The organism is Alloscardovia omnicolens DSM 21503, from assembly GCF_000420505.1.
Lineage (GTDB): Bacteria > Actinomycetota > Actinomycetes > Actinomycetales > Bifidobacteriaceae > Alloscardovia > Alloscardovia omnicolens.
In genome coordinates this window covers 1-45,919 of sequence record NZ_ATVB01000013.1, presented here as the reverse complement: position 1 = coordinate 45,919, position 45,919 = coordinate 1, and the positions used below count along the sequence as shown (strand labels likewise).

At 45.6% G+C, this 45,919-nt stretch carries 35 protein-coding genes, 1 tRNA gene and 1 pseudogene; 26 read left to right on the top strand and 11 right to left on the bottom strand.

The annotated features are described in order from the left end of the window. Positions 1–318, top strand: a 318-nt coding sequence (locus tag G464_RS10125; RefSeq protein ID WP_026472662.1) for a prealbumin-like fold domain-containing protein, incomplete at its 5' end; no start/stop codon positions are given. Between the two features lie 65 nt (positions 319–383). Here G464_RS10125 and G464_RS0106180 read toward each other — a convergent pair. Together G464_RS0106180 and G464_RS0106175 are read right to left on the bottom strand one after the other, a co-directional pair. After that, positions 384–1,040: a DUF421 domain-containing protein gene (locus G464_RS0106180; RefSeq protein WP_022857157.1), complete on the bottom strand. Its 657-nt coding sequence runs from the start codon at positions 1,038–1,040 to the stop codon at positions 384–386. A gap of 15 nt (positions 1,041–1,055) precedes the next feature. After that, positions 1,056–1,496, bottom strand: coding sequence for a DUF3290 domain-containing protein (locus tag G464_RS0106175; RefSeq protein WP_021618048.1), 441 nt, complete (start codon positions 1,494–1,496; stop codon positions 1,056–1,058). Positions 1,497–1,667: 171 nt separating this feature from the next. Between G464_RS0106175 and G464_RS0106170 the strand changes: the two genes are divergently transcribed. From G464_RS0106170 to tsaD, 9 genes and pseudogenes are all read left to right on the top strand, one after another. Then, on the top strand, positions 1,668–2,606 hold the full coding sequence (locus G464_RS0106170) for a magnesium transporter CorA family protein (RefSeq protein WP_026472660.1): 939 nt from the start codon (positions 1,668–1,670) through the stop codon (positions 2,604–2,606). A 338-nt stretch (positions 2,607–2,944) separates the two neighbouring features. After that, positions 2,945–5,896: a leucine--tRNA ligase gene (gene leuS, locus G464_RS0106165; RefSeq protein WP_022857156.1), complete on the top strand. Its 2,952-nt coding sequence runs from the start codon at positions 2,945–2,947 to the stop codon at positions 5,894–5,896. 756 nt (positions 5,897–6,652) lie between these two features. Continuing rightward, on the top strand, positions 6,653–7,285 hold the full coding sequence (locus tag G464_RS09185; RefSeq protein WP_080651171.1) for a ComEA family DNA-binding protein: 633 nt from the start codon (positions 6,653–6,655) through the stop codon (positions 7,283–7,285). Further along, positions 7,269–8,981, top strand: coding sequence for a ComEC/Rec2 family competence protein (locus tag G464_RS0106155; RefSeq protein ID WP_022857154.1), 1,713 nt, complete (start codon positions 7,269–7,271; stop codon positions 8,979–8,981). Before G464_RS09185 ends, G464_RS0106155 begins: the two co-directional genes overlap by 17 nt. Before the next feature lie 4 nt (positions 8,982–8,985). Then, positions 8,986–9,972, top strand: coding sequence for a DNA polymerase III subunit delta (holA, locus tag G464_RS09180; RefSeq protein ID WP_022857153.1), 987 nt, complete (start codon positions 8,986–8,988; stop codon positions 9,970–9,972). Next, a pseudogene (gene tsaE, locus G464_RS09175) lies at positions 9,924–10,544 on the top strand (tRNA (adenosine(37)-N6)-threonylcarbamoyltransferase complex ATPase subunit type 1 TsaE); the annotation flags it as partial. The gene holA and the pseudogene tsaE, both read left to right, overlap by 49 nt. 155 nt (positions 10,545–10,699) lie before the next feature. After that, positions 10,700–11,794 carry a tRNA (adenosine(37)-N6)-threonylcarbamoyltransferase complex dimerization subunit type 1 TsaB gene (gene tsaB / locus G464_RS09170; RefSeq protein WP_022857151.1) on the top strand — a complete coding sequence of 365 codons (1,095 nt, stop codon included), beginning with the start codon at positions 10,700–10,702 and terminating at the stop codon, positions 11,792–11,794. Next, positions 11,778–12,530, top strand: coding sequence for a ribosomal protein S18-alanine N-acetyltransferase (rimI, locus tag G464_RS09165; RefSeq protein ID WP_022857150.1), 753 nt, complete (start codon positions 11,778–11,780; stop codon positions 12,528–12,530). Before tsaB ends, rimI begins: the two co-directional genes overlap by 17 nt. A 10-nt stretch (positions 12,531–12,540) precedes the next feature. After that, positions 12,541–13,587 (top strand): tRNA (adenosine(37)-N6)-threonylcarbamoyltransferase complex transferase subunit TsaD, encoded by a 1,047-nt coding sequence (tsaD, locus tag G464_RS0106130; protein ID WP_022857149.1) that lies wholly within the window; start codon positions 12,541–12,543, stop codon positions 13,585–13,587. 1,295 nt (positions 13,588–14,882) lie between these two features. Here the strand turns inward: tsaD and G464_RS0106125 are convergent. After that, positions 14,883–14,956 (bottom strand) — tRNA-Arg (locus G464_RS0106125). Positions 14,957–15,188: 232 nt separating this feature from the next. Here G464_RS0106125 and nhaA point away from each other — a divergent pair. Further along, complete coding sequence (gene nhaA, locus G464_RS0106120) at positions 15,189–16,505, top strand: Na+/H+ antiporter NhaA (protein WP_022857148.1); 1,317 nt, start codon at positions 15,189–15,191, stop codon at positions 16,503–16,505. Positions 16,506–16,544: 39 nt separating this feature from the next. Continuing rightward, complete coding sequence (locus tag G464_RS09160) at positions 16,545–17,189, top strand: LOG family protein (protein ID WP_239659943.1); 645 nt, start codon at positions 16,545–16,547, stop codon at positions 17,187–17,189. A gap of 34 nt (positions 17,190–17,223) precedes the next feature. Here the strand turns inward: G464_RS09160 and G464_RS0106110 are convergent, their stop codons facing one another. Continuing rightward, positions 17,224–17,892: an O-methyltransferase gene (locus G464_RS0106110; protein WP_021618063.1), complete on the bottom strand. Its 669-nt coding sequence runs from the start codon at positions 17,890–17,892 to the stop codon at positions 17,224–17,226. Positions 17,893–17,914: 22 nt separating this feature from the next. On the opposite strand from G464_RS0106110, the gene G464_RS0106105 reads away from it, so the two are divergent. Beyond that, entirely contained in the window at positions 17,915–18,268 is a 354-nt protein-coding gene (locus tag G464_RS0106105; protein ID WP_022857145.1) for an MGMT family protein, read from the top strand. On the opposite strand, the gene G464_RS09155 is transcribed toward G464_RS0106105, so the two are convergent. The 4 genes from G464_RS09155 to G464_RS0106085 form a co-directional block, all read right to left on the bottom strand. Further along, on the bottom strand, positions 18,231–19,307 hold the full coding sequence (locus G464_RS09155) for a DNA-processing protein DprA (protein WP_022857144.1): 1,077 nt from the start codon (positions 19,305–19,307) through the stop codon (positions 18,231–18,233). The two genes, G464_RS0106105 and G464_RS09155, sit on opposite strands and share 38 nt — an antisense overlap. Position 19,308: 1 nt before the next feature. After that, complete coding sequence (locus G464_RS0106095; RefSeq protein WP_022857143.1) at positions 19,309–20,904, bottom strand: YifB family Mg chelatase-like AAA ATPase; 1,596 nt, start codon at positions 20,902–20,904, stop codon at positions 19,309–19,311. Continuing rightward, positions 20,904–21,323 carry a YraN family protein gene (locus G464_RS0106090; protein ID WP_021618066.1) on the bottom strand — a complete coding sequence of 140 codons (420 nt, stop codon included), beginning with the start codon at positions 21,321–21,323 and terminating at the stop codon, positions 20,904–20,906. The genes G464_RS0106095 and G464_RS0106090 overlap by 1 nt, the downstream gene beginning before the upstream one ends. Positions 21,324–21,973: 650 nt before the next feature. Next, positions 21,974–22,849, bottom strand: coding sequence for a pyridoxamine kinase (locus tag G464_RS0106085; RefSeq protein ID WP_022857142.1), 876 nt, complete (start codon positions 22,847–22,849; stop codon positions 21,974–21,976). A 291-nt stretch (positions 22,850–23,140) separates the two neighbouring features. Between G464_RS0106085 and G464_RS0106080 the strand changes: the two genes are divergently transcribed. Next, complete coding sequence (locus G464_RS0106080) at positions 23,141–24,451, top strand: O-acetylhomoserine aminocarboxypropyltransferase/cysteine synthase family protein (protein ID WP_022857141.1); 1,311 nt, start codon at positions 23,141–23,143, stop codon at positions 24,449–24,451. A 1,150-nt stretch (positions 24,452–25,601) separates the two neighbouring features. Here G464_RS0106080 and G464_RS0106075 read toward each other — a convergent pair. Both G464_RS0106075 and G464_RS0106070 read right to left on the bottom strand, forming a co-directional pair. Continuing rightward, positions 25,602–26,846: an ROK family transcriptional regulator gene (locus G464_RS0106075; RefSeq protein WP_022857140.1), complete on the bottom strand. Its 1,245-nt coding sequence runs from the start codon at positions 26,844–26,846 to the stop codon at positions 25,602–25,604. Between the two features lie 74 nt (positions 26,847–26,920). Continuing rightward, positions 26,921–27,784 carry a response regulator transcription factor gene (locus G464_RS0106070; RefSeq protein ID WP_022857139.1) on the bottom strand — a complete coding sequence of 288 codons (864 nt, stop codon included), beginning with the start codon at positions 27,782–27,784 and terminating at the stop codon, positions 26,921–26,923. A 428-nt stretch (positions 27,785–28,212) separates the two neighbouring features. On the opposite strand from G464_RS0106070, the gene G464_RS0106065 reads away from it, so the two are divergent. After that, positions 28,213–29,118, top strand: a complete 906-nt coding sequence (locus tag G464_RS0106065) for an alpha/beta hydrolase (protein WP_021618073.1) — start codon at positions 28,213–28,215, stop codon at positions 29,116–29,118. A 23-nt stretch (positions 29,119–29,141) separates the two neighbouring features. Here G464_RS0106065 and G464_RS0106060 read toward each other — a convergent pair whose 3' ends face one another. After that, positions 29,142–30,176, bottom strand: coding sequence for a LacI family DNA-binding transcriptional regulator (locus G464_RS0106060; protein ID WP_026472657.1), 1,035 nt, complete (start codon positions 30,174–30,176; stop codon positions 29,142–29,144). Between the two features lie 306 nt (positions 30,177–30,482). Here G464_RS0106060 and G464_RS0106055 point away from each other — a divergent pair, with 306 nt between their 5' ends. From G464_RS0106055 to cas2, 11 genes are all read left to right on the top strand, one after another. Further along, entirely contained in the window at positions 30,483–31,766 is a 1,284-nt protein-coding gene (locus G464_RS0106055) for an ABC transporter substrate-binding protein (RefSeq protein WP_022857138.1), read from the top strand. 153 nt (positions 31,767–31,919) lie between these two features. Then, entirely contained in the window at positions 31,920–32,945 is a 1,026-nt protein-coding gene (locus G464_RS0106050; protein ID WP_021618076.1) for a carbohydrate ABC transporter permease, read from the top strand. Continuing rightward, complete coding sequence (locus G464_RS0106045; protein WP_021618077.1) at positions 32,946–33,815, top strand: carbohydrate ABC transporter permease; 870 nt, start codon at positions 32,946–32,948, stop codon at positions 33,813–33,815. Positions 33,816–33,940: 125 nt separating this feature from the next. Continuing rightward, positions 33,941–35,578 (top strand): glycoside hydrolase family 43 protein, encoded by a 1,638-nt coding sequence (locus G464_RS0106040; protein ID WP_026472655.1) that lies wholly within the window; start codon positions 33,941–33,943, stop codon positions 35,576–35,578. 82 nt (positions 35,579–35,660) lie between these two features. Further along, complete coding sequence (locus G464_RS0106035; RefSeq protein ID WP_022857136.1) at positions 35,661–37,004, top strand: alpha/beta fold hydrolase; 1,344 nt, start codon at positions 35,661–35,663, stop codon at positions 37,002–37,004. 18 nt (positions 37,005–37,022) lie between these two features. Beyond that, positions 37,023–37,814 (top strand): pyrroline-5-carboxylate reductase, encoded by a 792-nt coding sequence (gene proC / locus G464_RS0106030; RefSeq protein WP_022857135.1) that lies wholly within the window; start codon positions 37,023–37,025, stop codon positions 37,812–37,814. A gap of 11 nt (positions 37,815–37,825) precedes the next feature. After that, complete coding sequence (ychF, locus tag G464_RS0106025; protein WP_021618081.1) at positions 37,826–38,929, top strand: redox-regulated ATPase YchF; 1,104 nt, start codon at positions 37,826–37,828, stop codon at positions 38,927–38,929. 773 nt (positions 38,930–39,702) lie between these two features. After that, positions 39,703–40,299: an ApeA N-terminal domain 1-containing protein gene (locus tag G464_RS10120; protein WP_021618083.1), complete on the top strand. Its 597-nt coding sequence runs from the start codon at positions 39,703–39,705 to the stop codon at positions 40,297–40,299. Positions 40,300–41,181: 882 nt separating this feature from the next. Beyond that, positions 41,182–44,583: a type II CRISPR RNA-guided endonuclease Cas9 gene (gene cas9 / locus G464_RS0106010; RefSeq protein ID WP_022857133.1), complete on the top strand. Its 3,402-nt coding sequence runs from the start codon at positions 41,182–41,184 to the stop codon at positions 44,581–44,583. A 12-nt stretch (positions 44,584–44,595) separates the two neighbouring features. Further along, positions 44,596–45,498 carry a type II CRISPR-associated endonuclease Cas1 gene (cas1, locus tag G464_RS0106005; protein ID WP_022857132.1) on the top strand — a complete coding sequence of 301 codons (903 nt, stop codon included), beginning with the start codon at positions 44,596–44,598 and terminating at the stop codon, positions 45,496–45,498. A gap of 2 nt (positions 45,499–45,500) precedes the next feature. Then, a complete protein-coding gene (gene cas2, locus G464_RS0106000) occupies positions 45,501–45,833 on the top strand; it encodes a CRISPR-associated endonuclease Cas2 (protein WP_021618086.1) in 333 nt (110 codons plus the stop codon). Positions 45,834–45,919 lie beyond the last annotated feature (86 nt).

Below are 45,919 nucleotides of genomic sequence, written 5' to 3'. Positions count from 1 at the left end.
TCGGGCAAGCGCGTGGCTGAGGCTACTTCGGATAGCCAGGGTCAGGTGCGTGTGGATCATCTGGGCTTTGGTGAGTACACGGTGCGTGAAGTGTCTGCTCCTCAAGGCTATGAGAAGACCGACTGGAATAAGCAGTTCACGATTGATCAGCAGGCTCAGGTTGTGGATGCGGGCGAGGTTGTGAATAAGAAGATTCCAACCACACCACAGTCGAAGAAGTTGTCTGCTACGGGTGCGGATATCACCATGGTAGTAGCGCTCGTGGTGGTTCTTACTGGTCTAGCTCTTGTAGCGTTCACCATCAAGAAAACACACTAACAACCACTAAAACGCAGCGGGGTGAAGAATCAAACTTCACCCCGCTGTTCCTTTGAAAGGAAACGTTACAAAGTCATTGTGCGTTCTTTTGCAGGATAAGGCACGACGGTAATGCGGTCATTTATATACTCGGCGAGGAATACTTCGCGGAAGTCAGGAACCCCTTGCTCGTGGAGCTGGTCGAGCAGCCAGTCTTCGCTTTTACCGGTCAGTTCGAGAACATCATAATTAATGTTGCCGCTCGAAATAAGTGGGAACTTCGGGTTTTTCGCGGTACAATCCAAAATGGTTAACGTGCCGTTCGTTTCCATCAGTGCTATCTTTACGTCGCGCGTAGAAATAATTCCTTCGCTGCGCAAACGAAGCATTAACTGGTCACCGCTCAAACCGGCGCGCACGCAGTTCTCAACGTTCACTTCTCCGTTCTTAATCAGCAGAAGCGGACGGCCAATAACGAGGGTCTTAAAATACTTGTTATTGGTCAGCAGCTTAACGAGCAGAACAACGAGCGACCAAATAAGCAGAACAATAATAAAGGTAATAATCGGAATCGAATCGTTGTAAATAATACCGCCAATAATGCCGCCGAGCACATAGTTTTGGATCTGGTTAAGCGGGGTATTAACGGAAAACTCGTATTTGCCCAAAATATTAATCTGCAGAATCATCACCACAATACCGATGGCAAATTTCAAGGCAATCAAAGTGTAAGAATCAATCATCGAAGCTCCTTAAAACTAATCGATATACACGTGGTGATCGATAACGTGCGTGCGTTCCAACGTGTAGGTATTGTTGTCGTCGCCTAAATGAACTGTGTAATCTTCCTCATTAAAGCGCACAATCATGCCATCTTTTAGGGTTGTAGAGTTGACGACAATATCTTTAACCGGTACATTGTGGTCGATGGAAATACTGGTAAAGAACTTGCTGAGCATTTGCGCCTGCGATACATCGCGATAACTTTGCATATAATCTTGCACATTAATACCGAGCAAAATGGTAAACAGCACAACTAAACCAATACTCAAGTCGCGCAAACGCGTTTTCATCTTATTGTGCAGGTAGCGCAACGAGGTGAAAAGCAAAGCAACGAAGAGCGCGATAAGAATAACGAGTCGAAGCGTTACATTTGCAGACTGATGTTGCGTAATATAGGCAAGCGTGTAAAAATGCACGGCAATCTCCCTCTGAGCCTAGGCCTGAGCCCTCATATGTGCGACCTCTTATAGTGTAATGGCGGTCTTATACGTGCGAAAAACCAAGGCATAGCGTATAGTAAGAAAGTTGGGTAGATTGGCGTGCATAAGAAGTGAGCGCGCACAGTAAGGGGAATAGGGGTGATGGCTATGATGCGAGTTTTTAGCACAATTAATGGAAAAACCGAGCAAATAGCTAACCCCGAACGTGGTTCATGGGTGAATCTGAGCAAACCAACAGATTCTGAATTGGCTGAGATTTCCGAGAAGTGCAAAATTGATTTAGCTGATTTACGAGCACCTTTGGATGATGAGGAGCGCTCGCGTGTGGATGTAGAAGATGGCTACACCATGGTCATCGTAGATATTCCAACGGTGGAGGAGCGAGGCGGTAAGGATTGGTACGAAACCATTCCTTTGGCAATTATTGTTACCGACGAACTGATTGTTACCGTCTGTATGGAAGATTCGCTTTTGTTGCAGCCTTTTATGGATGGCGCTATCCGCGGTTTTAATACTTTTATGCGTTCGCGCTTTATTCTGCAGATTCTATACCGTAACGCGTCCATGTACTTGCGTTATCTGCGTATTATCGACCGCGAAAGCGATAAGCTCGAAATGCGCTTGCAGCATTCGACGGCGAACCGCGAAATTCTTATGCTTATGGAGCTGTCGAAATCCTTGGTATACTTCACGACTTCGTTGAAATCTAATGAAGTGGTGCTCGAAAAGCTCACCAGTTTGCAGCGTTTCCGCTATTACGAGGACGATGCCGATCTGCTTGAGGACGTCATTACGGAAAACAAGCAGGCTATTGAGATGGCTAGCATTTATCAGTCCGTTTTGCAGGGCATGACCGATGCTTTCGGCACAATCGTGTCGAATAACGTGAATAACGTAATGAAGATTTACACGATTATTTCTTTGGTTATGTCTATTCCAACCATGATTTTCTCGATGTACGGCATGAACTTTACGAATATTCCGCTGAGCGGTCATCCATTCGGCTTCTGGATTATGACAGTGCTCTCTATGGCATTGGCAGGTATTGCTGGTTGGGTGTTTACTCGGTCTAATCGTTTCAAGTAAAGCGTGCCGCGCCGAACTAGAACGCACAAAAGTAAAGCGGGCAAACGCAGCTATCCGTACTGTCTGTTAATCAGTAGGGTAGTATCTCAGCTGTTTCTAAAGTAATCGCGAAAACTGCATAGGAAACTATCGAGGAACTATCGCGAAAACAGTAAAAAGAAACTGCAGAGATCTTTATCACGAAGTGAAACAATCTGTCTGCACGTTCGCGCTAAAGTCCACGTTTGCCTCGATAATTTGATTAGTTTTGCTTAAAAAACGGCTTAGAACTTATAGAACGTATACAGCGGATATAAGCATGATATAAGCATTAAAGCACTCTGAAAGCGAGTTAATGAATGGAAGAGTTCACTACGTCTGAATCTGCATGGCGCTATAACGCTGCTCTTGCTCAAAAAATTGAAGAGCATTGGCAGGAAAAGTGGGAGAAAGAAGGCACCTTCTGGGCTGCTAATGTCTCCGGTGATTTAACTGATGGCGAAGGTCAGCTTGCCGGTGACCGCAAGCCATTCTTTGTTATGGATATGTTCCCATACCCATCAGGGCGCGGATTGCACGTGGGTCATCCTTTGGGATACATTGCCACAGATGTGGTGTCTCGCTACCATCGCATGAAGGGCGAAAATGTTCTGCACGCTTTGGGCTATGACGCTTTCGGTCTGCCTGCTGAGCAGTTTGCTGTGCAGACAGGTCAGCATCCTCGCATTACTACTGAGGAAAATATTGCTAATATGCGTCGTCAGCTGCATCGTATGGGTTTGGGCTTAGATAATCGTCGTTCTTTCGCTACGATTGAGCCTGAGTATGTGCACTGGACGCAGTGGATTTTCACTCGCATTTTCAACTCTTGGTATAACGAGGATTACCAGCGCGCTGATGGTGGAGTGGGTAGTGCTCGACCTATTTCTGAGCTCATTGATGCTTTCCGCTCGGGCGACAAGCAGATTCCTGGTTTCGAAGGTCACGCTTGGGACGATTTGGAGCCAAAGCAGCAAGACGATGTGCTCAACGAGTTCCGTTTGGCTTATATTTCTAAGTCTCCTGTGAACTGGTGCCCAGGTTTGGGAACTGTTCTTGCTAATGAAGAGGTTACTGCTGAAGGTAAGTCTGAGCGCGGTAATTTCCCCGTTTTTCAGCGTGAGCTTTCTCAGTGGTCCATGCGCATTACTGCCTACGGTCATCGCTTGATTGAAGACCTCGATGGCATTGATTGGCCAGATAAAGTTAAGGCTATGCAGCGCAATTGGATTGGTGAATCTCATGGTGCTGCTGTGCATTTTGAAGTACCAACTGCTGACGGTGCTCAGGATATGGAAGTATATACCACGCGTGCCGATACTTTGTTCGGTACAACTTTTGCTGTTGTAGCAGTTGATCATCCGCTCCTCGAGTATGTTCCTGCTGATTGGGAGAGTGATGTTCCTCAGGCTTGGCGCGGCGGTTATGAATCTTTGAGTCAGGCTGTGCGCGAATACCGTCGTGCAGCGATGGCCAAGACCGCGATGGATCGCGTAGCAGATAACGGTGCGAAAACCGGTTACTTCTCTGGTTTGTACGCAACGAACCCTATTACTGGTGCGAAGATTCCTGTTTTCGTGTCTGATTATGTGTTGATGAGCTATGGTACCGGCGCGATTATGGCTGTTCCTGGCGGAGATCAGCGCGATTTTGATTTCGCTACGGCTTTTGGTCTGCCAGTTATTTACACCGTTAAACCAGAAGAGGGTAGCGGCGAGAGCTTGGCTGCTGATTATGAGGGTAAGCAGGCTTATACCTCGCATGATGGTCGCGTGATTAATTCGCACGTAGAGAGCACTCATATTGGTGGCGTAGAACTTAACTTAAACGGTATGCGCGTTGACGATGCAACTGCTGCCGCTACCGCTTGGCTCGAAGAGCAGGGCGTGGGTAAGGGCACTGTGTCCTATCGTTTGCGCGACTGGCTCTTTAGCCGTCAGCGTTACTGGGGAGAGCCATTCCCAATTGTGTACGATAAGAACGGTGTTGCTCATACTGTTCCAGACAGTATGTTGCCAATCAACTTGCCTGATGTCCCTGATTATTCTCCTCGCACGTACGATCCTATGGATAGCGATACAGATCCAGAAGCACCGCTGAGCCGTAACGAGAACTGGGTGAACGTTACTCTCGATTTGGGTGACGGTCCTCAGGAATATCGCCGCGATACTAATACCATGCCTCAGTGGGCAGGTTCTTGCTGGTACTACATGCGCTACACCGATCCAAACAACGGTGATGCCATGGTATCTCCAGAAGAGTTCAACTACTGGTTGGGTGCTGGGCACAATGCAACAACGGGTGCATCCGGCGGCGTGGACTTGTATGTGGGCGGTGTGGAGCATGCTGTTTTGCACTTGCTGTACTCGCGTTTCTGGCACAAGGTGCTCTATGATTTGGGTGTGGTTAGCGCTCCAGAACCATTCCACAAGCTGTTTAACCAGGGATATATTCAGGCATATGCGTATACAGATGAGCGCGGCCAGTATGTTCCAGCAGCAGAAGTTGAAGAAGTTGTGGGCGACGGCGGCGAGACTGAATACCTGTATAAGGGTCAGACTGTTAACCGTGAATTCGGCAAGATGGGTAAGAGCCTCAAGAATATTATTACTCCAGACGATATGTACGACGAGTATGGTGCAGACACCTTCCGCCTGTACGAAATGAGCATGGGTCCTTTGGACGAGTCGCGTCCATGGAATGTGCGCAATGTCGTTGGCTCTCAGCGTTTCTTGCAGCGTTTGTGGCGTAACGTTATTGACGAAAACACTGGCGAAGTGATTGTGAGCGATGAGCAGCTTGATGAGAAGACTGCTAAATTGCTGAATAACACCATTGTGGACGTTACTGAGGAAATGGAAAATATGCGTCCAAACACCACCATTTCCAAGCTCATTGTGTTGAATAATCATTTGACAAGTTTCTATCGCGTGCCACGTGCAGCTATTGAGCCTTTGATTTTGATGCTTTCGCCTATTGCTCCTCATATTTGTGAAGAGCTGTGGAGCAAGCTCGGTCATGAGAAGTCTTTGTCTCGCGCGGACTGGCCAGTGGCAGATGAGCGCTTTGTTGGACAAGATACAGTGACTGCTGTTGTGCAGATTAAGGGTAAGGTTCGCGGCAAGCTTGAAGTGAGCCCAGATATTTCTGCTGAAGATTTGGAAGCTCAAGCATTAGCTTTGCCAGCAATCGTGGAACGCTTAGGAGGGGTTGCTCCTCGCAAGGTGATTGTGAAGGCACCACGTATTGTGTCTATTGTTCCTGGTGAATAAGAGCTTTTAACGCGCGTACAAGTACTCGCTGTGTTGAACTGTAATCGGTTTGACGCAGCGAGTTTTTTGTGTGGTTTTAGGCGACTTCGCGTGTGGTGACACGGTGTGTGTGGTGTGCCATGCGTAAAACTTGACCTTAAACATGCGGATTATCTTGATCCGTGTGTTGTAGTTTATGATGTGTTGAACGTGTCTTGTCTTACACTGGTAGGAACTCTCAAAAGTGGCGTAATACGTGGTGTAGTTTAAGGCGCGTCGAACGTGCCCTCGCTTACAACGTGTTTTAGTGGCATTATTCGCCGTTCTCATGGAATGAGGTAAGACGCGTCCAACACGTCCTCGTTCACACCCCACTAGAGCCTTCAAGTCAGACCGGGCAAAAGACATACAGGCTTACGCGATTTTAGTGGGGCTTTGGCTTGGCTCAGGTCTTGAGTGATTCGTGAAACATGACTTGCCCTAGCAGTCCACGATTCACGCACGAGCGGAAGCTGAAATCACTCTTAACGGTGGACGTGAGCATTGTTAGCGCTCCATGCTCACAACCTCCACGCACCTACAACCCATAAACCTACACACTCCCGCTAAATTCCGATGAACCGACAAAGATTTTACGCTCTCGCCGGCGTGTCAGGGTGTGTTATTCACATTGGTTCACAATTACGCAGAGATTTTTAAAACTGCTCTAGCCTGACGCAAGCTAGAAGGGTGAAGACTCAACGAGATCCCCAGATTTTTACTACGCAACTTAATGATATGCGGACGGTTAGTGCTCGAGACCGTTCCTTTAGCCCGTTATGGTTATCTCGCACAGAACGTCATCGTCCAGCACATAAGGGTGATGCTAACCAGAAGGAGTCCAACAATCATGCAGATATAATGCGCCATCTTCCCAGCGCTCTACCCACATTTCTTGGATCTCCCACTTGGTCCATTCTGACCATTCTTATTCTTATTTTTGCCCTGAGTATTAGCTTGACTTTGCTGTGTATTCAAAGTTCTGCAATGATGCGCTTACAAACCGCTCAATCGGAAACTTACAATTATAGTCAAGATTATAAGCAAACAGCTAAGTCAGAGGGTAAGGAACAAGAGCAGAGCGTTCAGCAACCAGCCGAGCAATCAGCCGAACAGCAATCACAGCAACAGTCATCCGAACAACCAGCTGAGCAGCAAACACAAGCCGCGCCTGATCCGCGCATAAATATCAATACGGCTAGTGTCGATCAACTTCAAAATATACCGGGCGTAGGCCCAGTAACCGCACAAAAAATCCTCGATTATCGTTCCTCGCATGGTTCTTTCGCCAGTGTTGATGATCTTATGGAGGTATCGGGAATTGGCGCAAAAACTCTCGAGAAAATGAGAAGCCATGTGCGCGTCCAATAAACATGATTTTCGTCTTCTCCTTCCCGCTGTGTGCATGTGGGCAGTAACCGCCATTATGGTGAAGAGTCCGTATTCTGCTGACTTGGAGAGGTTTCTTATTCTTGTTGTTGCAGCAATTGTTGGTCTTGCTCTTGTGTGCGCAGTTTTGCTGTTAAGAGTAGCGGGGCGAGCGCGGCTAAGGGTATGGCTGATGCCGTATCTATGCGTGTGTATTGCCGCGAGTATGTGTGCGCTTATTAATTCGACGGTGTATGTGCGCATGGTCGCGAATGATGCTGTGAACCCAACATCTGTGCGTGCTGCTCAAACAGTCAGTGCTCATGTGCATATTACATCGCCTCCAATTCATAGTTCCTTACGCGGTTTTTCCTGTTCAGTTCAAGCCCGCTTGCAGGCCGTGCGCCTACGCGGTGTGTGGCAGAGGAGTTCTGTGCGCGTTAGTCTTCTGGCGCGCAATAGCCGAGATTGCTCGGTGCAAACATCAGCACAATACTTTGTTCATGGAACGGTGGGGGCGTCCAATATTGGTCGCACCCCGTGGAATCTTCGTGTTCAGGAAAATTGTTCATCATGCGTGCGTTTGCTCAGACCAGCGTCAGCCTTACATGCAGCCGTTTCTCACGTGCAGCAGCGTTTTCTTTCTCAAACCTCTCATCTAGGTGGCACAGCTTCACTTCTTGTTCCCGGCGTAACGTTAGGAGTGATGGGTCATGATGCTTTTCTTTCATCTGTGGCCTCTAATGATTATGAGTCCAATAACCATTCTCAGAAAAAGCAAGCAGATAAACTGAAAGATTCTTTTCGTACTGCCGGTATTATGCATGTTTTAGCTGTGTCCGGAGGTCATTTCGCTCTTGCTGCCAGCACGGTTACATGGCTGTGCACGCGATTGTGCATTAACCGACGCATACGTGCTCTGCTTCTGATTGCAGCAAACGCAGGCTTATATCTGGTTATGTATCCTTCAGATTCTGTGCTCAGGGCTAGTATTATGATGCTCTTTTCCTCGCTTTACGTTTTTCTGGGACGCAAGGCATATGCGAGTTGCGCGTTATGTTGGACGATTATACTGTGTGTATTATTCAATCCTGAAGTGGCTGCAAGTATCGGTTTTGCGCTTTCATGCGCTGCTGTGACAGGAATTCTCACATGGTCACGATGGGGCGAAAAACTGATGACTCATCTCTTACCTAGTTGGCTAGCAGCACCAATGGCTTTAACCGTGAGCGCACAACTGGCTACATTACCGTTATCGTATATTCTCAGCGATGAAGTGCCTATGTATGCGATGGTGAGCAATCTTCTTGTGAGCGTTCCTATGGATATTGCTACGGTATTCGGATTAATCAGTCTGGCTCTCAGCTGGCTGTGGCCTCAAGCAGGGTACGTGTGCGCTTGGTTATCTGGATGTGCTACAGCTGTGATGGTGCGTGTAAGCGATATTATTATTCGTCTGCCGTATGCTTCAGTTTCTGTGCCGGTTAGCGTTATGGTTACGATTTATATAGCGGGAAGCGTAGCTATTGGTTCTAGCATATGGGGATGGCGTTGGTGGCAGAATCGTTATCGCTTTGAGAGAGAATATAGAGTGCCGTTTAAACAGCGTATGCGTGAGAGATGGCAGGAATTTATTCGCATTTCTGTTCTTACTCAGCACAATAATACGCACAGTTGTCCACGCTGGAAAGGACATTAGACGTATGGCAAAAAGTGCGGTATATGTGGTCAATGGGGGAGACGAGTATCTGAATTCGTTAACCTTGCGCAGGCTTTTGCATGATATAAGCGCTGAACTTCCTCATATGGAACGCATCGAGATGGATGCCGCTCATACAGACGCTTACGGTTTTATGGAAGCAGTCAGTCCTTCTTTGCTCTCTGACGGAGCTATTGTACGTGTCGATAATCTCGAAAACAGTACCGATGATTTCCTTAAAATACTCGAAAAATATACAGGAGATCATAAACAGCGTTCTATCGGTGATTCGGTCGTTATCTGCCGTAAAAATGCTGGACAAAAAGGCAGCGGAATAGTTAACCGTCTCAAAAAAGCGGGAGCAGAAATTATTGACATCCCGCAGCTCAAAAAAGAAAAAGATTACCGCTCTTTTATTACTGGTGAATGCGAACGTTACGGTCGTTACATGACTGCCGACGCTATGACGTTATTATCTGGCGTTCTTGCTGGTAAAACGGGCGAAATTGCAGCCATGTGTAAACAGTTATGCATGGATTTTGATGAAAACCCGATAACTGTAACAAGCGTTTCGCAGTATATGGTGAATAATCCGCAAGTCAGCGGTTTTGAAGTGTCGGATAAAGCGATGGCAGGCAATCTTGCTGGAGCTATTGTCGATATGAGAAATAGCGTTGCCCAAGGTATGGCTCCGATAGCAATTATTGGCGTACTCGCTTCTCATCTACGTTCTATTGCCAAAGTTGCAGCAGTGGAATCAGGTCAAATAAGCCAAGCTGAAGCGGGGCTGACGAATACATGGCTATATAACAAAGCTAAACGCAATTTGCGCGGTTGGAACTCAGCAGGTTTAGCGTGTGCTATTCAAATGTGCGCATGGGCGGATGAACAATGCAAAAGCTCAGGAGGCGATCCTGTCTATGCGCTTGAAAAAACTTTAGAATGTATAACAACACATGGCACAGCGATTGTAGAGGGAATGAATTCGTGAGCGAGCAGATAATTGTGCATGCAGCGACCGCAGACGATATGCGTGGGCTTGGCGAAAATATTGCACGTCATTTACAAGGCGGCGAAGTTATTGTTCTATCTGGGCCCTTAGGAGCGGGCAAAACCACGCTCAGTCAAGGTATTGGGCGAGGTTTATCGATTACTGAGCCAGTTGTATCGCCTACTTTTACTATTGCGCGAGAATTACGCGGAACTTTTAGCAATGGTCAGAGCGCACACCTTGTGCATGTAGACGCTTACCGTTTGCCGGGGTCAGATAATGATGATGCGCTCAGTGATCCGCAACATGCTGCTTCTGCTGCGGTTAACCGTCTTCTTGACGAGTTAGAGTCTCTTGGCCTCGACGAGATTTTAGAAGAGCCAGACGATAATACAGTGATTCTTATGGAATGGGGGTCAATGATGGCCTCTGTTCTAGCGCCTGAGCGTTTAGAAATTCTTATCGACAGAAGCGTGGAAAGAAGTGCTGCGGGTAGTGGTGTACAAAGAGACACTGAACTTACCAGCGAGGGTACGCGCACTATTACGCTTAATGCGGTCGGAGCAATATGGCAGTCACGTCTTGAGGTTATTGCATCAATGATGAAAGCTGAAGACGTTGCAGAAAGTAGCGCAAACCATGGTGCGGAATACGTTGCAGAAAGTAGCGCGGAACGTACTGTAGATTATAAAGCGGAGGATTATAAAGCGGAGGGCGAGGAAGAATAATGACCTATATTAGTGTGAATCACATGGCTCAAGCTCTTCATTTAGCTTTCGACGTGGATATTATTGCAAGCCTGTATGATAAGCCAACTTTAGTTATTGATACATCGTTCGGATCAACCGTCGGCGTAGTAGGTCATGCGCCATTATACGAAGCTGATTCGCGCTCGCATGTTGAGTTATTACAACCACATATCGCATCTGTGGTTGAGGAAGCTGGTCTGAAACCTGCAGATATTCAGCGAGTGGTTGTGGGCACTGGTCCTGCGCCTTTTACTGGTTTACGTGCTGGTATTGTGGCTGCCCGCGCTTTTGCTCTGGCAACAGGCGCGCAGCTTGTGGGAATGAATGTTCTGGAAGCGCAGAGCACATGGAATCGTTTAGAAATTGCTAATATGGGTCAGTATTATACGGACTCTGCTTATCCTAATTCTGCTTATCCCAATTCGACTGCTGCACAGACCTATCATTTTACTTTGGCAGTGAATGATGCTCGTCGCAAACAACTGTATTACGCTTTGTACGGTCAGGGTGGTGAAGAGATACTTGCAATGAATATTGCTTCTGCCACAGATATTGCGCAGGGTGTGCGTGAGGTTTTGGGAAAATTCGGATTTGTTCAGGGGGATAGCGCTAGGAGTGTTGATACTGCTGGGGCTGACGGCTTTGGAGCTGATAGTGCAAGCGGTCTCAGTGGTGGTGCTAGTAGTGTGGCTGGGGCTGGCGGTTCTTATGTGGTCGATATTATTGGTCACGGTGCAACGCGCTACGAGAGCGCTTGGGCAGATTTACCTGTGGGCGAAGTGCGGGAAGAGTCAGTTCTTCATGACGCGGGAGCTGCAGGACTGGCTATTTTCGCGTCCTGTGCATTAATGCGCGAATTCCAAGGTAAAGATGTGTCCACAGATCCTTTGTACTTGCGTCGTCCGGATGTTACTATTCCAGCGCCGAATAAGCATATACTAGGTCAAACCTCGATTTCTTTGCGCGTAGGAGGTCAGGTAGAAAATCATGCACAAACTCAAAATCCAGAAAAACAGAATGTAAAGACCCAAGTTGGAGGTCAAGTAGGAGATAGCGGTGAACGCAAGGGTTAAGCAGGTGGGCATCGCTGAGTTTGCGGATGTGAGTTTTGAACAGCTTGATTTAGCTGCTCTAGACTCTACTGATATTGCGCGCATCGCACAGCTAGAAACGCAACTTTTCGGGCGAGGAGCATGGAGCGCGGATGCCGTTAGTCAGGAATTAGAAGCGCCTGCACGCTCGTATTGGGTGGCACGTTTTGATGACGATTATACGATTATTGCCTACGCAGGTTTCTGGTTCGACGGTCAAGATGCGCAAATTATGACTATTGGCGTAGATGAACAATATCAAGGTCGCCATATTGCTTCACACCTTATGCACATGATGAAAGAGGAAGCAGCACGGTTGGGGGCCGACCGCATGTTACTCGAAGTAGCAACAGATAATGAGATTGCTTTGTCAGTTTATCGTTCTGCTGGCTTTGAGCAGTTAGGATTGCGTAAGCGCTATTATCAGCCTGAAAATAAAGATGCATATACGATGTCTTATACAATTGCGCCGGAACGTGTGTATTCTGTTGGTTTTAGTGTGCCTGCGAATGCGCGCAGTGGGGGAGATAGCGATTTGCAGGGCGCTCATGAAACTGGAAATCATAGCGCTACTAATCAAAGCTTCGTGGGGCAAAATGCTGGAAATCAAAGCACTATAAACCGAATCGCTATAAACCGAAGTGCTATAAACCGAAGCGCCGCGCATAATGAGAACGTTGAAAATATTAAGAACGTTGAGAACGAGTTGAGGAAGTAGAGAGCACAACATGAGTGAACCGCTTATTTTAGGTATTGAATCTACCTGCGATGAGACTGCTGCGGCAGTTGTTCGTGGTAAAACTCTGGTATCGAATGTGGTGGCTTCATCTATGGATGAGCATGCACGCTATGGTGGCGTTATTCCAGAAATCGCATCGCGTGCGCATACAGAGTCTTTTGTTCCTGTTGTTTCTCAAGCTTTGGCAGATGCGAATATTGAGTTGAGCGATGTAGACGCTATCGCGGTATCTGCCGGTCCAGGGTTGGCAGGGTGCTTGGCAGTGGGCGTTTCGGGAGCAAAATCTTTGGCATGGGCTGCCGGTAAGCCTTTGTATGGAATTAACCATGTGATTGGTCATGTGGCAGTGACTCAGTTGCAGTTTGGAGATATCCCCGAGAATACTTTGGCTTTGATTGTGTCGGGCGGTCACACATCGATTTTGCATGTGAATAATATTGCCACTGATGTGAGCGTTATCGGAACTACTTTAGATGATGCAGCAGGAGAGTGCTTTGATAAAGTAGCACGATTATTAGGATTCCCTTATCCAGGTGGCCCGCATATAGACCGTCATGCCCAGGCAGGCAATCCGAAAGCTTTACGAGTACCCCAGGGACTTACGCAGGGTAAAGCGGCTGCCGCGCATCCTTATGATTTCAGTTTTTCTGGCGTGAAAACAGCTGTAGCCCGCTGGATTGAATCGCAGGTTGACCAAGGAAACGGCATTAATGTGGACGATGTATGCGCGGCATTAGCAGATTCTGTGGCTTCTGTTTTAGCGAATAAGACTATGAAGGCGGCTCGCGGATTAGATTCTTCTACCGTGATTGTTGGTGGCGGTTTTAGCGCCAATTCTCAACTGCGTGCTGCTCTTGTTGATGCGGGGAAGAGATATGGTGTGAATGTGCGCATTCCAGAAATTAGGCTATGCACGGATAATGGGGCGATGGTGGCGATGTTGGGCTCCAATTTGGTGAGTGCAGGAGTAAAGCCATCGAGTGCAGATTTTTCCATTGACTCTTCAATGAGTTTGAACACTATTTGTATGCAGTAAGCCTTTTCTAGCGGTTGCTCTCGTGTAGAGCAGCCGCTCTGTATATCCGCACGTTCGGGGCTTATAGGATATTTTGTGTTGGTTTTGTTAGTGGGTGTGGTGCCATGGTTGTGCGTAATGAGAGGCTTTTTCAAACAGTGTGTTGATTTGCTCGTTAGTGATTGTTTGTGCCAGTTTTTGTGCTGGGCTTCCTGGTGATTCTTGGTGTGGGTAGCACTACCATGATACGGTTTTTACGCGATGGTTTATGGGTATGCCACGATGGTCGCGCAAAAGAGTTCTCAGGTCGTGTGTTGATTCCTTTTTCGATCTGGTTTGTTGTCGCGGGGATGGGCTTGTCAGCTACGTGTAGTGAGGGGGTAAGAAAAGTAAACAGGCTGCCTTGTTTGATCAGTTTGTTCGGTATGTTTCTTGCCTTGATCAGGCGTTGATGGGTGGGCACGATTTTACCGTGGGATAAAAGGGTTTTCTGTGTCAAGAACTGTTGGTAGCGTCTGTTCCACGCATTGAGTTTGACCATCTATTCAACGGCTTGATCACAAGTGCTGATTGTTAAGAGTTGCTTAGCTAAATCGTACAGATTAACTCCTGCTTGGGTTCGTGGCTGTGTCGTTGTTTTGTGTTTGACTTGGCAAAACTCATGGAAAGTGCAGCGTTGTACCCTGCTTGTGGGTCAATGTGTTTTAATGCGCGGGCAAGACCTGAACTATCATCGCGTACCACGGCATCAGCAGGAGCGACACGAGATAACAGTGCTCTCTATGATTGTGTGTTCTCGTTTCTTGCTACGTACCAGCCTAGGACATCACACGTTGGTACACGCGATCAAAGCGACCAGATTACGTGATAGGTAAATCCCATCAACGAATGCCATGTGATGGACTTGGTTGACTAGATTAGACACGGGTCATAAATGTCAAAACTGAGCAAACCTACGCCGCGCGTTACGACCATGACCGGGCAAATCCGTATACCGTAACCGGCTCGTGATAAAACGTAAGAATTCGTTAAAGTAACGAGCACGAATATCGTTAGACCAGATCTGACTAGCACCACAATGGGCACGGCGATAACGCTGGCGTCCGTTACTGGTAGTGTCCCATTTTTGTGTGTTTGACAAATTTTGCATCCAGGATTACCTATCCTCTCATTCAGCACCAGTTCAGCAACGACTTACACGCGTCAGCACACCAAAAATCCCAATAAAACCAACACGAAATGTCCTATAAGCCACGCTCGGTACGTTCAGTGTGCGCGTAAACAAAAAACCTCCACCAAAGTGGAGGCTTTATCTGTGCGCCGAACAGGATTCGAACCTGCAACCTTCTGATCCGTAGTCAGATGCTCTAATCCGTTGGGCTATCGGCGCAGTGCTAGAAGCTCAGTGCTTCAAGCAACTCGTATATAATAACCACTCCTTGCTAAGGTGTGCAAGTCGGCGTGTCGCATCTGTCTGGAGCGATGTTGTCGTTGTGTTGTCGCTACGTTGTCGTGACGCTCTCTTTGTGCTGTCATTATTGGCGCATACAGTGAAATCTGCTCGAAAATCCAGTGTTTCTACGGTAAAATAGGACAGTTCACTGATGGTAGATAGGATTTTCATGACAGCACAGCCGCGTAAGCATCGCCAACCTCGACCAAGTAGCGCCTCGCGACGTCAAAAACAATCAGTTTTTCTCGTAAATATTAAACGTATTGCAGCTTCTGATCGTGTTTCTGGCATGATTATGTTGGCTGCAGCACTGCTTGGTTTTATCTGTGCTAATCTCACGTTTACCTACCCAGTCTTCGAATCTGTGCGTGAAACTGTTATTTCCATCCCGTTTTTGCATCTGCATTTAACTGTTGATCAATGGGCTCAAGATGGTTTGCTGACTATCTTCTTTCTTGTTGTTGGATTAGATTTAAAAAGAGAGCTGACTACGGGCTCGCTTTCAGATATGAAGGCGGCTGCTGTTCCCATGATTTCTGCTGTAGGAGGCATGATAGCGCCTGCTCTTATTTTTGTGAGTACGGTTGCTCTTGCAGCCGGTATTCATGGTGGAGTAGAAAGTGTTGCGAACGGTCAAGTTTTTTCCTTGGCACAGGTGGCTAAAGGATGGGCTGTGCCAACTGCTACAGATATTGCTTTTTCTCTGGCGGTTCTGTCTCTGTTCGCTAAAGCCATTCCTGGCGCATTGCGTGCTTTTCTTATGACGCTTGCAACAGTTGATGATCTGTTAGGCATTATTATTATTGCCATTTTCTTCTCAGAATTGCATCGAGGCTGGTGGGCGTTTGGAATTATTGGCGGAGCTGCTTTGTGGGCCTGGTCTATTCGCCGGCGCAACGTACCGTGGATTCTTGTTGCTTTGGCTGGTTTCTTTATGTGGTACAGCATGCATGAATTAGGAATTCACCCGACATTATCTGGTGTGCTAGCAGGACTTCTTACGCCTGCACGCCCTGTTTTTGCAGAGCATGATGCACGTGCAAGTCGTTATTTACATAAAATCGAACCGCTGTCCGCTCTTTTGGCGTTACCGATTTTTGCTTTCTTTGCCACTGGTGTGCATTTCGATGAGTTAAGTCTTAAACTTTTCACCTCGCCTTTGGTTGTAGGCGTTATTGCAGCTTTGGTTATTGGTAAACCGCTAGGAATTTTGCTCTTTTCATGGATTTCTACGCATCTTCTGCGTTTTAGATTACCGGCAGGTTTGAAAGTGCGCGATCTTCTTCCAGTTGCTACAGCCTGCGGCATTGGTTTTACTGTCGCTTTCCTTATGGCTTCCTTAGCTTATGTGCAGCCTGAGTTAAGTAACGAAGCGCGCTTTGGTGTTCTGATTGGTTCGATCCTGTCCGCGGCTATAGCAGCAGTATTATTGAAGCGGCAATCTGATGCGTTTGCTCGTCGTGCAACCGACGGAGAAGGTAGATAAATGCGTTTTACTTCAGAATTCGATACTGATGTTGAAAAAATGACTGCAGACCAAGTGATGTCTGCACGGGATATTCAACGTTTGGAATTTATTCGCGAAGAGTTTCGCCAAGGTTTTGAACTGCTGTCTGATTTAGGTCCTGCGGTATGCGTTTTTGGATCAGCTCGCATTAAGCCTGATTCTTCTGAATACGAAGACGGACGTGCTCTTGGTTCGCTTCTAGCAAGCAAAGGATATGCGGTTATTACCGGCGGCGGCCCGGGAGCTATGGAGGCTGCTAATAGAGGCGCATATGAGGCTGGAGGAACCTCTATAGGTATTGGCATCGAATTGCCTCATGAACAGGGGATTAATCCTTACGTTAATGTTGGTATGCAATGCCATTACTTTTTCACGCGAAAAACCATGTTTATGCGTTATTCAGACGGTTTGATCGTGTTACCTGGGGGAATGGGTACGCTTGATGAACTTTTTGAAGCCTTGACTTTAGTGCAGACGCATAAAACAGCAGGTCGTGCTATTGTGCTGTTTGGTTCTCAATATTGGTCAGGTTTAATTGATTGGTTACGACATACGGTTGCTTCGTCTGGCAAGATTAGAACTGAAGATATAGATCAGCTGGTTATTACAGATGACATTGATTATGCTGTGCGTGTAGCAACACGAGAAGATGAGAAAAAATAAGGCTGTACGCCTGAGCGTACAGCCTGTACATGTTTTATTGATGAACTATAGCCATGAGAACGCCAGTAGCGATTGATAGGAGAGCTGTAGTGTACATCTCATCGTGCATCAGCTCGTCAATAACGCTTCGCAAAACAACAGCTTTATCGTGACGGTCAGCTGGGTTTGGAACTCCGCCCTCAGACTTTTCATCAGTCAAAGCCATAACATCGGTAAGAATAAGCATGCCGCCATCACGCAATAAGCGTGCAACTTCATCACGCGCTACTGCATAATTCTCAGCCTCTGACGACACAACAATCATATCGTAATCGTGGGCGTTGAGTCGATGTAAGAAAGTTTTAACGTCTGTGCTCACACAACGCATGCGTGTATGAGGTGAACGCAGAGAATCAAAAATAGAACGCGTGCGTTGAGCATCGTCAGCAGATGGTGTAACAACAGTGAGCTGACTGGCTTCACCTAAACCATGCGTTAATACTGGAATTTCAATACCGCTATCTAATCCAATAATCAACACATTGCGTGCCTGTATAAGCTGAGCTTGCATACCAATAAAAGCCGCAAGAGAACTCGATACTACGGTGCTTTTATGTGCTATTTGAGCACGCACAGACTGGATGTCTGCTGTATCGGCAGACATGCTAGTTTCTTCAATGAATTGCCATGCTTGCGCAATATGAGAATATGTTGAGCTGTTCATATGCACATTGTATCTTTAAGCTATGAGTTCGCACAGTTTAGAAACGCCCACACAGTCAGAACCAAGTTTTTCGCAGCGCGTCTACGCTGTTGTGTGCCAAATCCCACGAGGCAAAGTAGCAACCTATGGTCAAATCGCGCGTCTTATAGGCTCTCCTCGCAGTGCTCGCTATGTTGGATACGCTTTGCATGGCAATCCTCAGCCAGGAGTTATTCCATGTCATCGTGTTGTTTTCAAATCTGGAGCATTAGCTTCAGGTTTTGCTTTCGGTGGTCCAGATGAGCAGCGTCTACTGCTGGAAGATGAAGACGTAGTATGCACACTCAAGGATGGCGAATTTATGGTGGACTTAGAGAAGTATCAGTGGTATGACTAGACGTTTTATAGGGATCATGTGCTGGGTGGCATACATCGCTCATATCGGTAGCAGAGACTAATACAGACGCCTTATGATCAGCAATAAGGCGATTGCAACCAGAATTATATGGTTCATGAATATTGCCTGGAGCAGCAAGAACATCACGATTCATAGTTGCTGCCCACGTAGCCGTATTCAAAGCTCCAGAGCGGTGTTGCGCTTGAGCAACAATAAGAGTGGATCCTAAAGCTGCAATCAGACGATTCCTTTCTAAAAAACGGTATGGTTCAGGAACAACATCAGGAGCTAGTTCGCTAATAATAGCTCCCTCGCTCTGTAGTATGCGTTCAAACAGAGTAGTATTACGTGTAGGTCCCATATGATGCAGACCTCCAGCCATAATCGCAACAGTTCTGCCTGGCTCATCTAAAATATCGCTTGCTGCTAAAGCTCCCCAATGAGCTGCAGCATCAGCTCCAAGAGCACCGCCAGACACAACCATATGCCCATGCATCGCTGCGTATTTTCCCGCATGGAAGGCTACATAACGACCATAAGCATCCACAGAACGTGAACCTACAATACTTATCGGTGCATCGCAGGAACATAAAGCATCAATACTTCCCAAACCCCACAAGCATAGAGGAGCTTCAGAATCGGTACGAGTGGAAATATGATTGAGCTGTCTTGGCCAATATGGACTCGAAGCATCAATAATCCAATATTTATAGTTACACGTCATAGCATTGGCTAAAGAAGATAAACTCATACGAGCATACGGAGCTAAAGCATGTAACCACGATAATAAGCGTTGCCGTAGTTGGGGTGCTAAATCACTTGTATGCGGTTCTTGAGCCAAACACTGCAACAAATCTGAATAATCAGGCAACGTAAACCCAGTACTGTAACTAATACTCATCTCTTGGAGTCGTTGTATAAGAGCAATGCTATTACCTCCACGATAATGTTTCGCTAAATATGCAGACAGAGAATCCACACCATTACACGCGAAACTGAGCACCGCAAGAGCAACAGCTTCATCAATTGGCTTGTACATATCATCCTCCTGAACAATATAAGGTATGAGCATTTGCAATATCTGCATCATCTGGTTGAGCTTTGCCCTGAACATCGGTAAGAGTCCACGCTACACGCAGTATTTTGTGGGCTCCGCGTATAGACAGAGTTTCGGCTTCAAGCTCTGCATTCAAAGACGCAATGGCAGACGATGAGGTATGCTCCATTAGCCACGTTCCAGGAGCTTGAGCATTTACAGACCAACCTAAACCCCGATATCGTGCAGCACTGCGTTCACGCGCCAGACGCACATTTTCTCTCATATGTTCAGAATCCCAATGTTGATGATCGCCAGATAAAGGACTATACATATCTGTGGGAGCAGAACTTGAAGACAAAGCATGCACAGAGCGTACATTAATTTTCATATCAAGCCTGTCACGTAAAGCACTAGAAATCCGATGACGATACCTGCGTAGTTCAGCAGATGAACATATGCACTCACCATGAGGTGACCATAAGCGACCACATGGGCAAGGATTCTGTGCCAGAATAAGTTGAAAACGTGCAGGATAGTTGACGTGACCACGCACGCGAGCCACTGTAACATGTCCACTTTCTAGGGGAGTACGTAACGCCTGCATCACCGCACGTTCACACTCAGGTGCTTCATCAATAAAAAGCACACCATGATGAGCCTGAGTCATAGCACCCGGCACAATCGTATTCCCAGCCAATCCACCTACTAACGACTTGAGCGTAGCATTGTGGTGCACACTCACAAACGGGGGAGTGTGGCTTAAAGGGAAATGTACAGGCTTACCTTGAGCGGAACGAATACATGCCAATTCCAACGTATCCTCATCGTCAAGATCAGGAAGAATAGAAGGAAGACGTGACGCAAGCATTGTTTTACCCACACCAGGAGGACCTTGCATCAACACATGATGCCCACCTGCAGCAGCAATCTGCAGAGCATATTTAGCATCTTCATGCCCAATCACATCACTAAAATCGTTGGTCTTGTCCTCGCAGCTAGTGTGAACGAAATCATCAGAATCATTATCGATCTGCTGAAAAAGAGTCGGAGCTGCCGCCGGCGGTGGTGAGCCAATCAACGTAACAGGAGCCCCTAAAATCTTCAACGTTTCGTGAATACTCGACACGCCGATAACATCAATACCTGTAACAGTCTGAGCTTCATGATCGTTAGCCTGAGGAAGAATCACGCGAGACATTCCCATCGCGCGAGCATGGAGCACAATCGGTAAAGCCCCCACAATGGGCAGAACAGAACCATCCAGACCCAATTCACCCACGATAACTGTGTCCTCCAGAATGGATGAGCTAATGCAGTGCATAGCGCTAAAAATGCATATGGCAATACTCAAATCAAAACTCGAACCATGTTTCCTCAAAGATGACGGAGACAAATTCAGTGTAATTCTCGTTTGCGGCCACCGAAAATTCGTTGTCTTACATGCAGATTTCACGCGCTCGCGTGCCTGAGTGAGCACAGCATCGGGCAAACCAACAATTGTGAACTGTGGTAATCCTTGAGAAATAAAACCCTGCACAGTAACGGTATCTGTGTGCATGCCGGTTAAAGCTACAGTGTAAACACGTCCGATATTCATTACAAAATCCTCCTTACATGCGTGAGACTTCGCACGCGGAAATTGCATACAATCATGCCAATAGCATCAAAACGTATAATTTGAGGTGTTTTCGTATGATGTTGAGCAAGCCATGCAACAGCCGCTTTACGCATATGCCAACATTTCGTTGGAGTAATAGCTTCTAATGGATCTCCAAACGCGTCATCGCGTCTCGTCTTAACTTCGAGAAAAACTAAAATAGGAGTTGAACTGTTTTTATCTGCAGGAGCCAAAGCAATAATATCTATTTCTCCAAAACGGCACCTCCAGTTTCTATCAAGAATGCTCCACCCCATATTTTGCAAATATTGGCATGAATAATCTTCACCAAAACGGCCTAAATCCTGAGCATGCGTGCGCGTCATTGCAGACGTTGCTAATTGTGTTTGTGTAGTCATATATCCAGTTCAGCACAGATTGGTAGTAAATCACGAAGAAAAATGAACATGTGAACCAATGTGAATAACACACTGTGCATAACTGGGCAAGATGTGAATAACTAGACGTTATAATATCCGCAGCGCTTAGAAAAAGGGAGCCTCCTATAAAACTACCTATAAAACTACCTATAAAACCCCGATAAAACCACTAATAAAGCTTCCTCAAAGAACCTCATATAAAACCGCACGAAAAGCCTGCTACATCTAAGCCTATAAAAGCCAAGCAAGCACAGAAATATGCGAAACGCTCACCGAGCATTAAACCCGATGAGCGTTTTAATGAGCGTTTTGGAGAGCTTTTACAGATATCTCGTTACAGAGAGCCTTTGCAATGTATTTGCTTAACAGCTGTCCGTTTATCGTGCCCCTGCTTGGGCATTTGCAAGCCTTTCCAACGTACCTGCTTTACGGCAGTCCGCTTAGCACAGTACCCGCTACAGCATGCCCTTTTACAGAGAGCTTTTACATCCGTCTGTTTTATCGTTTGCTTGCTTTACAGCGCTGCTGACCTAAGCCGAACCAAGACGTACCAGCCCGTAAAATCAGCCCAGCGCACAAAACCAGCCCGTGCACGAAATCCTGTTAACCAAAACTCTCTTACTTCACTCTTACTCAACTAAGCCAGTCAACTCTCCGAGCACAAGCTCAAAGCTCACGCCTCGTTCCTCAAAGTGAGGCTGGTTGCGTGTAGAAGCCATTGCCTTGCGCACAAACTCGCCTGCAATACGAGCAGCTTCATCTAAAGGTTTGCCGGCGAGCACAGCACCGCTAAGAGCGGATGCGAAAGTATCGCCCGTACCGTGAATCATATATGGCAACTTCTCGTGGACAAGCTCAATCTTTCCAGCAGAACGTGTGTTTTCATTAGCCACGTAATTGCGCAAGTTTCCATCTTCGTGGTCGATGCCCTTAAGAACAACATTATGAGCGCCCAAATCAAGCAAAGCATCAATAATGGTATTAACCTGATCGTCAGAAATATTCTGACCAGGATACTCGCTGTCAGTCAAAATAGATGCTTCCGTTAGGTTAGGCATCAAAATATCTGCTCCCACAGCTAAACGCTTCGTTGCCTCGCACAGCTCCTGAGTGTAGGTAGGATACATATGTCCGCCGTCGCCCATAACTGGGTCAACTAAACGCAAAGCATGAGGATATTCCTTGTATAAGCGTTCTACAAGATCAACCTGTTCAGGCGAACCCAAGAAACCGGAATAAACGGCATCTAAGTCAACGTTTTCTTCTTTCCAAGCGTCAAGATACTCAGACAAAATAGACGTCGTGTCATGGAAAGTGTAGGTTTTATACAAAGTATGTGCTGAGAATAGAGCGGTTGGCACAGGACATACATCGCAACCTGCAGCAGACAAAATAGGGATGGCTGCTGTCAGAGAGCATTTGCCGTACCCACACATATCATGAACAGCTGCTACGCGAGGAATATATACCGGATTTCGCTGGTAAAGTACGTTTTCGTTTGTCATAAAACTTCACACCTTCATATGAATGTATCGAGGCTTGCAGTGACGCTCACTTTCATGCATTTCATAGTTATATTTCATGCTCAGCGAACTTCGCTACAACACACACTAGCGCAGTAAGTAAACTTTTTCCAGGTGGTTTTACACGCTGAAACCGTGTTTTTTCAACGCCTGATAAAAGGCTATAAGCAAACGTGATAATAAAAAGTGCGTGTTTTCTTCAAAACAGTCGTACATTGGTGTCCATCAGCTTTTCACTGACACTTTGAAACTGACACTTTGAAAGGACACATCATGACTGATACCAACTACCGTTTCGAAACCCTCCAGCTGCACGTAGGACAGGAAGAAGCTGATCCAGCAAGCGACGCTCGTGCTGTACCGATTTATCAGACCACTTCTTATGTTTTCCATAACTTTGATCATGCAGAGGCTCGTTTTGGTTTGGCTGATCCAGGTAATATTTATGGACGTTTGACTAACTCAACACAGGACGTTTTTGAAAAGCGTATTGCTTCCTTAGAGGGCGGCACGGCTGCTTTGGCTGTATCTTCTGGCGCTTCCGCTGTTTTCTATGCTGTGCGTAATATTACTGAGGATGGCGATCATATTGTTGCTGCTAATACAATTTATGGCGGTACATACAATTTGCTTGCTCATACACTTCCACGTGATGGCGTAAACACCACTTTCGTTGATCCTTCTGACCCTAAGAATTTCGAGGATGCCATTCAGGAGAATACGAAGCTGTTCTTCTTTGAGACTTTTGGTAACCCAAACTCTGATTTGGTTGATTTTGAAGCTATTTCTGAGATTGCTCATCGTCATAACATTCCAGTTATTGTTGATAATACTTTCGCAACTCCATACTTGTTCCGTCCATTTGAGCATGGCGCAGACATCGTTGTGCATTCCGCAACGAAGTTTATTGGCGGACACGGCACAACTTTGGGTGGTGTGATTGTTGAAGGTGGCAACTTTGATTGGGCTGCAGTTCCTGGAAAGTTCCCAACTTTGACTACTCCAGATAACAGCTACCACGGTTTGAACTTCTATGAAGCTTTGGGCGGAGCTGCTTTCGTTACTCGTGTCCGTGCAATTTTGTTGCGCGATACCGGTGCAGCAATTTCTCCATTCAATGCATGGATTTTGTTGCAGGGCACAGAAACCTTGTCTTTGCGTGTGGAACGCCACGTAGAGAACGCTTTGAAGGTTGTGGAATATTTGCGCAACGTTCCAGAAGTTGAGTCTGTAAGCCATCCAAGTATTGAAGACCGTGCTGATCATGAGCTCTACACCAAGTATTTCCCTAATGGAGCAGGTTCCATCTTTACCTTCGATATTAAGGGCGGTAAGGATGCAGCTCGCGTCTTTATTGACAATTTGAAGCTGTTCAGCTTGCTGGCGAATGTTGCAGATGTTAAGAGCTTGGTTGTGCACCCAGCTTCTACCACACATTCTCAGGAGACCGAAGAAGAACTCGCATCTCAGGGCATTACTCAGTCCACCATTCGTCTGTCTATTGGTACCGAACATATCGATGATATTTTGGCTGACCTTCAGGCTGGTTTTGACGCAGTACGTGCTGCAGGCGTAGCGCAGTAAAGTAACCAGATAATCTAAGGATTTCTAAACAACGTTGCTTTGCGCATTGCGTAATGTTCCCCTTTATCGAACAAGCATATTGTTACGGTGAAGGGGAATTTTTCTGTTTCTTGGAGTTTGACGTGAACCCTGTTTAGTGGACAGTTATTCTTCTTTATGACACGCGTCATAAAGAAGAATGCTGCAATATCGAGCAGGAAACACTGTAACGATGTATAACTGATGTGGTCGCAGAATTGACGCTTGAGATTCTATTGAATATTGTGAATGAATCCTTGTACTCACATGTGTTATTCAAAAAACAAGTAAACTAACACAAACTCTACGGACACATAAAATGGTGTATAACCTCGTTTTCTGTTGTATCGTTCGTAGCTGTGCTTAGCGGTGAAAGATACAGCACACGAAGCGAAATAAATCACTTCATAAATTCTTGCTTGGATTACATGCGAGTTGTCGTGTTATATGTGGTGTTTGAGCAAATTGAATAACTAACCAAGGGGGCGTGTCAGGTTTTTTGTGTATGTGGTTTTGTTGGATCTGGCTCGCAGACACAGGTGTTGATTATGTAACTGAGCGTAAGTGACACTGATATTCGGCAAGTCATACCTGTGGGCTGGTACTTGATGAGTGAGGTTCTTCTGTGGGGTATGCGAATTCGTATGCTCCCAAACATGACGTGTTCAACGTAGCCTGATTGGGAGCAGCGTGCTGCAAGAGAAAGACGAAGGGTTATGGTGTGCACAGTATATCGGCTAACCTTTTTTGGTTGACTGTGTGATGAACCAAGATATCCTAAGGTCAAGCACAACCTCATTGCGACCAACCTCAAGACCCTGAAAAATAACTCACCATAGGGCAACCTACCACTTACACAAAATTCCTGATGCGCCCAACCAAGGACAAAATCATTTACGAAAAAATCTCGCAAGTTCAGTGCTTACAATAATCATGCATGAACACTTTACAAACCGAGACAGCAAAACCATAGATTAAGCATCTCAAACTCAGTACACTCCATACATATGAGCGACATGAACTGAATGGCTGGAGCTGTGTCGAGCAAAAACTTGCTAAACGGTAATGTAGGTCTTAGAAGAAACACGCGGCATCTGGCATTCGAACAAAAACGGGAGCGTATACGAAAGATTTAGACTGCAAGTAATGAATCCAAGTAATCCTGAGCGAGCACATATGCTGCTCCAATAATGGCTTGTTCAGGCGTGCATTGACTTTTTATAACCATGCGAGTGCCTGACACGCTCGATACACTGGCTGCTCCAGTAACTCCCATGCCCACTGCGTCCGCAGCGCCCGCTGAACTTGCAAGCATTTTCGGTGCTAAAGCACGCACTCGGGCACGAATATCCGATAAATCAGAACTATCCAAATAGCGAGCAACTTCACCGCCCAGAATAACGGGCACATTCACAATCATTTGAATGTTATGAATCAATAATGCCAAAGAATCCATGTAGTTACTTAGCACTTTGGCATGCGTATAATCTCCATCGCGCACATGATCAATAAACTCTCGAACATGCGCATCGCGAATACCCGAAGCAGATAATAACGCTTGCGAGCTGCAATACAGTTGAGCGCAACCGTACTGCCCGCATTCACAACGCTGGCGAGGCTCAGCAGAAGAAGCAACAGAAACAGAAGAAGCAACAGAAACAGAAGAAACAGCAGACACAGCGGGGTACAGCCGCGTATGTTCAGCAAAAACAGCGGAACGCATGTACCGCCCACCGCGGATGAACGCGCTGCTCATCGTGGCATTCAAATACAAGCACGCAGCATCCGTAATACAAGGGTTGAAAAGCGTTTCCGCAGCAGCCAAAGCAAAAGGCTCTCTCATAATGCGCACAGGATAACTCAGACGCGATTCGATGGTTCGGCGCAGTCGTGCTTCGCTCGCTTCGTCTAACGCAGCATGCGAGGCAACGGTCACACCAATCCCGCGCAAATGCCGCGTATCAATCTGACTGCTTTCAATAAACGATTCAATAGCCAAAGCTAAACCGTCGTAAAAATCACTGGCGCCAAAACTATCTAAGCTCACCGACTGACGCGATCCAACATCTCCGCGCAAATCGGTAGATACAAAATGAGCAGTTCCCTTACGCACAAGCACACCCACACAAATGCATCGCGAATACGCGAAAGCATAAGCGTCAGGGCGGCGTCCTCCCGTAGAATTAAACACGCCGTGAGATTGCGTTACGTAGCGCAGTTCGTGTAAACGCTTCAGAGCCGAAGCTATCGTCGGCATACTTATATTCAATTTTTCGGCGAGATGCGCGCGCGAAATACCTTCGTGTGTAATAATCGTGCGCAAAACAGCATGTTCTGTATGGCTGAGCCGTTTAGAATTGAGACGCTGAGCATTCATACCTGAACTTTAGCATGAGCGCTTTTACAAGTTTCGATCCACGTATACGGATACTGCAGACACCGCAGAAACTCCTAATACTCAATCAAATGATTCTCATACATATACGACACAATATGTTGCCTGTTTTCCCCGTTAATTTTCTCTAAAATATGGTGTACGTGTGTTTTTACTGTCTCAACGGTAATCGTCAGCGCTTGCGCAACCTCTTTATTATGCTTTCCCATCGCTATTTGTTGAGCTACCTCAAGTTCGCGCTTAGATAGTTGTGGGCAATTGTCTGTAGACTTTAGCGCAGCCTCAAATATGGGGTCACTCGATATATAGTAGTTCGATATATAGTTCTCGAAATCTCTATTGTGATTATCTGTCAACATTTCGTGCGTAATGATTTTCTCGGTTATGTGATTACTGAGACCATGTGTCGAAGATGTTTTACTGTCAGTAGCATTATCGCTGGCTATCTGCATAAATTTAGTTTGATTATCTTTTATATGTATGTCTTTGTGCTGATGAGCATCGTTGTCCTCTGCAACGTCGTCGTGCATTTCCTCTGAAACTTCCCGATTATTAGTAACATCATCGCCAGCAATGGCATGTACAATTTCCTGAGCTAAAGGAATATCCGAAACCCCACCAATGCCATATACCGTAGCGCTTTTGGTCTCAAGACTTTTCATGGAGGTAGCGGGCATTAATAGAATCACATTAATATTTCTATCCATTGCCTTCGCTACTTGCACAGACTGAGCTGTTCCTTGGAACGGAATGCGTGCATCAATAATTACAGAATCAGGATGGTAAGTATGGATATCTTCCATAAGTTCAAGGCTGGTAGAAGCATGGGCAAGAATATGAAGAGCGGGATTATGATTGAGATACTCAGATAAAAGTGAATGCTGAAGTTTTTTATTTTCTGCAATAACGACCGTCTTCATTTTTCTTCTTTCCCTTTTATTCTTTCTCTCTTCGATTCAATATATTTTATGAATCCATGACTCGAGCTCCCTCATAAGAGTGATAGTTAAAAAGTTTGCTTTTATGCTCAGTTGATTCGCGCTGCTTTAATCATTACTGCATGCTCGATTACTGTCCGCTTTTGAGATATCAGCTGAGATACCAGCTGAGAAACTCCTTCTGAGAAAAATCGGGAAGTACTTATAAAGGATCGCCGCCCGGTAGTAGCCCAAAAGTGCTACTGTTGAAGAAGTGTGTGAGTTACAAAGACACAACTCAACGGTGAGCTGTGGCTGAGCTTGCATATGACATAACAGAAGGCAATATAAAAGATGATATAGACGTTTGAAGGGGCAAGGCAGCCGCTTACCCTCAGCAGGCGTTTACGTACAGCAAAGGAGCTGGGGCTATGAACACATATAGTGATTCTTATGTTGACACTATGAGTTCGAATAATGATTTTTCTCATGAGTTTTCTATCACGCCGAATGTGCAGTATCGCGAAGGTGATGCTTGTGCAGTTATGGATGTGATTGCACCTATGCGTTTGGAACGTTTAGGAGGAACTGCTCCTCTTGTTATTTTTGTGCAGGGAAGTGGATGGACTACTCCTAATCGCATGTATGCCGTGGGGCGATTAGAACGCTTGGTAGAGCGCGGTTTTGTGGTGGCAACAGTGAATCATAGAGACAGTGAGAATGGTTCCCATCCTTTTCCTGGATATTTGATGGATGTTAAAGCTGCAGTACGTTTTTTGCGTGCTCATGCACAGGAATTTTATATTGATGCGCAACGTGTAGGCGTGTGGGGAACATCTTCAGGCGGTAACACAGCTTTATTGCTTGCCATGACTGGAGATGATCCACACTATAACGATGGCAGTTGCGCACAGATGAGCGATGCTGTTGATTATTGCGTTGCTTGTTTTCCTCCATCAGATATTTATGGTGTGCTCAGTGGTGAAAGAACGAGGGTGAATGAAGGTTTGCGAGCATGTGAGTCCTCTGTAGTAGGAGCAATGCCTACTGATGCATGGGAGAATTTATCGCACGATGTGCAACAGCGTGCGTGGGATATGAGTCCTTACCGCATTTCTCGTGCAGATGGAACATATCCACCAATACTGTTACTTCATGGCGATGCTGATGATGTTGTGGATTATGATGAAAGCGTTCAGCTTCACACCAAGCTACTCAGCCAAAAGCATGACTGCCGTTTAATTCGTGTGCTTGGTGGCGAGCATGAAGGTAATTTCTGGAGCGTACAGCTTACTGATGCGATTTGCCGCTATATTAGCTATCACGCGCACCAATGAGCAGTCAGCACTCATTATTTACTTCAGTCATCTGCATTGCGCGCGCGAGCTGTTGAATCGCGCACTATCAAACGTGTTGGTAAGATTGCACGTTGTGATGTGTGCTGCTGTGTGCCTTTATGAAGGTTCACAATAATATCCAAGGCTGCTTGCGCCATATCTTCAATAGGTTGGCGCACAGTGGTCAGCTGAGGGCTAAGATAGCGAGCGGTTTGAATATCATCAAAACCTACAACAGATAAATCATAGGGAATGGAGATGTTAAGTTGTCGTGCTGCTTCATAAATTCCCATGCATTGCAAATCGCTACTACCAAAAATAGCTGTTGGACGGTTCTGTGGATCGCGTAGTAAGTCAAGAGCGCTATCAATAACACCGTCAGCAGTAAAATCTCCTTCTTTGGTAAACCGCGGATAATACTCTAATCCTGCCTCTGCTAACGCAGCTTTAAAACCATCTAAACGTGCGCGAGCGCACAGCATCGAACGTGGTCCTGTAATAATGCCAAGCTGTGTATGTCCTAATGAAATCAGATGTCGAGTTGCCTCTATAGCACCGTTCCAATCATCAGCCTGAATAGAGGAATCCTGCGAACTAGGGTTGCCAGCGGGATCGAGAATAACGTAGGGAATATGGTGCTCATTAAGTCGCGAATGTTCTACTGCGCTGAGTTTGGAGAAGACAAGTATTACTCCATAAGGGCTGCGGCGAATAACGCCATCCATCCAGCTGTCGTCAGGATGAGTGCGGCTGCCGCTTTCTGTGGTAATAACGCTTAGTCCGCGTTTTTTCGCAGATTTAAGAACGCCGCGCAATACTTCCAGACTCCACACAGTATCGAAAGATTGCAAAACAACTTCAATATATTCACTATGGGCAGCAGGATTATTACGACGTACATAATGATTCTTCTCTAATGCGCGTGAAATAATCTCGCGCGTTTGAGGTGCAACGTCACTGCGTCCGTTAAGCACTTTAGAAACAGTTGCCAAGGAAAAACCTGTTTCCTCAGCAATATCACTTAACTGTTTTCTGCGTTGAGATTGATGACGTGTCATAATTCACCCCTCCTTAGGTAGAGAATATCATAAAATCGAAACTTTCGAAAACTTTAGTTCAAGAAATATTTGCTTGAAAATGTACAAATATATTGAAATATAAGGTTTTATAAGTAATATGTATCTTTCGTTAATTGAGTTGACTAAGTATTTTTCGCCTTGATAACATGAAATTGTCGAAAATCTACATAATATTTTTCGAAAACAGAAGAACGGTAAAACTGTAATAATGCCAACTGTATAAGAGAAAGTAATCGAAATTTTCGACAATTTGCCAATGGTGGTAAGTTACGAGGAGAAAAGACAATGAAGTTGAAAAATATTGCAGCTGCTACAGTAGCCGTAGCAAGCTTAATTGGTCTAGCAGGTTGCTCGAATAATGCAGGTAAAACTGCTGATGGTAAAACACAAGTTGTTGTATGGCATAATTCCACTACTGGTGACGGTAAGAAGTTCTGGGAGAGTGCTGCTGCTGATTTTATGAAGAAGAATCCTCAGGTCAGCGTAAAGGTTGAAGCTATTCAGAACGAAGATTTAGATGGGAAACTGCAAACAGCCTTGCAAGATCCTCAGTCTGCGCCTGATGTTTTCCTCAGCCGCGGTGGTCAAAAACTACAGGATATGGTTGAAGCCGGTCAAGTAAAAGATTTAACAGATAAACTTTCCGATGACGTGAAAACCGGTATGAAGGCAGCTTTAGCTTCGCAAACCGTAGAAGGCAAGGTTTACGGCATGCCTATTGCAGCTCTTCCTGGTGGAATTTGGTATTCGAAAGACCTGTTTAAGCAGGCTGGTATTGAAAAAACTCCTACAACATGGGATGAATTTACTCAGGTAATTGACAAGCTGAAGGCTGCGAATATTACTCCTATTGCTTTGGGTGGTAAAGATGCATGGCCGGCTGCACACTGGTATTACTGGTTTGCGCTGCGTGAATGCCCTGCTAAAGCATTTGAAGCCGCTCAAACAGAGAAGAAGTTCGACAACTCGTGCTGGCTCAAAGCAGGAGAAGACGTTAACAAGCTCAAGGACTTGAATGCGTTCAACAAGGGCTTCCTCACAACCCCTGCTCAGCAAGGTGCAAGTTCTTCAGCTGGTTTGATTGCTAATCATATGGCCGCAATGGAGTTAATGGGCGGATGGGATCCTGGCGTTATCCGAGATCTTACTCCTGATAAGAAAGATTTAGCTGATTTGGGATTCTTTGCTTTCCCTCAGTTAGATGGTCAAAAGGGTAATCCGAAAGCTATTATGGGGGGAACCGATGCGATGGCTGTGGGGGAGTCTGCTCCAGACGAAGCTGTTGACTTCCTTAACTTTATTGCTCAAAAAGAGTATCAAGAAAAATATGCTCAGGCATTCTCTACCATACCTGCCGCACAATATGCTCAAGATATTGTCGAAAATCCTGCCTTGCTAGAAGTGCTACCTGTATATAAGGAATCAAGCTCTGTATCGCTGTGGCTTGACACAGTCCTAGGTCAAAACGTTGGAAACGCTTTGAACGAAGGCGTAGTTAATCTTCTTGCAGATAAAGGAACAGCTCAAGATATTCTCAAGAGCGTCCAATCTGCTGCACAAAAGGGATAAAAGTTACAGCCATCACAATCCTAAGGTGTAGAACGTTCGGTAAGAGCGGACTATGCACAGTTTTTACACGGTGAGGGTGAGGCAAGTTATTGCTGAGCTCCCCCTCACCTAGGTACACATACAATCGTCACTTACAGTCAGGGGAGACATATTATGAGTGTGAGTGCATCTTTAGCGGCGCAGTCCCGCGTTAAAAAGAGCGATACGGTCAGGAAAAATATAGAAATTGCAGTGCTGTCTGCTCCAGCACTTCTCATGTTTCTTGGCTTTGTTATTTTGCCTGTTTTTATGGCAGCATATTACGGTTTTTTCAAGTGGAAAGGTTATGGCAAGCCAGAAGTTAACGGACAGTTTGTTGGTTTGCATAATTACGCAGTTATTCTTTCGGATACTAACTTTCAAGAAGCCTTTATACACACTATGTGTGTGGTTGTTGCTTCTCTTATTATTCAAGCTCCACTGGCCATTCTATTCGCTTTGCTACTCAATCAAAAGTTTAAGGGACGAGCCATTATTCGCACACTTATTTTCGTGCCATATGTGGTGTCTGAAGTTATTGTGGGCACGGGCTGGTCTCTTATGCTGCAAACAACTGGAGCAGTTAATGCAGTTCTGAAAAGCTGGGGTATTCCGGGAGCTGATTGGATTTCAGATCCAAAAGTTGCTTTCTGGACGCTGATGGTTATTATCACGTGGAAATATATTGGTTTTGCTGTTATTTTGATGATTGCAGGCATGCAGTCTATCCCAGAAGATCTGTATGAAGCAGCACGCGTTGATGGCGCGGGTTTCTGGCAGCAGCAATGGAGTATTACTCTTCCTCTGCTTGCTCCTACAATTCGTATTTGGGCATTTATGTCCATTATCGGTTCTTTGCAATTATTCGACTTGGTCTACATTATTTGGGGACAATACGTTTCATCTACTGCTGGAACATCCACAATGGCAACCTACATGGTTCGTGAAGGCCGCTTAGCAAATAACTATGGTTATGGCTCGGCTGTAGCCGTGCTCATCTTCCTAATTTCTCTGGTTATCGCCTTAACGTATCAACATTTCGCTCTTAATCGAGATTTAGAAGGGGCAATAACAACCAAACGCTCGCGCGCACAAAGCAAAGCTGCACACAAAAAAGTAGATAGGGCTCGTAATTCTGAGAAGAAAGCGATGGTGGTCTAAATGAGTGCACGTCCACAGACCTTAGCAATGCAAGGCATCCGTAAATCGCACAAAACTCCGTGGGGTCACCCGGTTGTCTATCTGCTTTCGGTAATTCTTGTTCTCATCTGCATTGTTCCCGTTATCTACATTATTATTGGCGGTTTTAGAACGAATTCGCAGATTACAAGATATCCTGCGGGCTTACCTAAGCCGTGGAACTTCGAGAACTATAAAAACGTTTTCGCATCGAATATCTTCTGGACCGAATTAGTGAATTCTCTTATTGTTGGCGTTGCTACCATGGTGGGAATTGTTCTACTCAGTCTTATGGTTAGCTTTGTGCTTGCCCGTTATGAGTTCCGCGCTCGCAATTTTATGTATTCGTTGTTTGCAGCAGGTATGATGTTCCCGATTACCGTAGCTATTACGCCTTTGTATTTACTCTTAAAGAATTTGCATTTAGTGAATTCTCACTTGGGAATTATTCTGCCTCAAATTGCTTTTGGTCTTCCTCAAGCCATTATTATTATGGTGCCATTTTTGAAGTCAATTCCAACAGAGCTAGAAGAAGCAGCAATGATTGACGGTTCTTCTCGATTGGGATTCTTCTTTAGAATGGTGTTGCCATTAAGCTGGCCGGGTGTTGCTACTGTGGGAATTCTCGCATTTGTAGCTAGTTGGAATGCGTATATGCTTCCTTTGTTCTTACTCAATGATTCCAGTAAATATACCTTGCCTCTTGGTGTGCAAATGTTTAGTTCGCAGCATTCAGTTGATACTGCTCAGGTTCTTGCTTTTACGGCTTTGAGCATGATTCCAGCACTTATATGCTTTACGATTTTCCAAAAGAAGATTGTGGGTGGCCTGGCTGGGGCGGTCAAGGGCTAAGAATTACGAACATGTTCGGGAGAATGTTGTCTCCCTGCATTCTCCCGAACGCTTGAAAACAGTACTTACTAATACTTAACTTTTATATCCCCGCAGATCTACGGCAGATAGAACAGGATATGACGATGAAAATCAATAACCCAGTATTGCGTGGATTTCACGCTGATCCTTCTATTATTCGTGTAGAAGATACCTATTATATTGCCAACTCAACATTCGAATGGTTTCCAGGTGTTCGTTTGCATGAATCGAAAGATTTAGTGCATTGGAATCTTCTGCCTAGCCCACTAACGAGAACTTCGCAGATTGATATGCGCTCAATCCCTTCATCTGGAGGAGTGTGGGCGCCTGATTTGAGTTATGCAGACGGTCGTTTTTGGCTTATTTACTCCAATGTGCATATTGTTGAAGGCGCATTTAAAGATGTAGCTAATTACCTTGTGACTGCTGAAGATATTAGAGGGCCATGGTCTGAACCTATCCGCTTAAATGGTGTTGGTTTTGATCCGTCGCTTTTCCATGATGACGATGGGCGCAAATACCTTGTGCAGCAAACATGGGATTTCCGCGAATATCGTCATTCTTTCGATGGTATTACACTCACCGAGTTTGATCATGAACGTATGCGTTTACTTCCTGATACCGAACGAACCTTATGGCAGGGCACAGAAACAAAATTGGTAGAAGGTCCACATCTGTATAAAAAAGATGGCGATTACTATCTGTTCGCGGCTGAGGGTGGAACAATGTATACACACCGCGAATCTGTGGCGCGTTCTCGTACTTTAGATGCACTGAGTTTTGAATCTATGCCTCATAACCCATTGATTTCTAACTTCGATTCGCCAACTTCCTATCTCCAAAAGCAAGGACATGGTGCTTTGGTCGATACCCCGTCAGGCGAATGGTATTACGCTTCCTTATGCGCTCGTCCATGGCATCACACCATAGAATCGGCTTACGATCCGCGTGGCTGGTGCACTTTAGGGCGTGAAACATCTATTCAAAAACTGCAGTGGGATGATGATGGCTGGCCATATATTGTGGGTGGGCAGGCAGGCTGCACAAGCGTTGATGCTCCCCGAGATGCTGTGTTGAATGATGATGACTGCGCTAATGAGCAGAACAATAATCAGCATGATGATTTTGAAGACAATCAACTTCACGGTGATTGGAATACTCTTCGAGTTCCGTTTAGTGATGAAATGGGGCGCGTAGGAGATGGAGTTTTAACTCTTAACGGTCAAGGCTCGCTCAGCAATCTTCGCGAGCTGTCACTAGTAGCAAGACGTTGGCAGGCTTTTAACTTCGATGCAAGTGTGGCAATAGAATTTTCTCCAACCCGCTACCGTGAGATGGCAGGTTTAACGAATTACTACAACGACTTATGCTGGTCATGGGCATTTATTACGTGGGATGAGAAAAGACAATGTCGAGTTATTGAAGTTGCTCAAAACGATTTCAATACCTACACGAGCTTTCTTCAAGATAATGCCATTGTTGTTCCTGAGGATGTTGAACGAGTGTGGTTACGCACGCGCGTGCGCACGCAATACTACACATATGAGTACTCCTTTAATGGTGTGGATTGGCACAATATTCCTGTGCAATTAGATGCTAAAATCCTCTCCGATGATTACGTGAACCAGCGTTATGGAGGCTTCTTTACAGGAGCTTTTGTGGGGTTAGCGTGCGTTGATTTAACCGGTTACGGTAAACAGGCACGTTTTACTCATTTTGATTATTGTGAGCTGCCCGATTAACTCAGTATGCGCTGAACAATATGCATAAAGGTGTTGGAGTATGCTTCAACACCTTTTACGTATTGTGCGCTAAGGTTGAGGTATGACTCAACTTTCGCAATATTACGTGCCTGGTTTGCACGTAGAAGACCATGTAGTGCAGGTTCCTTTGCATTGGAATTGGGCTGCTGGAGCAGCTCAACCAGATGCTTCAAGTTTCGCAGGCGAGCATATTGACCTGTTTTACCGCCTGGTTAGTTCTGCACAGAATGTGCATGCTGACTTACCTTTGTTACTTTTCCTTCAAGGCGGTCCTGGCGGCATGGGACCTCGCCCCATGAGTGCTCAGTCCATCCCATGGTTGTCTGAAGCAGTAAAACATTTCCGCGTAGTGCTTATTGATCAGCGTGGAACTGGGCGTTCCTCACGTGTCGATTCTAGCCTTATTCGTCGTCGTGGTCAGAATGCTCGAGAAACTGCAGATTTCTTAAAGAACTTCCTAGCGGACTCCATTATTCGTGACTGTGAATTTTTGCGCACCACAGTTTTCAATTCCGCACAGTGGGTAACTTTGGGGCAAAGCTATGGCGGATTCTTAACCATGGCATATGTGTCCTTGTTCCCTGCGAGTATTGCAGCTAGCTTTGTTACCGGCGGTATTCCACACATTCCTATGAATGCTCGTGAAGTCTATGAGCATACTGTGCCACGTATGATGGCGAAAACAAAGGAATACTACGGTTTATATCCTGACGATGAAGCCGTTGTTGGGCGTATTGCAGACTTTTTATCTTCCGAAAAGGTTCTTCTGCCTAATGGGGATCCAGCTAGTGTTCGACGCTTGCAAATGTTGGGTGGCGATTTCGGTATGAAACCAAGTTTCGAACGCATGCATTGGACGGTCGATACGGCTTTTAATGGAGAGTATTTAAGCGATGGGTTCCTCATGGAATTATTCAGCTCCACTACATCGTATGGCAGCGAACTATATTGGGTTCTCCAAGAGTTTATTTATGCAAATAAAGAGATTAAACCAATCAACTGGGCTGCCAACGATGTGCTCCGTTCTACTAAACAGTTCGATGAATCCTCTCGTCCTCTTATGTTGATTGGTGAAGCTGCACTGCCAGAAATTTTTGATGAAGACTCTGCTTTACGTGCTTTTAGACCAGCAATGGATGAACTGATGAGCGATACGCAGTGGGGAACTGTATATGATGAAGACCAGTTAGCACGCAATGACATACCTATTCACGCTGCTGTGTATTTCGACGATATGTATGTGGACTCCGGCTTGCAGCTTGATACTCTCTCCCGTGTAGGGAACTCTCATGCTTGGGTTACCAATGAATTTGAGCATGACGGTGCACGTATGGGGGCAGTCTTCGAGCATCTTTATACAGAAGCGCTCAGCCGAGGTCATCTCGAAAAACTATTCCTTAAATAATCAATCAGAAAGAAAAGAATGACAACACTAGGTTTTATTGGCTTCGGCAATATGGCCACAGCTATTGTTGATGGTTGGCGTCATGCAGGCGTTGCAGCTGACGCACAGATTATTGCGTGCGCAGCACATTTTGATACCTTAACATCAAAAGCACAGCAGCGAGGGGTCGAGGCTGTACGCAGTGCCAGCGAGGTAGCGCAACGCAGCGATGTTCTTATCGTCGCAGTTAAACCGTATCAAATCGAAAATATTTTCTCTGAATTTGTTGCGGACATTGATTGGTCACACAAAATAGTCATTTCTATTGCTGCCGGAAAGTTCAACGCTTTCTGGAACGAGGTACTGTCTGCCGAAGCGCATCATATCTCTACCATCCCGAACACGCCTATTGCTATTGCTCAAGGTGTTGTTGTAGCAGAAGAAACGCATACGCTAACCGAAGCACAGCTCACAACCTTCCATGAGCTTTTCGAACCAATCTCTACAGTCGAATTTGTAGATACACAGCATTTATCTGTTGCAGGAACTGTGGCAGGGTGTGCTCCAGCATATGCAGCAATGTTTATGGAAGCATTAGCTGATGCAGGTGTAAAATACGGTCTGACTCGTGCTACGGCATACCGTTTAGCTGCTGCGATGACCGCCGGCACAGGTGCTCTCCAACTGGCAACAGGTTTAGCTCCAGCACAAATGAAAGACGCAGTATGCTCACCAGGAGGAACAACGATCCAAGGCGTAGCTGCTCTTGAACAAACAGGTTTCCGCGGTAGCATTATCAGTGCAATCGACGCAGTTGAGGGCTCTAGGTAGGATTACACATTATGGCATTGACTATTGGTATTGTTGGCTTACCAAATGTGGGTAAGTCCACGCTTTTTAACGCTTTAACGCGTAATAATGTTTTGGCAGAAAACTATCCTTTTGCAACAATCGAGCCTAATACAGGCATTGTTCCTCTGCCAGATCCACGTTTGGCAGCATTAGCTCCTATCGTAAACACAACTAAACTCGTTCCAGCAACCGTTACCTTCGTAGATATTGCAGGTATCGTTAAGGGTGCGTCAAAAGGTGAAGGTTTAGGTAATCAGTTCTTAGCTAATATTCGCGAAGCAGATGCTATTTGTGAGGTAACGCGCGTATTTAGTGATGACGATATTGTGCACGTCAACGGGACAGTGAATCCAACAGACGATATTGAAACGATTAATACTGAGCTAATTCTCGCTGATTTACAAACCATTGAGAACGCTATTCCTCGTTTGGAAAAGGAACTGCGCGGTAAGAAGATTACCCCTGCATATCTTGACGAGGTAAAGAAAGCGCAGGCTGTGCTTGAAGAAGGTTTGACTATCGATCAGGCTGCAAAAGCCGGAAAAGTTGACCCAGCAGAAATCCGCGAACTCCAACTGCTGACGGCTAAACCATTTATTTATGTGTTTAACATGGACGATGACGAGCTTCAAGATAATGCTTTGAAAGCTAAGCTTTCCGATATGGTTGCTCCTGCACAGTCCATCTTCTTGAACGCTCAGTTTGAAGCTGATTTAACGGAACTGGACGAAGCAGATGCTCGAGAAATGCTTGCTGACGCTGGTTTAGAGGAATCTGGTCTTGATCAGCTTGCTCGCGTTGGTTTCGATACGCTCGGTTTGCAAACCTATTTGACTGCCGGCGAAAAAGAAGTACGTGCATGGACTATTCATAAAGGATGGACTGCACCTCAAGCCGCAGGCGTGATTCACTCTGATTTCGAGCGTGGATTTATTAAAGCTGCCATTGTTTCTTTCGAGGATTTGGTAGAAGCCGGATCGTATGCAAAGGTGAAAGAAGAAGGCAAAATGCGTCTCGAAGGTAAAGATTATGTTATGCGAGATGGGGACGTGGTCGAATTTAAAAGCGGGCTTGCGTCCGGAGGGAAGAAATGATTTGTGCCGAATGTGGGCAGTTAGTCAAGCCTCATCAGAGGTTCTGCGGGATTGTGGAGTTCGTTTGACTGACGTCGCAGGGCATAATGTGACTACAGGAGGTGGGGATGTTCGCGGGGACATCTACCAGGCTGGGCGCGATGTGGTAGCCAACTTTGCCCCTACTAATCCTCCTAATGCCACGTACGAGGCAGTACCGAAGTGGCGCAGCTCGTTCACCTAGGGAGTCCTTTCATGGTTGGTCTTGTATTGGGACTAGCCGGAATTCTCCCACTCTGGAAGATAGGACGGTCTGCTCTTAATCTCCTAAGCGGGAGACTCGATGTTTCCTGCAAGCGCCTGGGCAAAACTGGTGGATTTGGGTCTTCATCGCCGTATTTGTGATGTTTATCTTAGTCATGGAGCTTTGCAGATTGACGAAGCTCCAGTTGAGGCGACCACTCTTTCTGGGATGGGCGTTGAGTGGTGTCGGGCGTTGTATCACGCTGGAAAAGATTCGGGCAGGAGCTTGCCCTCAGTGCGGTGGAAATATGCGCTACTACAACAAGCCGAAAGAATGGATAGACTATGTCGATGCGAACGGGAAGAATCGACGCGAGGCAACAGAGCATGTTCCCGCTCTTGAGTGCAGGCGGAATTCCGAGCACTGGTATAAGGTTGATCCAGCTGAGGTTCATGAGGAGTGACCACCGAGACAAGGTGCCAGGCGAGGCGATGTCGCTTGTGTACAGAGCTGACGTCTGGCGGAAAGAAGTAGTAATCCCGAGAGAGCAGTGACAAATAATCCTCTAAATCTGGATGAGTCACCCGAGTGGGCTGGTCTGTGGTGGTTGCCAGAAGAGCCTGACAAACGGGTTCCGAGCACCTTGCGGTATGACGGTGAGGGTCATGTTATGCTTCCGATAATCGGTGCATTCGAGGACCGCATAACCTCCAGTCCAGCTCCTAGTCTAACCCTCTACCACGAGGGCACCAGGATGTGGGATGTAATCCACGGTGTGGCCGAACAACGTGAGATTACGCTTCTGGGTTGTGTTCCCACCAAGGGGAAGCGATCCATATTCTCACGAGTGAAGGGCCCCGACACTCAGACTATTACAGCTATGATAGCAATCATAGGTGCACACATCAGCGGCGAAGATGATGCGGCGTTCGCGACGGCCGAGGTTTCGATTGAAGACTTGTGGCTCTGGGCTGCATCGCCTGTGTTCGAGGCTTTCCTTAACACTTCTAAAGGTAAAATTGACGGTAGCTGGGCTCTCTCATCGAAGCCGGTCGAGGAACAGTTGGTGACGGTCGATGGTACGGAGTATAGCCTTGCGCACACTCAAATCCTGCCATTCTTTGCTCAGTGCAAGAGTGGCTCGTAGTGCCAAAGCCTAGCTCGTCAGAGATATAGACGTCATGATTCTCCACACTAAGTCGAGCAATCTCCTGTACCTGACTTCGGATTGGCATGTAGTGACGCTTCCATCATCGCTAGCGAGTTCTAGTTCAAAATCTGATTTATCGGTCGATTGAATTGTGAAAAAATTCGCTAGCAATCCGACCGGAGGTTACTCATAGATTCTCAGGCGCGACATCAAATTCAAAATCAATGTGTAGCCTCGTATAGACTCTTTGAAACGATAACTAGGGTAGCAGTATTGGGATTAATTGCGCAAAAGTGTGTATAGCTTCGGCATAGTCGTGCCGGTAAGTTGAGGTGCTTTCTCGATCATTTGCTGTGGTGTAACTTATGAGGATTTATATCGATAGACCAGTAAAACACGAGTATATCTAGGCAATTATAGGGCGGACAAACATCTTCACCCATCGGTGTATAGATTCGTGCTATTTTCAAAATATGCGCATTTAATATCAAATATTGCTCGTTTGTACAACTGTGATTATGTGTTATAGCCTCACACTAAATTCACCACGAGACACACCTTGAAAAACAACGGCTAAGACACAATTTATACACACTTTTTGGCAATTAACCCCGTAAACTTCTACGGGTAAACAGCGTTTTCGTTGTAAAACATGCTCGTCAACACCGACGTGACGCAATAATGTAACAGTGTGATGGTTCACCCATTTCCTTGAATTTTGAATCGATAAATACACGTGTATCCAACCCTAGAAAAACAACTACTACCCCCGTAGCAACTCATTTTTGGCCAATAATCTGAGAACAAATATACGACATAAGTTGTTGTGATTATAAATGTAACTTGCTTTATAGGGCATTTTTGTGATATACCATTCTTATGACACTAAATAATTATAAAATCGGAATCGATGTAGGTCTATACTCAACAGGTCTTGCGGCTATCGAAGTAGATAGCAATGGAGAACCTGTTCGTATCCTTAACATGCAAAGTGTTATACACGATGGTGGTGTAGATCCCAATTCAAATAAAACAGCGGATACGCGCAAAATGATTTCTGGGGTTGCTCGCCGAACTCGTAGAATGCGTCGTCGTCGCAAGTCACGCTTAGCTAATCTCAATAAGTATTTAGAAGAATTAGGGCTCCCGCTTGAGAATTATGGGGATGATACTTTCGAACCATGGATGCTACGAGCACGTTTGGCAGATGGATATATTCAAGACGAAGAGCAACGCAAATACATGCTTTCCGTCGCATTCCGACATATTGCTAGGCATCGTGGATGGCGTAATCCATATAAATCCGTGAAATCACTGTATAACGTCAATCTAGATGATTTATCCGAACGATATGATGATTTATGTGAGGCATGTCAAGTCAATCCTGAGGATGGGTTGACGCCTGCTCAAATCATTGGTGATTACCTAGCCAGTAAAGATGGTCAGGTTGCTCCTCGTATTCGACATAGCGGTAGTAAATCTGAAGCTTTTGCTCCATTGCCTCAGAAGCTAATGCAGGAAGATAATGCTTACGAAGTTCGTTATATTTGCGAACAACAGGGGGTAGATGATGAAACCTGCAGAAAATTAATTGACAAGATTTTCTATGCAGTGTCCCCACGTGGTTCTGCCAGTGAGCGTGTAGCTTTGGATGATTTAACCCATGAAAAGCGAGCTACGAAAGCATCATTGGCATTTCAAAAATTCCGTATTATTGCCGCCTTGTCTTTCTTGAAGCTTGCGGTAGGTGGTCAACAAAGACCTCTAACGGTTGAAGAGAAGAATACTGCGTTCGATATTTTATCAAGTATGGATTCAAAAACTCGTCCAACGTGGGCTGACGTAGCAGCTGCTCTTGGGGTGAATCGCCGAGATATTAAGGGAATCGGTGGTATTCAAGACGATGGAGATAGAATCTCCAATCGTGCTCCGGTTATGGATAGCTATTTTGCCTTAATTGAATCTTCTGGTGTTCTCGGGAAGCTCGTGAAACACGATATTATGCCATGGTGGCGTGATGCTTCTGAGGATGATCAAGAACGTTTACTTGAGTTACTTGGCAATAATGTTGATATTGATTCTATTCGTGATGATATGTCATACAGCAATGCTTTTGAACTCATTGATTCGTTCGATGATGATCAACTTGGTGCGATAGATAATATCAAACTACCTGCTGGAAGAGCGGCTTACTCTGTTAGTGCATGTCAGGCATTAACAGTGAGGATGCTCAGTACAACTGATAATCTTCATGATGCTCGCAAGACTGTCTATGGAGTTACTGACAATTGGAAGCCAGCTCAGGAACCTATCGGATTTCCGATTGGTAATCCTTCAGCGGACAGAGTCCTTAAAATTGTCAACCGTTATTTAATGAATTGCACTGCAAGATGGGGAACGCCTGTCAGTGTAAATATTGAGCATGCACGTGAGGGATTCTCGTCAGCTAAAGTTGCTCGAGCGTATCAGAAAGACGCGGAAGCCTATGCAACTAACCGCAGTGCAATCTTCGATAAGATTAAAGATTTGTACCCGGACTTCAATCGCTTTAGTGATTCTGCTATGAAACGCTGGGAAGCAATCCAACGGCAAAATGGTGGATGCCTGTACTGCGGAGCAACATTAAAGTTTACTACGTGTGAGCTTGATCATATTGTTCCACGAAAGGGTGTTGGTGCTACGAATACAAAAACAAACTTAGCTGCAGTCTGTACTGATTGCAATCGAGCAAAATCAAAGAAGCTGTTTAGTTTATGGTGCCATGACCAATATGCGGTATCGAAGGGAATTACTGTAGCGAAAGCTGTCGCGCGCGTGGAAATGTTTACTTTTCCTGCGGGCACCCTCAGTGCTGCGAATGCTAAACGGTTTAAGGAAGCTGTGAAATCGAGGCTTACTCAAATGACTGAGGACGAGGCGCCTGATAACCGTTCTATGGGATCTGTCTCTTGGATGGCAGATGAGCTTCATAAGCGTATCGATTGGTATTACAACTCGCAACGATATACAGCTACTTCGGATATCCCGGAGCGAGCTGTAAAGGTATTCGTATACTCAGGTTTGTCTACATCGTTGGCTCGACGATTCTCCGGTATTGAAAAGCAGATTCATTTTGCTGGTTCGTCTGGAAAAACTCGTTTGGATCGCCGTCATCATGCGGTCGATGCTGCTGTTATTGCTCTCATGCAGCACAACGTAGCTGAAGTGCTGGTGGATAAAAATGAATTACACAAAGCACAACGCTACAGCCAGAAAGAGGATGGTGCTGATTGGAGGGAATATAGAGGTAAGGATGAAGAACAACAGTTCCTATACGGTCGTTGGCTGGGGAATATGCATGTCCTTCTTGACCTTATCAATGATGCACTTGATGATGACAGAGTACAGATATTGAGGAATTTGCGTCTAGAGTTAGGAAATTCTAGAGCGCATGAGGATACGATTCATAAATTGTTACGTGTACGATTAGGGGATAAGATTGAGGCTTCACTTGTTCAGCGCGCATCGACTCCTGCTCTATTTACCGCGTTGACTCGTTGCGACGATTTTGACGAGAAAACAGGACTTCCTGAGAATCGTGAACGTCACATTGTGGTAAATGGAGTCCACTATGGTTCTGAAGATGAAATCGCGTTCTTCGAAAAGAATGCAGCTCAGATTATGGTTCATAATGGGTCGGCTGAGATTGGTGATGGATTCCACCATGCTCGTATCTATCTATGCGATAAAATCAACAAGTCAGGAAAGAAGACCGGAGAATTCTATGGAATGATTCGCGTGTTTGCAGCTGATTTAGCTAAGTCTCGAAATGACGATTTGCTAACTGTGCCACTTTCGGAGTCCTCATTGAGCATGAGATACGGAGACCCTAGCACCGTCAAAGCGATTCGAGAAGGTCATGCACGATTTGTGGGGCATTTATTCGTTGGAGATGAGCTTCGACTTGATTTGAGTCAAACGGATTACACAGGTCAAGTGCAGGAGTTTGCGCAAGTATTAGCGAATGTGGCTGAAGCTGAAGTATATACAACCTGGGTTGTTGACGGTTTCTGTGATCCGGCGAAACTACGTTTGCGTCCTTCATATGTCTCGAGCGAAGGAGTGAAAAGTTTTGACGAAGCTGAACAGTCGAGATTGTTAAAAGTTATTGATAAAGGATGGCGACCAGCGATAAATGCTCTTTCCGCGTATTATCCAACAGTTGTCCGTCGAAACGGCCTCGGCGAAATTCGATGGAAGTCGAATGCTGGATTACCAATGTCTTATAGGTGGCATGAATAAAGTGAGGTAATCATGAACAGTGCGTGGCGCGTAGTTGACTGTACGAACCTTCATGGTTCTCTCACCTATGATCGTGGCAGATTAGTTGTGCGAGATAGGGATAAAGACACGTCAACCGACGTGCCACTCACAGATATAGCAGTCTTGCTGATTGGATTACGATGTAATTGTTCAGCAGGATTGCTACACCAATGTGCTGTCTATGGTGTCTCTGTTATGACCTGTGATTGGAGAGGTGTCCCAATCTCTGCGATGCATTCTTGGGCAGAAACCAACACTCGTGTTAATGCTCGTTTTAGGGGACAGATTTCTCAAACATTGCCTCGACAGAAAAACATGTGGGGAAAGATTGTTCAATCTAAAATTATGGGTCAAGCTGCCGTATTAGATCAGCTTGGTATCGATGGCGGAGGAAATTTAAGAGGTCTAGCTAAACAGGTTCGTTCGGGAGATTTGACTAATATAGAGGGGCGAGCAGCGAGAGAATATTGGCATTGCTTGTTCCAAACAGATGCAGATTTTCATAGGCTCCCAGGGGATGGGAGAGGGCGAAATTCACAACTAGATTATTCCTATATGATTTTACGCGGTTTTACTATTAAGGCGGTGATATCTGCTGGATTGTGTCCATGTTTAGGTATTCACCACCATAATGGCAGTAATTATTATTGTTTAGCTGATGACTTGATTGAAGTATTTAGACCAGCTGTCGATGTAAAAGTAGCTGAATTAAGCGAAGAAGATTCACTAATTGACCGAGAAACAAAGCAGTTTCTTATTGAAAGTGTTAATAGACAGTTCAATGGAGAAGGTCTAACAATTCCAAGTAAAATTAATGATTTTGCGCAACAATATGCACTATATGTTGAAGATAAAATTCAGCAGATTGCAATTCCACAATACGTTAAGGATTAACCATGAAAGTTGATGAGGACAGTGGGGGAATGTGGTGTTTAGTAATGTTTGATCTCCCTGTTCAAACGAAGCAACAAAGACATGCTGCTGTAGTATTTAGAGATTTATTACTCGATATGGGTTACTGCATGATTCAGTTTTCTGTCTATGCAAGATATACGCCAACAGCTGAAGGAAATCGTTCCACAGTTCGGACAATTAAGGATAATTTGCCACCGCAAGGCAAAATTCGAGTCTTACATATTACAGATAAGCAGTGGTCGAAATCGTTACGATATGTGAATCTAGAAGAAGAAAATGATGGTGAAACACCGAAAACTTTAATGCTTTTTTAACTGCGAAAAGCCTTGAAAATGCTGGAATCATCCCCTTTGATTAGATTACCCTATTTTACCAAAGAGGATGAAAGCTAATTCACAGC

What these genes read in the sequence shown, in the direction of transcription:
- G464_RS0106180 (WP_022857157.1), bottom strand. Translation starts at nt 1,040, where the DNA reads ATGATTGATTCTTACACTTTGATTGCCTTGAAATTTGCCATCGGTATT.
- G464_RS0106170 (WP_026472660.1), top strand. Translation starts at nt 1,668, where the DNA reads ATGATGCGAGTTTTTAGCACAATTAATGGAAAAACCGAGCAAATAGCT.
- leuS (WP_022857156.1), top strand. Translation starts at nt 2,945, where the DNA reads ATGGAAGAGTTCACTACGTCTGAATCTGCATGGCGCTATAACGCTGCT.
- G464_RS09185 (WP_080651171.1), top strand. Translation starts at nt 6,653, where the DNA reads ATGCGGACGGTTAGTGCTCGAGACCGTTCCTTTAGCCCGTTATGGTTA.
- G464_RS0106155 (WP_022857154.1), top strand. Translation starts at nt 7,269, where the DNA reads ATGTGCGCGTCCAATAAACATGATTTTCGTCTTCTCCTTCCCGCTGTG.
- holA (WP_022857153.1), top strand. Translation starts at nt 8,986, where the DNA reads ATGGCAAAAAGTGCGGTATATGTGGTCAATGGGGGAGACGAGTATCTG.
- tsaB (WP_022857151.1), top strand. Translation starts at nt 10,700, where the DNA reads ATGACCTATATTAGTGTGAATCACATGGCTCAAGCTCTTCATTTAGCT.
- tsaD (WP_022857149.1), top strand. Translation starts at nt 12,541, where the DNA reads ATGAGTGAACCGCTTATTTTAGGTATTGAATCTACCTGCGATGAGACT.
- nhaA (WP_022857148.1), top strand. Translation starts at nt 15,189, where the DNA reads ATGACAGCACAGCCGCGTAAGCATCGCCAACCTCGACCAAGTAGCGCC.
- G464_RS09160 (WP_239659943.1), top strand. Translation starts at nt 16,545, where the DNA reads ATGACTGCAGACCAAGTGATGTCTGCACGGGATATTCAACGTTTGGAA.
- G464_RS0106110 (WP_021618063.1), bottom strand. Translation starts at nt 17,892, where the DNA reads ATGAACAGCTCAACATATTCTCATATTGCGCAAGCATGGCAATTCATT.
- G464_RS0106105 (WP_022857145.1), top strand. Translation starts at nt 17,915, where the DNA reads ATGAGTTCGCACAGTTTAGAAACGCCCACACAGTCAGAACCAAGTTTT.
- G464_RS09155 (WP_022857144.1), bottom strand. Translation starts at nt 19,307, where the DNA reads ATGTACAAGCCAATTGATGAAGCTGTTGCTCTTGCGGTGCTCAGTTTC.
- G464_RS0106095 (WP_022857143.1), bottom strand. Translation starts at nt 20,904, where the DNA reads ATGAATATCGGACGTGTTTACACTGTAGCTTTAACCGGCATGCACACA.
- G464_RS0106090 (WP_021618066.1), bottom strand. Translation starts at nt 21,323, where the DNA reads ATGACTACACAAACACAATTAGCAACGTCTGCAATGACGCGCACGCAT.
- G464_RS0106085 (WP_022857142.1), bottom strand. Translation starts at nt 22,849, where the DNA reads ATGACAAACGAAAACGTACTTTACCAGCGAAATCCGGTATATATTCCT.
- G464_RS0106080 (WP_022857141.1), top strand. Translation starts at nt 23,141, where the DNA reads ATGACTGATACCAACTACCGTTTCGAAACCCTCCAGCTGCACGTAGGA.
- G464_RS0106075 (WP_022857140.1), bottom strand. Translation starts at nt 26,846, where the DNA reads ATGAATGCTCAGCGTCTCAATTCTAAACGGCTCAGCCATACAGAACAT.
- G464_RS0106070 (WP_022857139.1), bottom strand. Translation starts at nt 27,784, where the DNA reads ATGAAGACGGTCGTTATTGCAGAAAATAAAAAACTTCAGCATTCACTT.
- G464_RS0106065 (WP_021618073.1), top strand. Translation starts at nt 28,213, where the DNA reads ATGAACACATATAGTGATTCTTATGTTGACACTATGAGTTCGAATAAT.
- G464_RS0106060 (WP_026472657.1), bottom strand. Translation starts at nt 30,176, where the DNA reads ATGACACGTCATCAATCTCAACGCAGAAAACAGTTAAGTGATATTGCT.
- G464_RS0106055 (WP_022857138.1), top strand. Translation starts at nt 30,483, where the DNA reads ATGAAGTTGAAAAATATTGCAGCTGCTACAGTAGCCGTAGCAAGCTTA.
- G464_RS0106050 (WP_021618076.1), top strand. Translation starts at nt 31,920, where the DNA reads ATGAGTGTGAGTGCATCTTTAGCGGCGCAGTCCCGCGTTAAAAAGAGC.
- G464_RS0106045 (WP_021618077.1), top strand. Translation starts at nt 32,946, where the DNA reads ATGAGTGCACGTCCACAGACCTTAGCAATGCAAGGCATCCGTAAATCG.
- G464_RS0106040 (WP_026472655.1), top strand. Translation starts at nt 33,941, where the DNA reads ATGAAAATCAATAACCCAGTATTGCGTGGATTTCACGCTGATCCTTCT.
- G464_RS0106035 (WP_022857136.1), top strand. Translation starts at nt 35,661, where the DNA reads ATGACTCAACTTTCGCAATATTACGTGCCTGGTTTGCACGTAGAAGAC.
- proC (WP_022857135.1), top strand. Translation starts at nt 37,023, where the DNA reads ATGACAACACTAGGTTTTATTGGCTTCGGCAATATGGCCACAGCTATT.
- ychF (WP_021618081.1), top strand. Translation starts at nt 37,826, where the DNA reads ATGGCATTGACTATTGGTATTGTTGGCTTACCAAATGTGGGTAAGTCC.
- cas9 (WP_022857133.1), top strand. Translation starts at nt 41,182, where the DNA reads ATGACACTAAATAATTATAAAATCGGAATCGATGTAGGTCTATACTCA.
- cas1 (WP_022857132.1), top strand. Translation starts at nt 44,596, where the DNA reads ATGAACAGTGCGTGGCGCGTAGTTGACTGTACGAACCTTCATGGTTCT.
- cas2 (WP_021618086.1), top strand. Translation starts at nt 45,501, where the DNA reads ATGAAAGTTGATGAGGACAGTGGGGGAATGTGGTGTTTAGTAATGTTT.